The sequence below is a fragment of the Klebsiella sp. RC2 genome (assembly GCF_014192815.1).
GTDB classification, from domain to species: Bacteria; Pseudomonadota; Gammaproteobacteria; order Enterobacterales; family Enterobacteriaceae; genus Klebsiella; species Klebsiella variicola.
Window position 1 is genome coordinate 286,305 of sequence record NZ_JACHYL010000001.1, and the last position, 56,888, is coordinate 343,192.

The 56,888-nt window shown below is 59.7% G+C and carries 55 protein-coding genes and 1 pseudogene (2 of these 56 cut by a window edge); 29 read left to right on the top strand and 27 right to left on the bottom strand.

Features of this window, described 5'->3' with window-relative positions:
• The 5 genes from pflB to tdcA all read right to left on the bottom strand — a co-directional run.
• Positions 1-1,058, bottom strand: the beginning of a protein-coding gene (gene pflB / locus FHW76_RS01350) for a formate C-acetyltransferase (protein WP_012541300.1). 1,237 nt of this gene lie to the left of the window's left edge; 1,058 of the gene's 2,295 nt are visible here — the first part of the coding sequence; the start codon lies at positions 1,056-1,058; its stop codon lies off the left edge, out of view.
• Positions 1,059-1,086: 28 nt separating this feature from the next.
• Complete coding sequence (tdcD, locus tag FHW76_RS01355; protein ID WP_022065993.1) at positions 1,087-2,295, bottom strand: propionate kinase; 1,209 nt, start codon at positions 2,293-2,295, stop codon at positions 1,087-1,089.
• Between the two features lie 27 nt (positions 2,296-2,322).
• Complete coding sequence (tdcC, locus tag FHW76_RS01360) at positions 2,323-3,654, bottom strand: threonine/serine transporter TdcC (protein ID WP_004200322.1); 1,332 nt, start codon at positions 3,652-3,654, stop codon at positions 2,323-2,325.
• Between the two features lie 25 nt (positions 3,655-3,679).
• Positions 3,680-4,669 (bottom strand): bifunctional threonine ammonia-lyase/L-serine ammonia-lyase TdcB, encoded by a 990-nt coding sequence (gene tdcB, locus FHW76_RS01365; protein ID WP_002910762.1) that lies wholly within the window; start codon positions 4,667-4,669, stop codon positions 3,680-3,682.
• A 93-nt stretch (positions 4,670-4,762) separates the two neighbouring features.
• Positions 4,763-5,701 carry a transcriptional regulator TdcA gene (tdcA, locus tag FHW76_RS01370; protein WP_008804334.1) on the bottom strand — a complete coding sequence of 313 codons (939 nt, stop codon included), beginning with the start codon at positions 5,699-5,701 and terminating at the stop codon, positions 4,763-4,765.
• A gap of 179 nt (positions 5,702-5,880) precedes the next feature.
• Here tdcA and FHW76_RS01375 point away from each other — a divergent pair, with 179 nt between their 5' ends.
• From FHW76_RS01375 to FHW76_RS01400, 6 genes are all read left to right on the top strand, one after another.
• Positions 5,881-6,021 carry a hypothetical protein gene (locus FHW76_RS01375; protein ID WP_162494490.1) on the top strand — a complete coding sequence of 47 codons (141 nt, stop codon included), beginning with the start codon at positions 5,881-5,883 and terminating at the stop codon, positions 6,019-6,021.
• 437 nt (positions 6,022-6,458) lie between these two features.
• The gene (locus tag FHW76_RS01380; RefSeq protein WP_012967793.1) at positions 6,459-7,547 is read left to right on the top strand and encodes an ABC transporter ATP-binding protein; all 1,089 of its coding nucleotides are present in this window, start codon (positions 6,459-6,461) and stop codon (positions 7,545-7,547) included.
• Positions 7,540-8,169 (top strand): ABC transporter permease, encoded by a 630-nt coding sequence (locus FHW76_RS01385; RefSeq protein WP_012967792.1) that lies wholly within the window; start codon positions 7,540-7,542, stop codon positions 8,167-8,169. Before FHW76_RS01380 ends, FHW76_RS01385 begins: the two co-directional genes overlap by 8 nt.
• On the top strand, positions 8,169-8,837 hold the full coding sequence (locus tag FHW76_RS01390) for an ABC transporter permease (RefSeq protein WP_004203269.1): 669 nt from the start codon (positions 8,169-8,171) through the stop codon (positions 8,835-8,837). The genes FHW76_RS01385 and FHW76_RS01390 overlap by 1 nt, the downstream gene beginning before the upstream one ends.
• A gap of 60 nt (positions 8,838-8,897) precedes the next feature.
• Positions 8,898-9,797: an ABC transporter substrate-binding protein gene (locus FHW76_RS01395; RefSeq protein ID WP_023297855.1), complete on the top strand. Its 900-nt coding sequence runs from the start codon at positions 8,898-8,900 to the stop codon at positions 9,795-9,797.
• 58 nt (positions 9,798-9,855) lie between these two features.
• Positions 9,856-11,172, top strand: coding sequence for an NtaA/DmoA family FMN-dependent monooxygenase (locus FHW76_RS01400; protein ID WP_260182238.1), 1,317 nt, complete (start codon positions 9,856-9,858; stop codon positions 11,170-11,172).
• Between the two features lie 47 nt (positions 11,173-11,219).
• On the opposite strand, the gene FHW76_RS01405 is transcribed toward FHW76_RS01400, so the two are convergent.
• The 3 genes from FHW76_RS01405 to FHW76_RS01415 form a co-directional block, all read right to left on the bottom strand.
• On the bottom strand, positions 11,220-12,020 hold the full coding sequence (locus FHW76_RS01405) for a phosphate/phosphite/phosphonate ABC transporter substrate-binding protein (protein ID WP_032741198.1): 801 nt from the start codon (positions 12,018-12,020) through the stop codon (positions 11,220-11,222).
• Entirely contained in the window at positions 12,013-12,999 is a 987-nt protein-coding gene (locus FHW76_RS01410) for a fatty acid desaturase (protein WP_181013554.1), read from the bottom strand. Before FHW76_RS01410 ends, FHW76_RS01405 begins: the two co-directional genes overlap by 8 nt.
• Positions 13,000-13,073: 74 nt before the next feature.
• A complete protein-coding gene (locus FHW76_RS01415; RefSeq protein ID WP_039103940.1) occupies positions 13,074-14,282 on the bottom strand; it encodes an ROK family transcriptional regulator in 1,209 nt (402 codons plus the stop codon).
• A gap of 214 nt (positions 14,283-14,496) precedes the next feature.
• Here FHW76_RS01415 and FHW76_RS01420 point away from each other — a divergent pair, with 214 nt between their 5' ends.
• Genes FHW76_RS01420 through FHW76_RS01440 form a run of 5 tightly spaced genes read left to right on the top strand, consistent with a single transcriptional unit; the run spans position 14,497 to position 19,525 of the window.
• Positions 14,497-15,741 carry an extracellular solute-binding protein gene (locus FHW76_RS01420; RefSeq protein WP_008804325.1) on the top strand — a complete coding sequence of 415 codons (1,245 nt, stop codon included), beginning with the start codon at positions 14,497-14,499 and terminating at the stop codon, positions 15,739-15,741.
• A 9-nt stretch (positions 15,742-15,750) separates the two neighbouring features.
• The gene (locus FHW76_RS01425; RefSeq protein WP_012541290.1) at positions 15,751-16,659 is read left to right on the top strand and encodes a carbohydrate ABC transporter permease; all 909 of its coding nucleotides are present in this window, start codon (positions 15,751-15,753) and stop codon (positions 16,657-16,659) included.
• On the top strand, positions 16,649-17,488 hold the full coding sequence (locus FHW76_RS01430; protein WP_032738925.1) for a carbohydrate ABC transporter permease: 840 nt from the start codon (positions 16,649-16,651) through the stop codon (positions 17,486-17,488). Before FHW76_RS01425 ends, FHW76_RS01430 begins: the two co-directional genes overlap by 11 nt.
• A gap of 2 nt (positions 17,489-17,490) precedes the next feature.
• The gene (locus FHW76_RS01435) at positions 17,491-18,453 is read left to right on the top strand and encodes a carbohydrate kinase family protein (protein ID WP_032733257.1); all 963 of its coding nucleotides are present in this window, start codon (positions 17,491-17,493) and stop codon (positions 18,451-18,453) included.
• A complete protein-coding gene (locus FHW76_RS01440) occupies positions 18,440-19,525 on the top strand; it encodes an ABC transporter ATP-binding protein (protein WP_110199342.1) in 1,086 nt (361 codons plus the stop codon). The genes FHW76_RS01435 and FHW76_RS01440 overlap by 14 nt, the downstream gene beginning before the upstream one ends.
• Positions 19,526-19,586: 61 nt before the next feature.
• Here FHW76_RS01440 and FHW76_RS01445 read toward each other — a convergent pair whose 3' ends face one another.
• The 5 genes from FHW76_RS01445 to FHW76_RS01465 form a co-directional block, all read right to left on the bottom strand.
• Positions 19,587-20,333: a proteasome-type protease gene (locus FHW76_RS01445; protein WP_008804320.1), complete on the bottom strand. Its 747-nt coding sequence runs from the start codon at positions 20,331-20,333 to the stop codon at positions 19,587-19,589.
• A 16-nt stretch (positions 20,334-20,349) separates the two neighbouring features.
• Positions 20,350-21,165, bottom strand: coding sequence for a transglutaminase family protein (locus FHW76_RS01450; protein WP_008804319.1), 816 nt, complete (start codon positions 21,163-21,165; stop codon positions 20,350-20,352).
• Entirely contained in the window at positions 21,162-22,091 is a 930-nt protein-coding gene (locus FHW76_RS01455; protein ID WP_002910835.1) for an alpha-E domain-containing protein, read from the bottom strand. Before FHW76_RS01455 ends, FHW76_RS01450 begins: the two co-directional genes overlap by 4 nt.
• Positions 22,085-23,524 (bottom strand): circularly permuted type 2 ATP-grasp protein, encoded by a 1,440-nt coding sequence (locus FHW76_RS01460; RefSeq protein WP_004180417.1) that lies wholly within the window; start codon positions 23,522-23,524, stop codon positions 22,085-22,087. The genes FHW76_RS01455 and FHW76_RS01460 overlap by 7 nt, the downstream gene beginning before the upstream one ends.
• A gap of 182 nt (positions 23,525-23,706) precedes the next feature.
• The gene (locus FHW76_RS01465; RefSeq protein WP_016161368.1) at positions 23,707-24,621 is read right to left on the bottom strand and encodes an alpha/beta hydrolase; all 915 of its coding nucleotides are present in this window, start codon (positions 24,619-24,621) and stop codon (positions 23,707-23,709) included.
• Between the two features lie 197 nt (positions 24,622-24,818).
• Between FHW76_RS01465 and FHW76_RS01470 the strand changes: the two genes are divergently transcribed.
• From FHW76_RS01470 to FHW76_RS01485, 4 genes are all read left to right on the top strand, one after another.
• A complete protein-coding gene (locus FHW76_RS01470; protein ID WP_064142137.1) occupies positions 24,819-26,552 on the top strand; it encodes an alpha,alpha-trehalase in 1,734 nt (577 codons plus the stop codon).
• A 254-nt stretch (positions 26,553-26,806) separates the two neighbouring features.
• Positions 26,807-28,927 carry a TonB-dependent siderophore receptor gene (locus FHW76_RS01475; protein ID WP_110209366.1) on the top strand — a complete coding sequence of 707 codons (2,121 nt, stop codon included), beginning with the start codon at positions 26,807-26,809 and terminating at the stop codon, positions 28,925-28,927.
• A gap of 179 nt (positions 28,928-29,106) precedes the next feature.
• Positions 29,107-29,958, top strand: a complete 852-nt coding sequence (locus tag FHW76_RS01480) for a hypothetical protein (RefSeq protein WP_023297864.1) — start codon at positions 29,107-29,109, stop codon at positions 29,956-29,958.
• A gap of 12 nt (positions 29,959-29,970) precedes the next feature.
• Positions 29,971-30,795 carry a TIGR04222 domain-containing membrane protein gene (locus FHW76_RS01485; protein ID WP_008804314.1) on the top strand — a complete coding sequence of 275 codons (825 nt, stop codon included), beginning with the start codon at positions 29,971-29,973 and terminating at the stop codon, positions 30,793-30,795.
• 48 nt (positions 30,796-30,843) lie between these two features.
• On the opposite strand, the gene emtA is transcribed toward FHW76_RS01485, so the two are convergent.
• Complete coding sequence (emtA, locus tag FHW76_RS01490) at positions 30,844-31,455, bottom strand: membrane-bound lytic murein transglycosylase EmtA (protein WP_008804313.1); 612 nt, start codon at positions 31,453-31,455, stop codon at positions 30,844-30,846.
• Between the two features lie 175 nt (positions 31,456-31,630).
• On the opposite strand from emtA, the gene ldcA reads away from it, so the two are divergent.
• Together ldcA and FHW76_RS01500 are read left to right on the top strand one after the other, a co-directional pair.
• Complete coding sequence (ldcA, locus tag FHW76_RS01495) at positions 31,631-32,545, top strand: muramoyltetrapeptide carboxypeptidase (protein WP_008804312.1); 915 nt, start codon at positions 31,631-31,633, stop codon at positions 32,543-32,545.
• A 92-nt stretch (positions 32,546-32,637) separates the two neighbouring features.
• Positions 32,638-34,371 (top strand): potassium/proton antiporter, encoded by a 1,734-nt coding sequence (locus FHW76_RS01500; protein WP_008804311.1) that lies wholly within the window; start codon positions 32,638-32,640, stop codon positions 34,369-34,371.
• 16 nt (positions 34,372-34,387) lie between these two features.
• Here FHW76_RS01500 and dadX read toward each other — a convergent pair whose 3' ends face one another.
• The 3 genes and pseudogenes from dadX to FHW76_RS01515 all read right to left on the bottom strand — a co-directional run.
• Positions 34,388-35,458, bottom strand: coding sequence for a catabolic alanine racemase DadX (gene dadX, locus FHW76_RS01505; RefSeq protein ID WP_012541279.1), 1,071 nt, complete (start codon positions 35,456-35,458; stop codon positions 34,388-34,390).
• A 9-nt stretch (positions 35,459-35,467) separates the two neighbouring features.
• Positions 35,468-36,766: a D-amino acid dehydrogenase gene (locus FHW76_RS01510; protein ID WP_008804309.1), complete on the bottom strand. Its 1,299-nt coding sequence runs from the start codon at positions 36,764-36,766 to the stop codon at positions 35,468-35,470.
• A 98-nt stretch (positions 36,767-36,864) separates the two neighbouring features.
• Positions 36,865-36,999: pseudogene (locus tag FHW76_RS01515) on the bottom strand (hypothetical protein); the annotation flags it as partial.
• Between the two features lie 88 nt (positions 37,000-37,087).
• On the opposite strand from FHW76_RS01515, the gene FHW76_RS01520 reads away from it, so the two are divergent.
• Positions 37,088-38,620: a SpoVR family protein gene (locus FHW76_RS01520; RefSeq protein ID WP_004203310.1), complete on the top strand. Its 1,533-nt coding sequence runs from the start codon at positions 37,088-37,090 to the stop codon at positions 38,618-38,620.
• A 74-nt stretch (positions 38,621-38,694) separates the two neighbouring features.
• Here the strand turns inward: FHW76_RS01520 and fadR are convergent, their stop codons facing one another.
• Positions 38,695-39,414 carry a fatty acid metabolism transcriptional regulator FadR gene (gene fadR / locus FHW76_RS01525; RefSeq protein ID WP_012541278.1) on the bottom strand — a complete coding sequence of 240 codons (720 nt, stop codon included), beginning with the start codon at positions 39,412-39,414 and terminating at the stop codon, positions 38,695-38,697.
• 248 nt (positions 39,415-39,662) lie between these two features.
• Between fadR and nhaB the strand changes: the two genes are divergently transcribed.
• The 3 genes from nhaB (at position 39,663) to FHW76_RS01540 (ending at position 42,367) form a co-directional block, all read left to right on the top strand.
• On the top strand, positions 39,663-41,213 hold the full coding sequence (nhaB, locus tag FHW76_RS01530) for a sodium/proton antiporter NhaB (RefSeq protein ID WP_012967777.1): 1,551 nt from the start codon (positions 39,663-39,665) through the stop codon (positions 41,211-41,213).
• A gap of 128 nt (positions 41,214-41,341) precedes the next feature.
• On the top strand, positions 41,342-41,872 hold the full coding sequence (gene dsbB, locus FHW76_RS01535) for a disulfide bond formation protein DsbB (RefSeq protein WP_008804305.1): 531 nt from the start codon (positions 41,342-41,344) through the stop codon (positions 41,870-41,872).
• A gap of 150 nt (positions 41,873-42,022) precedes the next feature.
• Positions 42,023-42,367 carry a DUF1971 domain-containing protein gene (locus tag FHW76_RS01540; protein WP_022065914.1) on the top strand — a complete coding sequence of 115 codons (345 nt, stop codon included), beginning with the start codon at positions 42,023-42,025 and terminating at the stop codon, positions 42,365-42,367.
• 8 nt (positions 42,368-42,375) lie between these two features.
• Here FHW76_RS01540 and FHW76_RS01545 read toward each other — a convergent pair whose 3' ends face one another.
• From FHW76_RS01545 to FHW76_RS01555, 3 genes are all read right to left on the bottom strand, one after another.
• Entirely contained in the window at positions 42,376-42,822 is a 447-nt protein-coding gene (locus FHW76_RS01545) for a YcgN family cysteine cluster protein (protein ID WP_008804304.1), read from the bottom strand.
• Positions 42,823-42,916: 94 nt separating this feature from the next.
• Positions 42,917-43,576, bottom strand: a complete 660-nt coding sequence (locus FHW76_RS01550) for a fumarylacetoacetate hydrolase family protein (protein WP_012967776.1) — start codon at positions 43,574-43,576, stop codon at positions 42,917-42,919.
• 16 nt (positions 43,577-43,592) lie between these two features.
• Positions 43,593-43,874 (bottom strand): YcgL domain-containing protein, encoded by a 282-nt coding sequence (locus FHW76_RS01555; protein ID WP_004203320.1) that lies wholly within the window; start codon positions 43,872-43,874, stop codon positions 43,593-43,595.
• Positions 43,875-44,000: 126 nt separating this feature from the next.
• Here FHW76_RS01555 and minC point away from each other — a divergent pair, with 126 nt between their 5' ends.
• From minC to minE, 3 genes are read left to right on the top strand one after another with little or no spacing between them, the layout of a single operon-like run.
• On the top strand, positions 44,001-44,702 hold the full coding sequence (minC, locus tag FHW76_RS01560) for a septum site-determining protein MinC (RefSeq protein WP_008804301.1): 702 nt from the start codon (positions 44,001-44,003) through the stop codon (positions 44,700-44,702).
• Between the two features lie 23 nt (positions 44,703-44,725).
• Complete coding sequence (minD, locus tag FHW76_RS01565) at positions 44,726-45,538, top strand: septum site-determining protein MinD (protein ID WP_008804300.1); 813 nt, start codon at positions 44,726-44,728, stop codon at positions 45,536-45,538.
• A gap of 3 nt (positions 45,539-45,541) precedes the next feature.
• Complete coding sequence (minE, locus tag FHW76_RS01570) at positions 45,542-45,811, top strand: cell division topological specificity factor MinE (RefSeq protein ID WP_004103270.1); 270 nt, start codon at positions 45,542-45,544, stop codon at positions 45,809-45,811.
• 77 nt (positions 45,812-45,888) lie between these two features.
• On the opposite strand, the gene rnd is transcribed toward minE, so the two are convergent.
• From rnd to FHW76_RS01595, 5 genes are all read right to left on the bottom strand, one after another.
• Positions 45,889-47,004 carry a ribonuclease D gene (gene rnd, locus FHW76_RS01575; protein ID WP_004175459.1) on the bottom strand — a complete coding sequence of 372 codons (1,116 nt, stop codon included), beginning with the start codon at positions 47,002-47,004 and terminating at the stop codon, positions 45,889-45,891.
• 81 nt (positions 47,005-47,085) lie between these two features.
• Positions 47,086-48,771, bottom strand: a complete 1,686-nt coding sequence (gene fadD / locus FHW76_RS01580; RefSeq protein WP_025999236.1) for a long-chain-fatty-acid--CoA ligase FadD — start codon at positions 48,769-48,771, stop codon at positions 47,086-47,088.
• A gap of 205 nt (positions 48,772-48,976) precedes the next feature.
• Entirely contained in the window at positions 48,977-49,558 is a 582-nt protein-coding gene (locus FHW76_RS01585; protein WP_008804297.1) for a Slp family lipoprotein, read from the bottom strand.
• 38 nt (positions 49,559-49,596) lie between these two features.
• Positions 49,597-50,292, bottom strand: a complete 696-nt coding sequence (tsaB, locus tag FHW76_RS01590; protein ID WP_012967772.1) for a tRNA (adenosine(37)-N6)-threonylcarbamoyltransferase complex dimerization subunit type 1 TsaB — start codon at positions 50,290-50,292, stop codon at positions 49,597-49,599.
• Positions 50,293-50,437: 145 nt separating this feature from the next.
• Positions 50,438-52,348 carry an ATP-dependent DNA helicase gene (locus FHW76_RS01595; RefSeq protein ID WP_008804295.1) on the bottom strand — a complete coding sequence of 637 codons (1,911 nt, stop codon included), beginning with the start codon at positions 52,346-52,348 and terminating at the stop codon, positions 50,438-50,440.
• Between the two features lie 132 nt (positions 52,349-52,480).
• Between FHW76_RS01595 and FHW76_RS01600 the strand changes: the two genes are divergently transcribed.
• Entirely contained in the window at positions 52,481-52,825 is a 345-nt protein-coding gene (locus FHW76_RS01600) for a RidA family protein (protein ID WP_110209376.1), read from the top strand.
• Here FHW76_RS01600 and FHW76_RS01605 read toward each other — a convergent pair whose 3' ends face one another.
• Positions 52,826-53,029 (bottom strand): YoaH family protein, encoded by a 204-nt coding sequence (locus tag FHW76_RS01605; RefSeq protein WP_008804294.1) that lies wholly within the window; start codon positions 53,027-53,029, stop codon positions 52,826-52,828.
• Between the two features lie 88 nt (positions 53,030-53,117).
• Here FHW76_RS01605 and pabB point away from each other — a divergent pair, with 88 nt between their 5' ends.
• From pabB to FHW76_RS01625, 4 genes are all read left to right on the top strand, one after another.
• Positions 53,118-54,473, top strand: coding sequence for an aminodeoxychorismate synthase component 1 (gene pabB / locus FHW76_RS01610; protein ID WP_049140012.1), 1,356 nt, complete (start codon positions 53,118-53,120; stop codon positions 54,471-54,473).
• A 3-nt stretch (positions 54,474-54,476) separates the two neighbouring features.
• Positions 54,477-55,055 (top strand): CoA pyrophosphatase, encoded by a 579-nt coding sequence (locus tag FHW76_RS01615; RefSeq protein ID WP_008804292.1) that lies wholly within the window; start codon positions 54,477-54,479, stop codon positions 55,053-55,055.
• 162 nt (positions 55,056-55,217) lie between these two features.
• Positions 55,218-56,582, top strand: coding sequence for an L-serine ammonia-lyase (gene sdaA / locus FHW76_RS01620; protein ID WP_004151445.1), 1,365 nt, complete (start codon positions 55,218-55,220; stop codon positions 56,580-56,582).
• 182 nt (positions 56,583-56,764) lie between these two features.
• A protein-coding gene (locus FHW76_RS01625) for an EAL domain-containing protein (protein ID WP_012967761.1) crosses the window boundary here: on the top strand, positions 56,765-56,888 show its 5' end (the start). 1,448 nt of this gene lie beyond the right edge of the window; only the first 124 of its 1,572 coding nucleotides appear in the window; its start codon is at positions 56,765-56,767; its stop codon lies beyond the right edge, outside the window.

The window sequence follows — 56,888 nt, forward strand, 5'->3', positions numbered from 1 at the left end:
AGGGTGCGGCCATCCAGCCCCATACCGCCCAGCACCTCCGTCGCCCAGATGGGATCCCCGGAGAACAGCGTGTCAAATTCCGGGGTGCGCAGGAAACGCACCATGCGGATCTTCATGATGAAGTGGTCAATGAGCTCCTGGGCCTGCTGTTCATTGAGCCGACCCGCCCGCAGATCGCGTTCGATATAGATGTCGAGGAAGGTGGCCGTGCGCCCCAGCGACATGGCGCCGCCGTTCTGCGACTTCACCGCCGCCAGGTAGGCGAAGTACAGCCACTGCACCGCCTCCCGGGCAGTGCGCGCCGGGTGGGCGATATCGCAGCCGTAGCGGGCCGCCATCTCCTGCATCTGCTGCAGCGCGCGCCGCTGTTCGGCCAGCTCTTCGCGCAGGCGCAGGGTGGCCTCCAGCGCCTCGCCGCGCTCAAGGGCTGGCTGCAGGTCGGCAAACTGCAGCTCACGTTCGCGAACCAGATAGCGGATGCCGTACAGCGCGACGCGGCGGTAATCGCCGATGATCCGTCCGCGGCCATAGCCGTCCGGCAGCCCGGTCAGCACCCCCGACTTGCGACAGCGCAGCATATCCGGGGAATAGACGTCAAATACCCCCTGATTGTGGGTCTTGCGCAGCGCCGTAAACTGATACTCAAAGGCGGGATCCATTTCGCGGCCATAGGCCTCGAAGGCGCTTTTGATCATATTGATGCCGCCAAAAGGATGCAGGGCGCGCTTCAGCGGCTGGTCCGTTTGCAGGCCGACGATCTTTTCCAGCGGCTGGTTGATATAGCCCGCCGCGTGGGCGGTGATGGAGGTGGCGACATTGGTGTCGAAATCCACCGGCGCATGGGTGGCGTTCTCGACGCGGATCCCGGCCATCACCTGCTCCCAGAGGGCGGTGGTCGCTGGCGTCGCGTCGGCGAGGAAAGACTCATCGCCCTCGTAAGGGGTGTAGTTATGCTGAATAAAGTCGCGGACGTCGATCTGCGTTTGCCACGCCGTACCGCGAAAGCCCTGCCAGGCCTCGGCGTATCGTACATCCTGGGTATCGATATCTACTTTCATGAACATCGTCTCTCTACAGAATAAAAAGTCAGGCCAGCGCCGCCGCCGTGTGGATCCGACCTAAGCGGATCGCATCGAGGGCAATCATGCGCTCTTCATTGGTAGGAATAACCGCGCAGCGCACCCGGCTGACGTCGGCGGAGATCAGGCGCTCGCCGGCCGAATTCGGCTGCTGGTTGCGGGCGACGTCCATCTCAAGGCCAAAGACCGCCAGCCGCTCGCTCACCAGCCGACGGATCAGCACCGAGTTCTCGCCAATCCCGCCGGTGAAAATAATGCCGTCGAGACGCTGCAGCGCGGCGGCGTGACCGGCAATATGACGGGCGATGCGATGGACAAAGGTTTTAATCGCCAGTCGGGCGCGGGCATGACCCTCATGCCACGCCTGCTCCAGCACCCGCAGGTCGGAGGAAAGGCCGGAGATCCCCAGCAGACCGGAGGCGGTGTTGGCCACCCGCTCCAGGTCGCTGAGGGTCTGCCGGGTTTCCCCGGCAATCCACGCCATGGCGCCGAAGTCGACATCGCCGCTGCGGGTGCCCATCATCAGCCCCTCCAGCGGCGTCATTCCCATCGAGGTGTCCACGCTGCGGCCGTTGCGCACCGCGCAGATCGAGGCGCCATTGCCCAGGTGGGCGATCACCAGGCCGCTCTCCTGCTCCGGCAACCCGAGCAGCGCCAGGGCGCGCCGGGACACATAGCGGTGCGAGGTACCGTGGAAACCGTAGCGGCGTACCCCGAGGTTCTGGTAATACTCCCACGGCAGACCATAGAGAAAGGCTTCCGGGGCCAGGGTCTGGTGAAAGCTGGTATCAAAGACCGCCACCTGCATCACTTGCGGGAACAGCCGCTGCGCCGAGGCGATGCCGCTGAGACTGGCGTAGTTATGCAGCGGGGCCAGGGATGATACCTGGCGAATGTTATTGATAACCTCCTCGCTAATAATGACCGACTCGGTGAAGAGGTCGCCGCCGTGGGCGACGCGGTGGCCAATCAGGGCCACGCTGTCGATAAGGTCGCGTTGGGCTAATGCTCCGGCAATCGCCTGCAGGGCGCCTTCATAGCCGCGCTGCGCCAGCGCCACCGGCTCGCCGCCGTTGAGCGAGAGAAACGCCCGTTCCGCGTTGATGCCCTCGGCCACGCCGTTCAGCAGGCAGTCGCAGCTGGCGGCGTCCAGGACGGAAAATTTGATCGACGACGAGCCGCAGTTGATCACCAGTACTACCGGAAATTCAGTCATGTTGTACTCCGCGTGGCCTGAGCCGGATTAGAACAGTTTGTAAACGATGTTGAGGATGGTCAGCAGACCAATGGCGGTCACAAAGAGGTTATCGAGACGTCCACGGTATTTGGCCAGCGAAGGCGCTTTACGAATGGCGTACATCGGCAGCAGGCACAGCAGCGAGGCGATAATCGGCGCGCCCATGGCCTCAATCAGGTCGAGGATATTGGGGTTGGCATACGCCACCACCCAGGTCGAGCCCATGATGAACACCATGCTCAGGGTATTGAGCTTGCCGCTGGAGACCCGGGTTTTATCCCCTTTATAGCCGAAGCGCAGGATCAGACCGTTCAGCCCCTCGAGGGTGCCGAGATAGTGGCCGAAGAACGATTTGAAGATGGCCACCAGGGCGATGATCGACGCGCCATACTCCAGCAGGGTGGCAAACGTGGATTTGGTGCCCGACATCGAGGCAAAGTGGTTCGCCAGATAGGAGAGCACCGGGATATTTTGCGCCTTGGCGTCCGCCATGTTCTGCGGCGAGAGGGTAAACAGGCAGCTGAAGGCGAAGAACATCACCACCGCCACCATCAGCATGCTGGCCCGGGAGATGATCTGTGAGCATTTGCGTTCGGTATACTCCCGGCCAAACTGCGCTTCATACTCTTCGCGTTTGGAGACCACAAATGAGGAGACGATCGGCGAGAAGTTAAAGGAGAACACCATGATGGAGATGCCCAGCCATACCGTCACCAGAATGCCGTCGTGACCGGTTAAGGCGATATCGCTGAGGTTGACCTGGTCAATCACCGCGCTATTCCAGTAAGGGATCAGGGACAGGGAGATCACCACCAGGCTGGCGATAAACGGCCACACCAGATAGCTCATCACCTTGACCATCAGGTCTTTACCAAACCAAATGACAAACGCCATCAGCAGCAGCAGGAGCAGCGCCACCACCCCGCGGTTGAGGGCCGGCATCTGCAGCTGGTTCTCCCAGAAGGTCATAAAGGTATTGGTGATCGTGACGCCATAAATCCACAGCAGCGGGCAAATGGCGAAGAAGTACAGAAAGGTGATCACCACCCCGCCGGTTTTGCCAAAATGCTCTTCCACCGTTTCGGTGATATTGCCGGAGGGGTTAGCCCCCGACAGGCATAGCCGGGCCAGCGCCCGATGGCAATAAAAGGCGATGGGATAGGCCAGCACCAGCATCACCAGGATCGGGATCAGCCCGCCGAAGCCGGCGCGAATCGGGAAAAACAGCACCCCGGCGCCGATAGCGGTGCCAAACAGGCCCAGGGTCCAGGTGGTGTCAGATTTACGCCAGGACGAAAGGCTTGTCTGGCTGGATGCAATGCTCTCAGTCGTACTCATATCCTGTCCTCACTTATGTATTGAATTAAGCGTCAACAAAACCCGTAATTTGCGATACCCGGGAGAGATCGATATTGCCCCCGGAAATCAGGCTGACCGTTTTGCGGTTCTGGATATAGCTGTCTAGTTTGCCGCTTAATAACGCGGCGCAGGCCAACGCCCCGGCCCCTTCGGTGATCACTTTATTGCGCTGAATTAAGGCGACCATGCTCTGGCGAATGTCGTCCTCACTGACCAGGACGATGTCATCCACCAGCTGGCGGGCGATTTCATAAGTCAGTTTCCCTGGCCGGGCGACATCGCAACCATCGGCTAAGGTGCCGGCGTGGCGATGGCTGGTGATCTCCCCGGCATACCAGGAGGCGGCCATCCCGTGAACATTTTCTGACTGCACGCCAATAATGCGGATCGTCGGGTTAATGGATTTAATCGCAATCGCGATGCCGGCAATTAATCCCCCGCCGCCAATCGGCACGATGACATTATCCACGTCATACAGATCTTCTAATATTTCGAGACCAATCGTTCCCTGCCCGGCAATAACCTGCGGGTCGTCATAGGGGGGAATAAAAATACGGCCCTCAAGTTCAACAATATCGCTGGCTTTGGCGAGGGTATCGTTAAAGTTATCGCCATGCAGGACTACCTCTGCCGAATAATCGCAGGTGGCGGCGACTTTCGATTTCGGCGCCCCTTTCGGCATCACCACTTTCCCGTCAATGCCGAGCATGGCGCAGGAGAGCGAGACCCCCTGCGCATGGTTGCCCGCCGAACAGGCCACCACCCCTTTGCGTTTTTCCGCCGCGGTTAAACCGCAGAGCTTATTAAACGCGCCGCGAATTTTAAATGAGCCCGTGCGCTGCATATTTTCGAATTTAAGGAATATTTCCCCCTGGCAGCGTTCGCTAAAATAATTCGAGCGGGGCATGCCCGTTTTATATATTTTTCCCGCCAGGCGTTGCTTCGCCTCGAGAATATCGTCAATGGATACCGGAAGATCGTAGGTAATATGCATGATGGCCTCTGTATCTTAATATAAAGTCAATGACCGGGCGTCATCCTGCTGATAACAGCGAGGACGTGTGTTGGGTTATTTAATCAATATCAGTCAGGCAATTTCTATTGGTTGCCAGTGGCGGTTTCCCTGCCCCGAAGAGTACTGTTTCGCCATCTCCACCAGCGACGCCGCCGCGGTTTTAAGCCGGTAATTCTTCGACCATACCGCCGCATAGCGCGCCACCGGCAAGGCCTCTTTAATGGGGATGGTGACAAACTGGCTCGAGCCGAACGGCGTGGTCATGTCGCAGGGGATCACCGTCAGAAAATCGGCATTGAGTACCAGGTTATAGATCGTCACCACCGAATCGGTATTGACGATATTTTCGCGGCGGATGCCGCTGCGCTGCAGGGTGGCCAGCAGTTCGCTGTAATAGCCCATATTGGTCTCCGGCAGCACCCACTGCTCATGCTGGAGCGAGGCCAGACGGACGGTGCCGTTGCCGATCCGCGCCCGGTTCGCCACCAGCACAAACTCAGACTCAAACAGCGGCTCGACGTGCAGGTCCTGCAGTTTCATCTCATCGCTCAGCGTCCCGATGGCGAAGTCGAGACGCCCGTCGCGGATCGCCGGTAAAAAAGCGGAGAGCTGCGCTTCATACATCGATACCCGCGCCTTCGGGAAGGTCATTTTAAACTGATGCACCATCTCCGACATAAAGGTAAACCCGACCAGCGAAGGGAAACCAAAGGAGACATCCACCACCGCGCTGTTGGTCAGAGCATTCATTTCATTGACCATATTTTTCATTTCACGGGTGATCGCTTCTGACCAGTTGAGAAATACCTGCCCGGCCTCGGTGAGCGAGACGCCGGTATTTCGCCGGACGATTAATTCGCTGCCAAAATAACTTTCCATGTCACCAATGATTTTACTGACCGCCGGCTGAGTGAGTCCTAACGCTTTTGCTCCGGCCCCGATTGACCCACTGCGGATCACTTCCTGGAAAACCACCAGATGCTGTGTTTTAGGCAGAGAAAAAGTATTCATCGCGTCTCACTTTCATTCCTTTGTTGACGGCGGAAAGTGTAACAAATCGCGATCACCGGGTTATGTGAGAGCTCTCACAAAGGCTCCGCCGCGGAGGATAAGCAGGAGCCACGAGTCAGAATAAGTAAATTAAAATCAACAAATTACAAGCATCATAAACGCTATTTGCGCGCCTTTTACTGTGGTCGAATGCGGGGATAAAAATAATTGATGGCGATAACATCGACAGCGAAATGGCGATAAAAAATACGCCTTTTGTACGTTATTCGACCCGCGCTATCAGGGTGAGAAGAAAGCCGAAAATTAAATTAATGCTGTAAACAATAAAAAGCAGACGTAATAAACGCCGTTATTTAACGACAAGCCGGTCGGGCATCACATTTTATCCCCGGCGGTTGGGCAAAATGCGCGGTCATTATTTACACGATAGAAACATTAAATTCACAATCTTGTTTTTGTTTTGCGGCGGACGGCGCTGCTTTTTCCGCCATATCGCAGGCGGTCATACTTTGATTAAAATCAACCCTGGTAATTTATCTTTTACGGTGGCCGCTTGAGAGTCATTTGTGTTGCCGATCACAAATCCATAAAACAACTTCCCGGCCTCTCTTCCATAGCAACTGATTAACCAGCTTTTCACTATGCAAATGCAAATAACGTATTTGCCCTCCCCGCAGGCGCTCTGTAGTTTGAGCCAGGATCCCGGCGCCACTTTATCCGGGTCAGGACTTTATTATTCAGAGTGTTGAATTCCGCCATGATTAAATTAACGCATCTTTTTAAAACCTATCCAGGCAGCGCCCAGCCGGCCATTCGCGACCTCAGTCTGGATATTGATCATGGCGAATTCTGCACCTTCGTCGGCCCGAGCGGCTGCGGAAAAACGACTATCCTGCGGATGATTAACCAGCTGGATATTCCCGACAGCGGCGACGTCTATATTCAGGGGGTCCGCCTCGCTGACGCTGATATTATCCAGATCCGCCGCCAGATCGGCTTCGTGATGCAAAGCGCTGCGCTCTTTCCCCATCGTACCGTGGCGCAAAATATCGCGACCGTGCCGCGGCTGGCGGGCTGGAGCAAAGCACGGATCCGCGCGCGGATTGACGAACTGGTGGCGCTGATGTCGCTCGATAGTCATCTGCTGCACCGCTATCCGCATCAGCTCTCCGGCGGCCAGCAGGGTCGCGTGGCCATCGCCCGAGCCATCGCCGCCGATCCGCCCATTTTACTGATGGATGAGCCTTTCGCCGCCATCGACCCGGTGGTCCGCGAACGCCTCCAGGATGAGCTCTTGCTCCTGCAGCAGCGGCTGCAGAAAACCATTGTATTAGTGACCCACGATATCAATGAAGCGATCCGTCTCGGCGATAAAATCGCCATTTTCCAGGAAGGCGGCGTGCTGGCGCAGTTTGATACACCCGACCGTATTCTGGCCCACCCGGCGAGCGAGTTCGTGCGCCGCTTTATCGGCCCGGAGCCCAATCTGAAGCGGCTGGGCATGATACAGGTCGGCCAGCTGCCGCGTCACGATGTCCCCCTGCTCGACGAAGCGCTGACGCCGATCGCCAGTACCCATCCACCGCTGGCCAGCCCGCTGCGTCTGGTGCTTGACCGCCAGCGACGCCCGCTGCACTGGTTCGATCCGCAGCGGGGCCTCACCCTGCCGGTGGAGCGCCCACTCGCCAGCAGCCACAGCCTGCGTTTTGCCTACAGCGCGCTGCTCGACGTGGCGACCGGCGTGCTGGTGCATGTGGATGACGAAGGCCAATACCAGGGGGCGGTATCCCACACCCTGCTGCAGCAGGTGCTCGACGGCGCGGTGGGGGTGCGATCTCATGATTGACTGGAGCTGGGTTATCGATAACCACGCGATGATCGGCGATCTGCTCTGGCAGCATGCGCGGATGGTCCTGCTGGCCCTGCTGTTCGGCTCCCTGCTCACCGGCGGCCTGTTAGCGGTGACCTTACGCTGGCCCGCGACGGCGCAGCCGCTCATCACCCTGTGCGGTGTGCTCTTTACCATTCCCTCGCTGGCGCTGTTTATTTTATTGCTGCCGTTTACCGGGCTGTCGCTGACCACCTCGCTGATTGGCCTGACGCTGTACTCCCTGCTGATCCTGCTGCGCAACGTGCTGGCCGGCATGGAGAAGCTGCCGCAGGCGGCGCTGGAGTCCGCGCGGGCGCTCGGCTACACCCGCGGGTTCCGCTTCTTCGATATCGAGCTGTGGCTGCTACTGCCCTCTCTGTTTGCCGGGCTGCGCATTGCCTCGGTGACGCTGGTCGGCCTGGTCACCGTCACTGCGCTGATCGGCCAGGGCGGGCTGGGGCAGCTACTGCTGGCGGGTTTTAATCAGGACTTTCTGACGCCGATAGTCGTTAGCCTGGTCCTGAGCCTGCTCCTGTCGCTGGTCTTTGACGGGCTGATTGCCCGTCTCGGCGACTGGCTAGCGCCGTGGACGGAATGATGACCCTGCTTCTTGCTACTTTTCACTGGCTAACCCAGCCGGAGCACTGGCTGGGTGACGAGGGCATCTTGCTGCGCCTGGGCCAACACCTTTATTACGTGCTGGTCAGTATGGCCGTGGCCTGCGCCATTGCCCTGCCGCTCGGCATCGCGCTGGGCTACTGGCGCAAAGGGGCCTTCGTGGTGATTAACCTGTTTAATCTTGGCCGCGCCATCCCTTCGTTAGGGCTGATTTTATTATGCATCATCGTTTTTGGCTTTAACGATATCCCGGTGCTGGCGGCGCTTATTGCGCTCTCGATCCCGCCCATCCTCACTAACACCTGGGTGGGGATTTATCACGCCGATCGCCCGCTGTGCGATGCGGCCATCGCGCTGGGCATGACCCCCTGGCAAAGCCTGTGGCAGGTGCGGATCCCCCTGGCGGCGCCGCTGATCCTCGCCGGTGTGCGCACGGCGCTGGTTCAGCTTATCGCCACGGCGGTGGTCGCGGCCTATGCCGGTCTGGGCGGGCTGGGACGTTTTCTGATCGACGGCCTCGGGCAGCGGGATATCCCGCAGGTGATCGGCGGCTCGCTGGTGGTTTCCCTGCTGGCGATAGGCGGTGAACTGCTTTTCGCCCGCTGCGCCGGCCGCCTGGTTCATCGCCGTATTGCCGCGCCTTATTAGCGTGAAACTGACATGACCCCAGCGCCTGGGGCTGATTAACCTGAAAATAAAAGAGGTATTATGAAGCAATTATTTGGCAAGGCCGTCACCGCCCGTCGATTTCGTCTCTCGCTGCTGGCCGCCGGGCTCTTCAGCCTGAGCGTTAGCACCTTTGCCGCCAGCGTCACGGTGGGCGGGGCCAATTTTACCGAAAGCTCCATTCTCGCCAACATCTACGCCAGCGCGTTAAAGAAAAATCATATCGAGGCCAACACCCGTCTCAACCTTGGCAACCGGGAAATTATTATTCCGGCGCTGCAGAGCGGTGAGATCGATATCGTTCCGGAATATCTTGGCGCCCTGCTCAATTTCTATAACGGCAAGACCGAGGCCACCAGCCAGCAGGCCGTTAGCGCTGAGCTGGCCCAGGCCCTGCCCGCCGATTTCACCCTGTTGAACCCGGCCCCGGCCACCTCGATCACCGCCTGGGCGGTACGTGCCGAGACCGCGGAGAAATACCATCTGCGCACCCTCTCCGACCTGAAGCCCGTCGCCCCGCAGTTGGTGATCGGCGGACCACCGGAGCTGGCGGTACGCGCCCTGGGCCTGCCGGGGCTGAAGCGCGTCTATGGACTTGAGTTCAAAGCGGTGAAATCGCTGGACATGGGCGGGCCGCTGACCCGGCTGGCGCTCAATTCGGGCAAAATCGACGTCGCGACGGTCGTCTCCACCCAGGGCAACCTGGCGAAGGAGAAATGGGTGGTCCTCGAGGATGATAAACATGAACAACCGAGTCAGAATGTGGTGCCGCTGGTGCGCAAAGCCAGCCTGACGCCGGAGATCAGCGCCGTGCTCAATGAGGTTTCCGGCAAGCTGGACAATGCCACGCTGATTGCCCTCAACCAGCAGGTGGATCTCCAGCATAAAGATCCGGCAGCCGTCGCCGAGCAATGGGTTAATGCCAACCTCCCCCAACACTGACCGTCACCCCGCCACGGATGGCGTTCAGCCGCGAGTCCACGCTATGTCTACCCGACACATGATCCTGAACCTGTTCTTTTATAACCCGCAGGGGGATTACCGTTTCTCCTGGCGTCACCCTGACGCACCAGAAGCGGAAATATTTACCCTCAACTATTACGCCAGTCTGGCGCGCAAGGCCGAAGCGGCGACCCTCGACGCTATCTTTGTCGCCGACCATATCGCGGTGTGGGATACGGTGCCCAGCGGCCTGACCCACTATGCCAACGCCCGGCTTGAACCCCTGACGCTGCTCTCCGCCCTCGCCGCGGTGACGGAGCATATCGGTCTGATGGCCACCGCGTCGACCTCCTATAACGAACCCTATAACCTGGCGCGCTACTTTGCCTCGCTGGATTTCCTCAGCAATGGCCGGGCCAGCTGGAATGTGGTGACGTCGTGGCTGGAAGAAGAGGCGGCAAACTTCGGTCTGGAGCAGCTTCCCCGCCACGGCACCCGCTACCAGCGGGCCAGTGAATTCATCGACGTGGTCACTCGCCTGTGGGATTCCTGGGAAGATGGCGCGGCGATCTTCGATAAAGCGCACGGATTATTCGCCGATGCCGGCAAGGTGCATCACCTCGACTATCAGGGCGAGTACTTTCGCGTGCGCGGCCCGCTCAACGTCCCTCGCCCGCCGCAGGGCCATCCGCTGCTGGTGCAGGCCGGCTCTTCAGAGGCGGGAAAAGCGCTGGCCGCCGCCTGGTCTGATATGCACTTTGTGTTTATTCACTCGATCACCGAGGGGCTGGCCTATCGCGAAGAGATGAACCAGCGGCTGCGCCAGCACGGGCGCGATCCGGCCCATTTCAAAATTATCGCCGGGGTCCTGCCGGTGGTGGTGAACTCCAGCGAGGAAAAGGCGGCCCGCCAGCAGCTTAACGAGCAGCTGATGAGCGACCAGATGGCTATCGACCTGCTCTCCTCTTATCTTCGGATGGATCTCAGCACCCTGCCACGGGACCAACCCCTGCCGCCGCTCCCCGATGAAGAGAGCTTTGATGGCATCCGCACGGCGCTGAAGCTTATCCGCCAGTACGATCCGCGGCTCACCCTGCTGGAGTTGGGGAAATTGTTATTACAGAGTTCCGATAGCTGGCTGCTGCTGGGCAGCGCCGAGGAGATTGCCGCCGCCTTAACGGAGACCTGGCAGGCGGGCGCCGCCGATGGGTTCAACCTGATGTTCCCGCTGCTGCCGGGAGACTTTGACCGCTTTGTTGACCAGGTGGTGCCGATTCTGCAGCGTAACGGCGTCATGCGCGATCGCTACCCGCCCGGCACCCTGCGTGAAAAGCTCGGTCTGCCCGCGGTGGAAAACCGCTTCACCGCGCCGTAGCCCGACGTGGCCCGCCCCGGCACAGACCGCTGGCCGGGGCATTTTACCTATAGCTGGCTGACTCCCAGCGCCGCGGCCTCATCCCGCCACGCCAGCAGCGGCGCATAGGCCTCCCGCGGCATATCGCTATAGCCGCAGATCAGCAAGGCATCGCACAGGGGACGATAGCGCGCATCGCTCACTAACTGCTGGAGCGCCTCGCGCAGGCTATTCAGCGTCGCCGCCGGAGTGGCGCCGGCGGTGATCAGCGGCAGCCCTGGCGCGGCCGGGCTCCAGCCGATCGCCACCAGGCCTGCCAGGGCCTGCGGCTGATGGCGCTGCAGCAGCGCGTAGGTCACGCAGTCGATGGCGGCGATATCGGCGTTTTCCTGCTGCAGCTCGCGCAGCGACTGCCGATGGCTGCCGCTGAACACCACCTCCGAAAAAAATCGCCCCTCCCGGGAGAGCGGCGCGACCATTTTACGCAGCACGTTGTAGCCGGACTGCGAGTGCTCGGCATTGCACGCGGCCCGACGGCCAAAAAAGTCCCCCAGCATCCGATGACTATCCGCTTCGCGGGCCACCAACAGGCTGCGGTAGCGGCGCCCTTCACAACCGGGCGCGGCGTAGTGGAAACAGCCCACCGTCTGCACCTCCGGCAGCTGGGTCACCAGCGGGTAGCCGCAGGTCTGGCTCAGCAACAGCGTCGGCTGGCGCCAGTGGTCCAGCAGATCCTCGGGGTCAGCCGCCGGAGGATCTCCCGTCACGGTCACGCCGCGTTCGGCCAGCAGCGACTGCACCGCCTGCCACAGGGCCTGGGTCTGTTGACGGTGGATGGCATACATCGGAAAGGTCATGCGTTCAGCCATGTTCTCCTCCCGCTTGCGCCTGCTCGCCAAAGCCCGGATGGGCGTTCACCGCCACCGCCCGGCGGCCAAAATGGCGTCGCCACTCGCCGTACCCACGCACCAGGAACCCCTGATTACGCTGCAGATAAGCCGTCTGGCGATGCAGATACAGCTGACGTAAAGCGTACCAGGGGACCCCTGGCAGGTCATGATGCACCGCATGGTAGTTGAGATTGAGGAACAGCACCCGCCAGGGGAGCCCGGCCTCGTTGATCACCGAGCGGGCCAGCGGGTCATCCGCGGCGCGGTGTTCGAGAAAAGAGCGCACTTTGGTCAGGGCCAGCGCCGGGTAGCTCACCGCCAGCACAAACCACAGTGGGGAAAAACCCTGCGCCGCTATCCAGGTCAGCAGGCCCGTCAGCAGCAACAGATGCAGACTCCACATGGCGATAGCGCGGCGGTCGCCCTCGCGGAAAGCCCGCAGCGCGCTGTTCAGGGTGTGAATAATATCCATTAGCGGCGCCAGCAGCAGACGCCCCCAGAAGGTGTTGCGCAGGTGGATAAGGCGGCGCTGCCAGGCAGAGAAGCGCTGCCAGCTTTCCGCCGTCACATAGTACGATTCGGGGTCGTCCTCGGGGTGCGTCAGCAGATGGTTGCGATGGTGCGCCAGGTGGCTGTCGCGGTAGATGCCATAGGGATACCAGACCGCCAGCGGCAGCGTCCCCAACAGCTGGTTAAACCATGCCAGCCGGGTGGGATGCCCATGGATAAGCTCGTGCTGTAAGGACATATACCAGGTGGTAAACCAGATCAGCAGCAGCGTGGCCGGCATCAAACCCAGCGTCTGCCAGCCCGCCACGCAGGCAAACCAGCCGCCGTAAACCGTCACTATCAGCAGCCATGTCGGCAGCTCGCTGCGCCACAGCCAGCTGCGCGCCAGCTGGCGGATCAGGATGCGCTGTTGATCATCCACATAGACAGCCGTCTTCTTTTCCGTCACTTCCGATACCTTGCCGTGTTGCCTCATTCCCTCCGAAGATGTGAGATAACACGTTAAATAACAAAGTATTTAATTTACTTAGCTTTGCCAAAAAGCGCGTTTGTATTCACCGCTTTCATCAACACCTGAAACTGCGGATTAAATTCATCAAAGATGGGCAGCGCAGCGGCGCCCAGCGCGGCGGTATCGGTGCCGGTCATCCCCATTTTGACACGCTGCGCCGGCAGGTAACGCCCGCGCACAGACTGATACAGCGGCGGCAGCCGCGCCAGCACTTTCTCCAGCAAGGGGGCGGGCATCATACCGCCCACCACCACCGTCTCGGCATCGAAGACGCACTCCAGCAAATTGATCGCCTGACGCAACGGCGCCAGGATGCTGGTGATCCACTGGTCGAAAAGCGCAGCGTCCACCGACAGCAGATCTTCCGGCAGCGCGCGATAGGGGTCGAGGCCGCAAAACTCATAGGCCGCCTGCAGCGAAACATAGCGCTCAAGGCATCCCTCATTCCCGCAATAGCAAGGGCGACCGTTCGGCGCGACCACAATATGCCCGACCTCACCGGCGTTATGGGCATGGCCGGTATACACATGACCATCGGTAAAAATACCGGCGCCCAGACCGGTGCCAATATAGAGATAGACAAAAGAGTTGAGCTGCCGCGCCACGCCGTGAAAGCGTTCGCCAATGGCGGCCACCGTGGCGTCGTTTTCGAGGGTCACCGGCAGGCCGCTGAGTCGCCCGAGCTCCGCCGCTACATCGACCCCTTCCCAGCCGTTGAGCGTCGTGGGCCCCGTCGACGAGATCCCTTCCACGCCAAAGGGCCCCGGCATCACGACCCCCATCCCCAGCACCCGCGACCAGTCCAGCGTCGGCAGCGCACGGATCTCATCCAGCACCTCGGCGAGGCGGGCAAAGGTCGCACCAGGCTGGGGCTTTTGCACCAGAATGAGTCGGCGAAAATGGACCTCGCCGGCCAGATCCACCAGCACCACAATCAGCGTCTGATGATCAAGATGGATGCCAATTGACCAGGCGCTGGCGGGATTGAGGCTCACCGGCACCGCTGGCTGTCCACGGCCGCTGGCGCGCCGCGGTTGGTGGCTGGTCAGGATATCCATCTGCTCCAGCTCCGCCACAATATTCGACACGGTCTGCGGGGTCAGCGCGGTCAGCCGCGCCAGCTCGGCGCGGGTCAGCTCGCCATGTAAACGCACCGCCTCAATGATCACCCGGCGGTTATGCACCCGGGCATGTTCAAGGTTTGTACCTGATGTTTTCATCGTTTCCCTTCCAGGCTGGACTGGTGAAATTTTAGCCGGCATCACAGATCTGACAACGACCCGCGCAGGCGGGTCTTCGCGATGGCATACCCTTTGCTACGCTTAGTGCTGGGACCACTCGGGAGATGTCGCCGATATTGTCGCCCTGATTAAATCAATCAAATTGATTTAATAAATCATAACCCCTTTCAGTACAGCACAGCGGAGAGCAAAGATGAAATACCACAGCGCACTACGGGTCAACGCCTGTCTGCTGGCGATGCTCGTTATCAGCGGGAGCGTCAGCGCAGCGACCCAGATTAATGCCCTGTTCATGACCCAGGCGGCCTATAGCGAAAACGACATTCGCGCGATGACCAGTGACTTCGAAAAGCAACACCCTGACGTGAAGGTCAATCTCGAATTCGTCCCCTATGAAGCGCTGCACGACAAGATCGTCGCCGCCCGCGGCGCAGGGGGTAACGGCTACGACGTGGTGCTGTTCGACGCGATCTGGCCGGCGGAGTTTAGCCGCTTCGATCTGCTGCAGGATGTCTCCTCACGGATTGCCGCCGACGAGCGCGAGAAGATTTTCCCCGGGGCGATGAATACCGTGGTGTATCAAGGCAAAACCCTCGGCATGCCGTGGATCCTCGACACCAAATATCTGTATTACAACAAAGCCATGCTGGACAAAGCGGGGATCAAAACGCCGCCTGCCAGCTGGCAGCAGGTAATGGACGACGCCAAAGTGCTTAAGGACAAAGGGATTGTTAAATATCCTCTGGTCTGGAGCTGGTCGCAAGCGGAAGCGCTGGTCTGTGATTACACCACCCTCGTCTCCGGCTTCGGCGGGAGCTTCTACCAGAACGGCAAGCTCGATTTTTCGACGCCCGCCTCGCTGAAAGCGGTCACGCTGATGAAAACCTCGCTCGATCAGGGGCTGAGCAACCCGGCATCACGTGAATATCTTGAGGAGGATGTGCGTAAGGCTTTCTCCAATGGCGACGCCGCCTTTGCGCTCAACTGGACCTATATGTACAACATGGCCAACGATCCGAAACAGAGTAAAGTCGCAGGTGATGTTGGCATTGTCCCCGCCCCAGGCGATACCCCGGATAAACCCGGCGCCGTCAACGGTTCTATGGGGCTGGGCATCGCCAAAGCCAGTCAGCATCCGGAAGAGGCCTGGCAGTATATTCACTATCTGACCTCCCAGCCGGTACAGGACAAGTATGCCAAACTGAGCTTGCCGGTGTGGAAAGCCTCGTACCAGGATCCTGCCGTTGCCAAAGGCCAGGAGAGCCTGATCGCCGCCGCCGACAAGTCGTTGAACGTGATGCTCTCTCGTCCCGAAACGGCAGATTACTCGCGCCTGTCAAACACCCTGCAACAGCAGCTTCAGTCGGTACTGCAGGGTAAAGCCACGCCCGACGTCGCCCTCAAGGCGGTCGACACCAGCGCGGCCCGTCTGCGTTAAGGAGGCATGATGCTGAGTCTGCAACGACGCGAGCATCGTCAGGCATGGGTGCTGTTAGCGCCCATGCTTATCGCGATGTTTATCCTCACCGCATGGCCGCTGGCGCGCACGCTGTGGCTGAGTTTTACCGATACCGCGCTGGCGGGAAGCGGCGAGGCGACCCACTACGTCTGGCTGGATAATTATCTTTATGCCCTGACCGACCCGGACTTTCGTGCGGCCTTCGCGCGAACGCTCTATTTCACCGTGGTCTCGGTGGCGATTGAGGGGGCGATCGGCGTACTGGTGGCGCTGTTGTTGAATCAGCGTTTTGTCGGGCGAAATGTCCTGCGGGTGCTGGTGATCCTGCCGTGGGCGTTGCCAACTATCGTCAACGCCATGATGTGGCGGCTTAACTTTAATCCCGACTACGGCAGCGTTAATGCTCTGCTCAGCCAGCTGGGGCTGATTGACAGCTATCGCAGCTGGCTGGGCTCGCCGGATTCCGCGCTGCACGCGGTGATGCTGGCGGATATCTGGAAAAACTACCCGCTGGTCACCCTGCTGGTGCTGGCCGCCCTGCAGTCTGTTCCCGACGATCTGTACGAGGCGGCGCGGCTCGACGGCGCCTCGGCCTGGCGGCGTTTTCGCGCCATTACCTTTCCGGCCATTGTGGGTCCCCTTGGCGTCGCGCTGGTGCTACGCACCATCGATGCCTTCAAAGTGTTCGACATTATCTATGTTATGACCCGCGGCGGCCCGCTCGACAGTACCAAAACGTTGAGCTTTTTTGTCTATCAGGAGTCCTTCAGCTACCTGCGCGCCGGCAGCGGCGCGGCCTACGCCATGCTGATGAGCCTGATGTGCGCCGTGCTGATAGCCCTGTATCTGTTTTTGCTGCTGCGTCAGCGGCGCCGGAGTGTTGATGATGAAGCGTAAAGGGTACATCGTACTGCGTTATCTGGCGGCGCTGGCGGTGGCGATCTCGATCCTCGCCCCGATGCTGTGGCTGTTTTTGATGAGCGTCAGCACCACCGCGGACCTCACCCGCGTCCCGCTGGAGTGGCTCCCGCGGCAGTGGGACTTCAGCCGCTATGGCCATCTGCTGTCGCTGGCCCCTGGCGAACCCGGGGCGCTGTTTCTTCCCGCGCTGGGCAACAGCCTGCTGGTGGCCGCCGGGGCGACGCTGGTGTCGTTGTTGCTGGCGATCCCCGCCGCCTTCAGCTTTTCGCGTTATCCCGGCCGCGACGGCTGGCTGTACGCCGGCCTCGGCATCTATATGGTGCCGCCCGTGGCCTTTGTGCTGCCGCTCTATTTTATTCTTGAACACTTTGGCCTGCTCAACACCCGCAGCGGGCTGGTGCTGGTCTACTGCTCGCTGATCGTGCCGTTTCTGACGTGGATGGTCAAAAACCAGTTCGATACCCTGCCGCAGGATATCGAGCAGGCGGCCCGGCTTGACGGTCTGCGCATCTGGCAGGTCCTGCTGCGCATTACTCTACCGCTGGCGAAACCGATGCTTGGCGCCGCCGCGCTGTTCGGCTGGCTGCTGGCGTGGGACGAGTTTTTCTATGCGCTACTGTTCACCAGCAACCTCGCCGCCCAAACGCTGCCGGTGACCATCGCCGGCTTCACCGCCGGCCGCGCCACCGATGACGGGCTGGTGGCGGCGGTCGGCATACTGGCTTCAGTCCCTCCGCTGTTGATTGCTATCTGGCTGCAAAAAACGCTGGTCAGCGGCCTCACTAACGGGGGAAGTAAAGGATAACTATGGATAACACCAGGACACCTGTGCTCTATATCGTGGGCAATTACAATATTGATTTAGTGATGGGAACCCTGACCCACTGGCCTGCCCAGGGGACTGAGATGATGCTCGAGCACAGCGCTCTGCGGCCCGGCGGCTCTGCCGGCAACTGCGCGCTGGCCGCCGCCGCCATGCAGCTTCCGCACTGCACAGTCGGCTGTCAGGGCGACGACGCGTTTACTCCGTGGCTGGCGGCACAGTTTCCCGGCGGCAGCGCACGCTGGCCGCAGTATCCCTGTGAAACTTCGCTGACGGTGGCGATCACCCATCCCAACAAAGAGCGCTCCTTCCTCAGCAACCACGGACATATTACCCGCCTGACCGCCGGGGATGTGTTGAGCCAGCTGCCGGCCGCCGCTGGCGAGGGCGATATCGTGTTGCTCTGCGGTACCTTTCTCTGTACCGGGCTGCTGTCCGACTATCCGCAGCTGCTCGCCACGCTCCGCCAGCGCGGTTTTACCCTTGCCGTCGATACCGGCTGGCCGCCTCAGGGCTGGAGCGACCCGCTGCGTCATGAGGTCGACCGCTGGCTGGGCGACTGCGACTGGCTGTTGCTCAACGACGTTGAAACCCTGCAGCTGGCCGGCCACCCGACCCTCGCCGAAGCCGCCGCAGCCCTGGCGGCACGGCTCAGCGGCCGCGGCGGGTGCGTGGTAAAGCGCGGCGCCGACGGCGCGGACTGCTGGACGACCGACGGCCATCACCATGCGCCGACCCGGCCAGTCACCGTGATCGATACCATCGGCGCTGGCGACAGCTTTAACGCAGGATTCCTTGCCGCGCTGCTGAGCGGTAAACCTGCGGCAGCCGCGCTGCGCTGGGGAAATACCGTCGCCGCGCAGGCGATCGGCACCTCCCCGCGCCGCTATCCCGACTGGCATACCCTGCAACATCACCTTGAGGAGGCCACCGATGGCCAGTGTTGAACTGATCGATGTCGCCAAGCGCTACGGCAAACAGACGGTGCTCCAGCCGCTGGACCTCACCATCCCCGACGGCAGCTTTACCGTACTGGTGGGCCCTTCCGGCTGCGGCAAGTCGACCATGCTGCGCCTGCTGGCCGGTCTCGAAACGCTTTCCGGCGGCACCATTCTGATGAACAAGCGGCCGGTCAACGATCTGGATCCGGCCGACCGCGATGTGGCGATGGTCTTTCAGAGCTACGCGCTCTACCCCCACCTGACGGTGGCGGAAAATCTCGCCTTTCATATGCAGGTCAAAAAGGTGGATAAGCAGTTACAGAAAAGCAAAGTGCAGCAGGTCGCCAGCCTGCTGGGGATTGATAAACTGCTGGCTCGCTATCCGCGAGCGCTCTCCGGCGGCCAGCGCCAGCGGGTGGCGATGGGCCGGGCCATGGTCAGAAACCCCCAGGTTTTCCTGTTCGATGAGCCGCTGTCGAACCTTGACGCCCAGCTGCGGATGGAGCTGCGCGCGGAGATCAAATCCCTTCACCAGCGCATCAATACCACCATGATCTATGTCACCCATGACCAGGTGGAGGCGATGACTCTGGCCGATCAGATTGTGGTGATGCGCGACGGGCAGATCGTCCAGCAGGGGGCGCCGCTGGCCATTTACGACCAGCCCTGCAATACCTTCGTCGCCCGCTTTATCGGCTCCCCGCCGATGAATCTCCTGCCCGGTCAGCGCGCCGTGCGCGACGGTCAGCCCGGCGTCGCCTGCGGCGCGCTGTGGTTTCCGCTGGCCGAACGCTGGCATCAGGCCGTGGCGCAGCAGGGCGATGCCCCGCTGATTGTCGGTCTGCGCCCGCAGGATATTCTGCCGGATGCGCATGGCGCGCCGGCAACGGTAAACATCATGGAGGTGACGGGGGAATCCACCCTGCTGCATCTCGACTGGCAGGGTTTTCCGGTGCATGTGCAGGTTGCCGGCAGGGTGGCGGTCGCGGCGCAGCAGACGCTGGGGCTGACTCTCCGCCGCGAAAACCTGCATCTGTTTGATGCCGCCAGCGGCGAGCGGCTGGCGGAGACGCGCTAAGGGCGAAGGGAGCCGGTCATCATCCGTGTGGCCGGGCTCCGGGCGAGCTCGTGTTCCAGGGCTACTCCTCTTCCCGCTCCGCTGGGGTCCAGGTCGGCAGCGTCTGGAAGGTGTGCAACAGCCCTTCGGACCACGCCTTGCGGATGCGGTTGAAGTAGGGATCGCTGTCGGTGATGCGATGCTGCCCGGCACTGCTCAGGCTGCCGCTGCGGTAGAGCAGCGTATCCAGCGGCAGGCCGACGGACAGATTACTGCGCAGCGTCGAGTCAATGGAGATCAACGCGCAGCACATCGCCTGCTCCAGCGGCGTATCGATGGTCAGCACCCGATCGATGATCGGCTTGCCGTACTTGCTTTCACCAATCTGGAAATAAGGTGTGTCGCGGGTGGCTTCAATAAAGTTGCCCTCCGGATAAATATGGAACAGACGATGGGTTTCGCCGGCGATCTGGCCGCCAAGCAGCAGGTTGCAGTTGAAGTTGGTGTTACTGCAGTTCTGCTGGTTGCTGCTGTCGCGCTGGATCACCTCCAGCAGCGTTTTACCGATCAGCATCGCGGCGTCGTAGAGGGAGGTGACCTGCATCAGATTCGGCTCCTGCTGGGTACGGATGCGCGCGCTGAGCAGGCTTATCACGCTCTGGGTGGTGGCCAGGTTGCCAGCGGATTGCAGCACCAGCACCCGTTCCCCCTCCTGATGGAAAACGTGCAGCTTTTTAAAAGTGGCAATATGGTCGACGCCCGCGTTGGTGCGGGAGTCGGAAGCAAACACCAGTCCATCCGCCAGGCACATGGCCACACAGTAGGTCATTGCGGTTTTTCCCGTATTATTGCTGCTGCGCCTGCTGGCTGTGTTCGCGCACTTCAGCGTTGGTTAACATAATCTCCCCGCCGCCGCCCAGCCGGGTGCCCCGTACCGGGCAGGCGTCGAGATAATCCAGCCCGGTCGCCAGCCGCAAATGCTGATTCAGGCGACGGGTATTATTGGTGATATCAAACGACAGCCAGCGGCCGTCGAGCCAGACTTCCGCCCAGGCGTGCATCGCCACATGCTGAGCGTTATCGCTGTAAACATAGCCGCTGACGTAGCGCGCCGGGATCTCCAGCGCGCGGCAGCAGGCCAGAAAAACATGGGTATGATCCTGGCACACCCCCTTCGCGCGGGCGAAGGCGTCGGCGGCGGAGTCCTGCACCTGGGTCGCGCCGGGGGAGTATGGCATTCTTAACAGCAGATCCGCCATCAGTTGATTCAGACTTTCTTCCGCCGCATCGGGACGATAGAGGCGCTGGGCAAACTCACGGATCGCCGTATCGGCGCGGGTTAACGGCGTACAGCGCAGAAAAACCAGCGGCGACAGCAGCTCGGCCTCTTCATCACGCGTCTCCTCCCCTTCGTCGGCGATATCGACAATCCCGCTGGCGCGGATAGTGATTTCCTTGTGCGGGTTATCCAGCGTCAGCACATGCAGCACATTGCCCCAGCCGTCGGTAGTGGTCACCGCCGCCCCGTCCGGCAGGGTCAGCGTCCAGGCGGTGATGGTCTGCCGGCCGGTACTGCGCGGCGTCAGGCGCAGATACTGGGTGGAAAACTTCACTTCTTCATCGTAGCCATAGCGGGTGAGATGATCGATGACCAGTTTCATAAGGCCTCCAGATAGGTTTGTCTGATGCTGTCGGACAGCGCGTTAATTCTCGCCAGCAGGCCGTTAAGGGTGGTCTGCAGGTCCGCCTGCGCCAGGTCGTCGCGGGTGCTGAAGCGCAGGTCAACGTTGAGCTGATGGGCCAGGCGCAGCGGTTGATAGGAGCGATCGTTGGCGATCTTCTCCAGCTCGCCGACCAGATCGGCAATGCTGGCGCGCAGCGAACGCGGAATATCGTTACGCAGGATCAGCAGCTCCATCACCGTTTCGCGACTGACTGGCTGGCGATAGAGGCTGTTGTAGGCTTCGCGGGCGCTGACCGCATTGAGCAAGGTATCCAGTCGATAGTATTCCCGCACCGGATCCGGGTCGTTGGTCAGTTGTTGATCCTTAATCAGCAGAAGCTGGGTGGTGGCGAAGGCACGCTCTATCAGCGTGCCGATGCCGATAAAGCTCAGCGCGTCGTTGCGCAGCAGCGTGCCAATCACCGCCCCGCGAAACAGATGCACCCGCTCTTTCACCCACTCGAAAAAGCCGTCGCTGCCGAGTTCGCCCAGCCCCTGCTGGCGCAGGGTTCGCAGCTCGATTCGGGTGGCGTTGATGCTCTCCCACACCTCGGCCGACAGACTGCCGCGCACCGCGTGCGCATTGTTCCACGCCATCTCCACGCAGCTGTAAATACTGCAGGGGTTGTTGCCATCGAGGGCAAAAAAGTTGAGCAGGTTGCTCATGGTAAAGCGGGCATGGCGCGCCTGAAACAGCTCGTGGGTCATCGACAAATTCAGCGGCAGCGCCAGATCCCGCGACTGCTGGCTGTGCCGGGGGATCATCGATAATTTCCAGGTCACGTCCAGTACCCGGGCGTAGCTTTCCGCCCGCTCGAGATAGCGGGCCATCCAGAACAATTCACTCGCCGTACGACTTAGCATGATGCGTCATCCTCCATCACCCAGGTATCCTTGGTTCCGCCGCCCTGCGACGAATTGACCACCAGCGACCCTTCGGTCAGCGCCACGCGGGTCAGGCCGCCGGGCACCAGCCGCATCTCCTGCCCGGACAGCACGTAGGGCCGTAAATCGATATGTCGCGGCGACAGACCTTCATCAACGAAGGTGGGGCAGGTCGACAGCGCGAGGGTGTCCTGGGCGATATAGTTGGCCGGATTGGCCAGCAGGCGCTGGCGGAAGGCCTCTCGCTCCTCTTTAGTCGAACGCGGGCCAACCAGCATGCCGTAGCCCCCGGCGCCATGGACCTCCTTGACCACCATCAGCTCAAGGTTACTCAGCACATAGCGCAGGTCCTCTGCTTTCCGGCACTGCCAGGTGGGGATATTGCTGAGGATCGGCTGTTCGCCGAGGTAAAAGCGGATCATCTCCGGAACGTACGGGTAGATTGATTTGTCGTCGGCGACGCCGGTGCCGATAGCGTTGGCCAGCACCACGCCGCCGGCGCGATAGACTGACAGCAGCCCCGGTACGCCGAGCATGGAATCGGCGCGGAAGGCCAGCGGGTCGAGCCAGGCGTCGTCGATGCGGCGATAAATCACATCCACTCGCCGCGGCCCCTCGGTGGTCCGCATATACACCGCGCCGTTCTTAATGAACAGGTCGGCGCTCTCCACCAGCTCGACCCCCATCTGCTGCGCCAGGAAGCTGTGCTCAAAGTAGGCGCTGTTGAAACGCCCCGGGGTCATCACCACGACGCAAGGGTCATCCACCAGCGAGCTTTCGCGCAGGGTCTGCAGGAGGTAGCTCGGGTAACGCTCCACTGGCGCAATGTGATGCTGCTCGAACATCTCCGGATAGAGGCGCATCATCATCTTACGGTTTTCGAGCATGTAGGAGACGCCGGACGGCGTACGCAGGTTATCCTCCAGCACGTAGTATTGACCGTCGTTATTGCGCACCATATCGACGCCGGTGATATGGGCATAGGTGTTGTTTGGCAGGTTGATGCCCTGCATGCATGGCTGATACTGCTCGTTGGCCAGCACCTGCTCGGCCGGGATCAGCCCCGCGCGCAGAATATTCTGCTCATGATAGATGTCATAGAGGAAGGCGTTCAGCGCTTTCACCCGCTGGCGAATGCCGCGGTCAATGCGCTGCCACTCCCCGGCGGGTATGATCCGCGGCACGCTATCAAACGGGATCAGCCGCTCGGTTCCCTCATCCTCGCCGTACACGTTAAAGGTGATGCCGATACGGTGAAAAAGCAGTTCCGCTTGCGCTTTTTTCTGCCGGATAGAGAATTGATCGGTGTTGCGAAACCATTGCCACCAGGCATTATAGTGCGGCCGCTGTTCACCCTGCGCGGTCAGCATCTCGTCATAATAATGCCCGTCAGGTAGCGTAATTTTAATCATGGCTATCCCCTCCGGTTGTACTCACTTTGTGGTAATCCCGGTAAGAGATAAGCATTAATTATGCCAGGTCATCTACCGCCGCGGCGTTGTGCAAATCTGTTCTGACCCGCCGTCTGATTGTGCAAAAAATCGCCAGAACAGCCGCCCGCGCCCGGCTGCGGTTGCACCGTCGTGAGGCAGCGCTACGATTTTTGCGCCATCGTGGACGCCAGCGCCTTCAGCCAGGCGGCATAGGCCGTGGGCCAGGCGGTCGTCGGCGTTCCCGGGCGCCCCATACCAAAGCCATGGCCACCGCGGGTATAGCGGAAAAGCTGCACAGGAACCTGATGCTGGCGGCAGGCGTCAGCCATCAACAGCGTATTGTGCGGATTGGAAATCGGATCGTCCTGCGCCTGTACCAGAAAACAGGGCGGTGTGGCCGTTGTCACCCAGGTTTGTACCGACCAGGCGCGGTCGGCCGCCTCGCTCGCCTGCGGCCCCACCAGCAGACGATGGGTCGCCGTATGGCTCCAGGGCGGCAGGAGCGTGATCACCGGATAGATCAGCGCGGCGCCGTCGGCGGTGGCGGGCTGGTGGTCCAGCGCATCCTCCGGCGGGTAGCTGGCGAACGCCGGCCGACAGGCGGCCATCCCCAGCAGATGTCCCCCCGCCGAAAAACCGAGCACGCTGACCTGCGATTCCCGGGCGCGGATCAGCCGCAGGGCCCGCTGCGCATCCTGCAGCGGCGCCAGCGCACCGGCCTGCCAGCCCTCCCCCGGCAAGCGGTAGCTCAGGACATAGGCGGTATAGCCGTGCGCCGTCAGCCAGTGCGCCGCAGGCCAGGCCTCACTGCCCATCTCGATCCGCTGGTATCCGCCGCCGGCCGCCACCAGCACTCCGTGGCCAGTGGCCCGGGCGGGTTGCCAGACCGTCAGCACAGGACGAGGGATATGGCTCAGCGCGCCGCGGGCGGATAACCGGGCCTCGCCCCCCGGCCCGCCTCCCCCCGGCGGTTGATCCGGCCACAGCGGCAGCGTCAGCGCCGGAGCAGTGGCCGCCGCGCCCCGCACCGCAGACAGCGCAGCGGCGCTAAACAGCAGAAATTGACGTCGATTCATGACTGGCTCCCGGGCGCGTTGGCTTGCCTGTAAACCTAACCGCTTTGCTGGTGGTTATATCAGAAAACCTGGCAGGTAAATCCTCTGTTTTCGCGCAAAATGTTACCCCTGACACGCGCAGCGGCAGATATTCGTCTAAGGTTTCTGGATGGCCAAACGTCGTGGCCCGCAGTCGATAATGATAAGGAGAACTCCCCATGACGAGTACTGATGCACATCGTCCCGCTGCTTTGCCCTGTACCCTGCGCCTGGCGATCGGCGGCGCCCTGCTCGCCCTGATGAGCCTGAATGTCCAGGCGGAAGAAGGCAAAACCGCGCCGCCCCCCTCGCCGGATATTCTGCTGGGCCCGTTGTTCAATGATGTCCAGAGTGCGAAGCTCTTTGCCGATCAAAAAACCTTCGCCGACGCGATCCCTAACAGCGATCCGCTGATGATCCTTGCTGATTACCGGATGCAGAAAAACCAGGCCAGCTTTGACCTGCGCCACTTCGTCGAGCTGAACTTCACGCTGCCGAAAGAAAATGACACCTATGTGCCGCCTAAAGGGCAAACCCTGCGTCAACATATCGATGGCCTGTGGCCGGTCCTGACCCGCAGCACCGTCGAGGTGGAAAAATGGGACTCGCTGCTGCCGCTGCCTAAGCCCTACGTGGTCCCCGGAGGACGCTTTCGCGAAGTCTATTACTGGGACAGCTATTTCACCATGCTGGGTCTTGCCGAAAGCGGTCACTGGGATAAAGTCGAAGATATGGTCGCCAACTTCGCCGCGGAAATTGACACCTGGGGCCATATCCCCAACGGCAACCGCACCTATTACCTCAGCCGTTCGCAGCCCCCCTTCTTCTCCTTTATGGTGAGCCTGCTGGCGACGCACGATGGCGACCAGGTACTGAAAACCTACCAGCCGCAGCTGGAGAAGGAGTATCGCTACTGGATGGCCGGAGCGGACGCGTTGGCCCCCGGCAGCGCCGACAAACGGGCGGTGCGGATGGCGGACGGCGCGCTGCTCAACCGCTACTGGGACGATAACGACACCCCGCGCCCCGAGTCCTGGCTTGACGACGTCAAAACCGCCAAAAGCAACCCGAATCGTCCGGCAACCGAGATCTATCGCGACCTGCGCTCCGCCGCCGCCTCCGGCTGGGATTTCAGCTCCCGCTGGATGGATAATCCGCAGCAGCTCGCCACCATTCGCACCACCTCGATTGTCCCGGTCGATCTCAATGCCCTGATGTTCCATCTGGAGAAAACCCTCGCCCGCGCCAGCAAGGCATCCGGGGACAGCGCCGGCGCTACGCAGTACGATGCGCTGGCTAATGCCCGCCAGCAGGCCATCGAGAAATATCTGTGGAATGATAAAGAGGGATGGTACGCCGATTACGATCTGAAAACCCGCAAGGTGCGCAATCAGCTGACCGCGGCGGCGCTGTTCCCGCTGTACGTCAATGCGGCGTCACGCGAGCGGGCGACGAAAGTGGCCGCCGCCGCTGAGTCGCGGCTGCTCAAACCCGGCGGGCTGACCACCACCACCGTCAACAGCGGTCAGCAGTGGGACGCCCCGAACGGCTGGGCGCCGCTGCAGTGGGTGGCGGTCGAGGGCCTGCAAAACTACGGCCAACAAAAGATCGCCATGGAGGTCAGCTGGCGCTTCCTGAGCAACGTTCAGCATACCTATGACAGCAAGCAAAAGCTGGTGGAGAAGTATGACGTAAGCTCGACCGGGACCGGCGGCGGCGGTGGCGAATATCCGCTACAGGATGGCTTTGGCTGGACCAACGGTGTCACCCTGAAGATGCTGGATCTGATCTGCCCGCAGGAGAAACCCTGCGATGCCCTGCCCGCCACGCGCCCGGCGGCGGCCCCTTCCGCGCAGAGCAAGCCAGCCGCCAACGACCCCGCACCGGCGGCAGCGCAAAAAACCGGCGCCTGACGCTTTTCACGCACCCCCTACCAAATTCGGTAGGGGGTAGTCGTCTCCCTGCTGACAACGTCCCCGTGCAGCCCCGCTCTGCGGCCCGCGGGAAGCACGTCACTCCCCCCATCGCCCTGAACCGGTCACCTTTCGCTTGATCACATAAATACAAACAATAATAATTCGCATTACTTTTTAACGAACAATGACAGATTCGTTTTTCCCGCGGCGGCGTACAGGAGTACCAGACCGCGTTGGTTCAGGATGATCTTATGAACGTGGCTATTTCCCGAAAACGCCCGAGGCTGCTGTACGCCCTCGTGGTCGCCCTTCCCCTCACCGCGCTAGCTGAAGAGACCGTGGTGGTCACTGCCAGCCCGCCGGCGTCCGCCAGCGCGCCGACTGAAGGCTACAGCGCCAGCACTTCGCTCGGGGCGACGAAAACCGACCAGCCGTTAATCACCACCGCCCAGTCGGTGTCGGTGGTCACCCGCCAGCAGATGGCGGACCAGGGGGCGAATACCATCAGCCAGGCGCTGGAATATACCCCGGGGGTCTACTCCAGCTTCGGCGGCGGCGCGACCCGGTTCGACGCTATCTCCCTGCGCGGCTACCACGGCGGCGACGTCGATAACCTGTTCCTCGACGGTATGCGCCTGATGAGCGACGGCGGCAGTCATAACGTTGTGCAAATCGACCCGTGGTTTATCGAACGCGTCGATGTGATCCGCGGCCCCTCCTCCGCGCTCTACGGGCAGAGCGTGCCGGGCGGCGTGGTCAACCTGACCTCCAAACGCCCGCAGTTTAGCCAGCAGGGCCACGTCCGCCTGACCGGCGGTACGCAAAATACCAAAGGCGCGGCCTTCGATTACACCGACGCCATCAACGAGCAGTGGGCATGGCGGCTGATCGGGATGACCCGCAGCAGCGACACGCAGTATGACCATACCCGCGAAGAGCGCTACGCGATTTCGCCTTCCCTGCTATGGCAGCCGGACAGCGACACCTCGCTGCTGCTGCGCACCTATCTGCAAAAAGATCCTTCCGGCGGCTACCACGGCTCTTTGCCGCTGGATGGCACCCGCTACGCGCATAATGGTCGTAAGCTCTCCCCCAGCACCAACGAGGGCGATCCGGGAGATGGCTATCAGCGCCGCCAGCAGATCTACAGCTACGAGTTTGACCACCAGTTCACCGACGTCTGGTCGGTCTATTCCGCCGGGAGCTACACCCACACCAACGTCTCCCTCGATCAGGTCTACCAGGTCGGCTGGATAGATGACAGCGACATGCTGACCCGCGGCTACAGCGGTTCGCGCGGTTCGCTGGACGGCTGGTCGACCGATAACCGCCTGCGCGCCGATTTCAATACTGGCGACCTGGCGCATACCCTGATCCTCGGCGCCGAATATCATCGCTTCCGCAACGATCTGTGGACCGGCGCCGGCGGTGCGGCGCCGCTAAACCCGTTTACCGGCTATACCGCGCAGACCGGGCATACCGTCACCTACAGCGATGACAATCATCGCCGCTACTACCAGACCGGGCTGTATCTGCAGGATGAGATGGTCTGGAACCGCTGGCATGTGGATGTTTCCGCACGCTACGACCGCATCGTTTCCCAGCAGGTCAGCGATACCTTCGGCACCTCAAACCGCCGTTCAGACGACCATATCAGCGGCCGCGCCTCGCTGTTGTACGCCCTGGATAATGGCCTTTCGCCTTATCTGAGCTACAGCCAGGCGATCACCCCGGCGATGCTGCCGGGCGCGGACGGCAAACCGCTGAAACCGACCACCGCCGAGCAGGTCGAAGCCGGTCTGAAGTTCCAGCCGCCGGGCAGCCGCGACCTCTATAGCATTGCAATTTACGACCTGACGCAAAAGGATGTCGCCACCCGCGACCCGAACATCGCCACCGCCACCTATATTCCGGCGGGTAAGGTCCATTCCCAGGGCGTTGAGCTGGAAGCACACCACCAGATCACCCCGCAGCTGAGTACTATCGCCTCGTATACCTGGAATCGTCTGCGCTTCCAGGACACCAGGGACGGTACCGATAACAACACGCCGCAGCTGACCCCGGATCAGATGGCCTCCTTCTGGGCGCGCTATCAGTTCCCGGCGGGGATCTCGGTGGGCGCTGGCGTCCGCTACATCGGCAAACAGTGGGCGGATGATGCCAACACCGCGCGGCTGCCGTCGGTCACGCTGATGGATGCCATGATGCGGGCCGACCTCGGTGTCTGGTCGCCAACGCTGAAAGGCGCTTATGTGCAGGTTAACGCCAACAATATCGGCGACCGCGAGTATATTTCCGGCTGCTACGGCACCGGCAACTGCTACTGGGGAGCAGAGCGCAGCGTCATGGCCACCGTGGGCTACGACTTTTAACTGACCGCAGCAATATAAGCCTCCGGCCATGACGGCGGAGGCTTTCATGAAGACTTTTATCTCGCTTTTATTGCTGAAATTAACTTAAAAATGCCACCCCATTATTTCACTTGCCCCCCGCGGATGAGAAAGCTTACTATGCTGGCGCAAACCGGTTATAGCGCTCACAAGGAATAAAAGTGAACCCCGTCATTAGCTATATTGCCAATTTACATCCGTTATCATTTATGGGTTATTATGTATTATCCACCACAGTGATATATATTCTGCTGAATATCATTATTGCGAAGACCCGCCCTGCTGGAAATACCACCGCCGTCCCGGCGCCCTATTCTATCTCCCCCTCTTTTTTAGCCTGGCTACGTCATCGCGCCACCCGCGTCATTCAGCTGGCCATGTTCCGGCTGTTAAGAAAAAACTATGTCACCCTCATCCATTCTGCTGAAGATATTCAGCTCTGCGCCAATCAGCAGTATGCCGAATGCAAAATGACCTGCGTGGAAAAAATACTGTTTGACCATTTCGCTACGCCAAAATCCTGTCACCAGGATCTCCCGCTTTCTCTGCACGTCGCTGAACAAAACCACTGGGCTACCGATCCCCACTGCAGTGGGCTACGGCTAAGCCCAACGCACCAAACGTGGAACATGATAGTGATTGCCGCCCCCTCCCTGCTGTTAATCGCTGTGCTCGTCTGGAAAACACTATTTGATCATCAGGCGATAATTCACTCCAGCGTATTGAGCTGGCTGGTGATGTTTATGGTTTCCGGACTGTGGTGGCTGTGGCTATTATGCATCACCTTAAATGCCACCCGGCTCGACCGGGAGGGGATCGCTATTAATATTCTTCACCACTATATTGATACCCTGAAAGAGACGCTTATTGCTGACGCAGATACCCTGACCGATGAAAACGCCGATTATTGCGTGGCGATTGGTACAACCACCCTGCTTCCCGAAAGATTTGCTGAATATGTAAAAATCATCAACCTTATTCAGTATCCCTTTTGTCTGCAGCGCCTGGATTAACGAGGGGACAGTATGTGGAATTTTATGATGCATCTGCATCCACTGCTGTTTCTTGGCGGATTTATGTTTATCGTCCCGGGTATCTATATTGCTATCGGTACGACGATCGTCGTGACACGGCCAGCGGCTCAGCCCCAGCCGCACGCGACGGAGGTCAGTCCATGGCTGCTGGCCTGGCTGACCGGAGAAGGGACCCGGGTGATCCAGCTGGCGATGTTCAGCTTACTCAGTAAAAAGTATCTGTGGATCCCGGAGGCCGGGCAGGTTTTGGCCAACGGACGCTATGCAAACCAGGAAATGAACGTCATTGAAAGAATACTGTTTGACCATTTTGAGGTGCGAAAGCCGTGTCATGAAGATCTGCCCTGCAGCCTGAGTATTGCCGGACGTAACCTCTGGCAGGAACAGATAGCGAGCGCGGGCTTAGCCTTAAGTCCGCTGCGCCGCGGGTGTAATATGCTGGCCATCAGCATCCCTTCGATCGCCCTCGGCGTTATCGTTGTGAGTAAGACCTTTATCTGGCTCGACTTCACCGCGTACAGCATCTTTAGTTGCCTGCTCATGCCCACGGGTTGCGCTTTGTGGGGCGGGTTATGGATAGAAGCCATTAGCAAAACCATTCGTCTCGATATCTGCGGCATCTCACATCATGACGCCCATGCCTGCATCGATGCGTTACGAGAAGCGTTAGCGCTGAAAGGCGATCAGGAAGATGACGCGACAGCCATACTCTGCGTGGCGGTGAACGGCCCAGGATCCCTTCCCGAGCGCTACCGGGACTATAAAACGCTCATTGCGCCGATGAGCGCTATCACCTCGCTGCGTACCGAGGATTAGGCGAGTGAGAAGCACTCACCCCGCCAGGCCTGCGGGGTGAGCGTAGGCCTACATGGCGTCCAGCGCTTTCTGCAGTTTCCAGATATAGCGCGGCGCCTGCGGTGCCGGGTGTTTCTTCACCACATGCTCGAAGAACTCATCGGCGTCGAGATCGTTAATCTCATCGATGGCGTCCTGGCGATCCGACGAGAAGGTGCGCAGCAGGGCGCCGGCACCGTTGGCATAGGAGACCACCACCGCGTAGCGCATCACCTGCGGGTCTTTGATCCCCGCCAGCGGACCGTTCTCCAGAATGCTCAGATAGGCGGCCCCCATCGAGATATTACGTTCCGGGTTTTTCAGCTCACTGACCGACGGCTCGCCGCGCCAGCCCATCCGCCGGTAGACATCGCGTCCGGAGGTCGACGGCTTGAGCTGCATCAGCCCGACGGCGCCGGATTTACTCACCACCGCAGGGTTACCGCCCGACTCGATGGCGATGATCGCCGTGATCAGCTGCGGGTCCACGCCCCAGGCGGCGCCGGCTTTTTCACTGATCGGCATCCACTGCATCGCCCGCTTCACCGGGACCTCGGGGTTCCACGGCGGGTTAGTGTAATCATGTTTCGAACTACAACCGGCCAGAAAAACGACTAAAATAAGCAACCATCTCAATTTCACACATCTATCCTTATCTACCCAAACGCCATCATGCTGCAGAACGACGGCAGCGGTACGTCCCCCGCCCGCCGACAGCCTGAAGGATGACGGGTGCGGACTGAAGTTAGCCACCTGGAGATGACAATCGCCATTCCAGGCGGCATCATAACCCTTTCATTCATAGCAAGGAATTATCATGTCTCAGTTTTATCTGGTCGCGCCTTCGGGTTATTGCATTAACCAGCAGGCGGCAGCCCGCGGCGTCGAGCGTCTGCAGCAGGCCGGACATGAGGTGGCCCACCAGCAGGTCATTCCCCGCCGGCAGCAGCGTTTCGCCGGGACTGAACAGGAGCGCCTGGCCGATATTAACCAGCTGGCCCAGCTGCCCGGGCGCAACCGTATCGTCCTCGCGGTGCGCGGCGGCTACGGCGCCAGTCGCCTGCTGCCGCATATCGACTGGCAGGGACTGATTGCCCGCCAGCAGCGCGACCCGCTGCTGATTTGCGGCCACAGCGATTTCACTGCTATCCAGTCGGGCCTGCTGGCTACGGGCAACGTCATCACCTTCAGCGGGCCAATGCTCGCGGGCAACTTCGGCGCGGAGACCCTCGATCCGTTTACCGAGCACCATTTCTGGCAGGCGCTACGCCAGGCGGAATTTACCCTCGAATGGCCGGGCGAAGGGCCGAACTGCCAGGTAGAAGGCACCCTGTGGGGGGGAAATCTGGCGATGCTGACCTCGCTTATCGGCACGCCGTGGCTACCGGCGATCCGCGACGGCATCCTGGTGGTGGAGGATATCAACGAACACCCGTTCCGCGTCGAGCGCATGCTGCTTCAGCTGTTGCACAGCGGCGTGCTGGCGGCGCAGAAAGCAGTGATCTTCGGCAGCTTCACCGGCAGCGCGCCAAACGACTATGACGCGGGGTACGATTTGCCGCAGGTCTTTGATTACCTGCGCCAGCAGCTTTCCCTGCCGTTGATTAGCGGACTGGAGTTTGGCCACGAGCAGCGCACGGTGACCCTGCCGCTGGGCGCCCGCGCGCGACTGGTGAATCAGGCAGCTACCACCACTCTGACGATCAGCGGCCACCCGGTGCTGACAGAATAAATTTCCCGGACGCATAGGCGGATCCCCTGCGAATTGTTAAAATAGTGTCACTTTTAGCCATTTTTTCACGCCAGTCAGGGAGTACGTGAACATTGGACGCCGCTGCGGTCATTAGTCTGTTTATTCTGGGTTCTGTTTTAGTAACCTGCAGTATCTTATTGAGCTCCTTTTCATCGCGCCTTGGCATCCCGATTCTGGTCATCTTTCTGGCCATCGGGATGCTGGCAGGCATTGACGGCATCGGTGGCATCCCCTTCGACAACTACCCCTTCGCCTATATGGTGAGTAACCTGGCGCTGGCGGTGATCCTGCTGGACGGCGGGATGCGCACCCAGGCCAGCTCCTTTCGCGTCGCACTATGGCCCGCGCTATCGCTGGCGACGGTCGGGGTACTGATCACCTCGGCGCTGACCGGGATGATGGCTGCCTGGCTGTTCAAGCTGGATATGATCGAAGGCCTGCTGATCGGCGCCATTGTCGGCTCCACCGATGCTGCGGCGGTTTTCTCGCTGCTCGGCGGCAAGGGGCTCAACGAGCGCGTCGGCTCAACGCTGGAGATTGAGTCAGGCAGTAACGACCCTATGGCCGTCTTCCTGACCATCACCCTGATCGAAATGATCCAGCAGCACCAGACCGGCCTCAGCTGGATGTTCGCCGTGCATATCATCCAGCAGTTTGGTCTCGGGATCGCCATCGGCCTCGGCGGCGGCTACCTGCTGCTGCAGATGATTAACCGCATCGTGCTGCCCGCCGGACTCTATCCACTGCTGGCGCTGAGCGGCGGGATCATGATTTTTGCCGTCACCACCACCCTCGACGGCAGCGGTATCCTTGCCGTCTATCTCTGCGGCTTTCTGCTGGGCAACCGGCCGATCCGCAACCGACACGGTATCCTGCAGAACTTCGACGGCCTGGCGTGGCTGGCGCAGATCGCCATGTTCCTGGTGCTGGGCCTGCTGGTGACGCCCTCCGACCTGCTGCCGATCGCCATCCCGGCGCTGCTGCTGTCGATGTGGATGATTTTCATTGCCCGCCCGCTGTCGGTGTTTGCCGGCCTGCTGCCGTTTCGCGGCTTTAACCTGCGCGAACGGGTGTTTATCAGCTGGGTTGGCCTGCGCGGCGCGGTGCCCATCATTCTCGCGGTGTTCCCGATGATGGCCGGGCTGGACAACGCCCGCTTGTTCTTCAATGTCGCCTTCTTCGTGGTGCTGGTGTCGCTGCTGCTGCAGGGCACTTCGCTGTCGTGGGCGGCGAAGAAAGCCAAAGTGGTGGTGCCGCCCATCAGCTGGCCCATCTCCCGCGTCGGGCTGGATATTCACCCGGAAAACCCGTGGGAGCAGTTTGTCTATCAGCTGGGCGCCGATAAGTGGTGCATCGGCGCGGCGCTGCGCGATCTGCATATGCCGCCGGAGACGCGGATTGCGGCGCTGTTTCGCAACAATGCCCTGCTGCACCCCACCGGCAGCACCCGCCTGCGGGAAGGCGATATCCTGTGCGTCATTGGTCGCGAGCACGACCTGCCGGCACTGGGTAAAATGTTCAGCCAGTCGCCGCCGGTGGCGCTCGATCAGCGCTTTTTCGGCGACTTCATTCTTGATGCCGAGGCCCGCTTCGCCGATGTGGCGCAAATCTACGGCCTCGACGGCGGAGAGGAGTTCCGCGAGCATCAGCAGTCGCTCGGGGAAGTGGTGCAGCAGCTGCTGGGCGCGGCGCCGGTGGTGGGGGACCAGGTGGAGTTCGCCGGGATGGTGTGGACGGTGGCGGAAAAAGAGAACGATCACGTGCTGAAGGTTGGGGTGCGGGTCGCGGAAGACGAGGCGGAGTGATCCGCCCCGGAATAGGTTACAGGGTCACAACCGGCACCCGCGGCGCCAGGGCGCACATCAGCTCATAGCCGACGGTGCCGCTGCTGGCCGCCACGTCGTCGATTTTAATCTCTTTGCCCCACAGCTCGACCGGCGCGCCGATCCCGGCCTGCGGACAAGGCGTTAAATCGACCGCCAGCATATCCATCGATACGCGTCCAACGGTAGTGGTGCGTACGCCATCCACCAGCACCGGCGTGCCGCTCGGCGCCACCCGCGGATAGCCATCGGCATAGCCGCAGGCGACGATGCCGATCCGCTGCTCCTGGCTGGTGCGGTACAGGCCGCCATAGCCAATCGCCTCGCCGGGGCGCAGGTTCTGCACGCCGATGACTTCGCTGCGCAGCGTCATGACCGGCTTCAGCCCGGTGTTCGCGATGTCCTGCCACTGCCCGGAAGGCGACGCGCCATACAGCACGATGCCCGGACGCACCCAGTCAAAATGCGCTTCCGGATGCCAGAGGGTCGCCGCCGAGTTGGCCAGCGAGCGCGGGCAATCCAGCCCCTCCGCCGCCTGTTCGATACGGCGCATCGGCTCGACAATCCCCTGCGGGTTCTCCGCCTCCGCGAAGTGCGACATCAGCGTCATCTCGCCGACGTTGCTTATCGCCCGCAGCTGCTGCCAGACGGTATGCACCCGCTCCGGCATAAAGCCCAGCCGGTTCATACCGCTGTTCACCTTGAGATAGATATCCAGCGGCGCGCGCAGCTTCGCCTGCTGCAGCGCCTTAATCTGCCAGTTGCTGTGGACGCTGGTGGTTAAGCGATATTGATCGAGCACCGCCAGCTCATCGGCATGGAAGAAGCCCTCCAGCAGCAGGATCGGACCTTTCCAGCCCTGCTCGCGCAGCAGGATCGCCTCTTCCAGGTTGAGCAAGGCGAAACCATCCGCCCCGCTTAACGCACTCCATACGCGCGCCACGCCGTGGCCGTAGGCGTTGGCCTTGACCACCGCCCACAGGCGCGACCCAGGGGCCGCGCGACGCACTATCTGTAAATTCTGCCGCAAGGCCAGCAGGTCGATGCTGGCCACTACCGGACGGGTCATGCAAGCTCCTTAGTTGTGTGCGCCATGCAGATGCTGCGGACGCGCCGGGGTGAACCCGGGGCTGTAGCGGGCGACCGCCAGATCGTCGTAAGGGATCGCCGGCGTGCGCCCGGAGATCAGATCGCTGATAAGCTGCCCGGAGCCGCAGGCCATGGTCCAGCCAAGCGTGCCGTGGCCGGTGTTGAGCCACAGATTTTTATACGCCGTGCGGCCGACCACCGGCGTGCCGTCCGGTGTCATCGGCCGCAGGCCAGTCCAGAACGTCGCCTGCTCCACGTGGCCGCCGCGCGGGAACAGATCGCGCACCACCATCTCCAGGGTTTCGCGACGCGGCTGCAGCAGCGCTTTGTTAAAACCGACGATCTCGGCCATGCCGCCGACGCGAATGCGCTGATCGAAGCGGGTAATAGCGATTTTGTATGTTTCATCAAGGATAGTGGAAACCGGCGCGCCGTCCTCCTGGGCAATCGGAATGGTCAATGAGTAGCCTTTCAGGGGATAGACCGGTATATCCACCAGCCCTTTAAGCATCGCCGTTGAGTAGGAGCCGAAGGCCATCACATAGGCATCGCCCTTGATAATCTCATCGCCGCATTTCACCCCGGCAATGCGATCGCCCTCCTGTAGCAGGGCGTCCACTGCGGTGTTGAAGCGGAAAGTGACCCCGGCCTGTTCCGCCATTGCCGCCAGACGGGTGGTAAACAGCTGGCAGTCGCCGGTTTCATCGTTGGGCAGGCGCAGGCCGCCGGTCAGTTTATGGCTGACTTCCGCCAGCGCCGGCTCCACCTCCGCCAGCCGCTTCGCTTCCAGCAGCTGGTACGGCACGCCGGCGTCTTCCAGCACCGCGATGTCGCGGGTGGCATTTTCATACTGTTTGGCGGTCCGGAACAGCTGCAGCGTCCCGCCCTGACGCCCTTCATACTGAATGCCGGTGGTGTCGCGCAGCGCTTTCAGGCAGTCGCGGCTGTACTCCGCCAGGCGCACCATACGGCCTTTGTTCTCCATATAGTGGCGGGTGTCGCAGTTACGCAGCATCTGCCACATCCACTTCAGCTGGAACGACGTGCCGTCAAGACCGATCGCCAGCGGCGCATGGCGCTGAAACATCCATTTGATCGCCTTCAGCGGCACCCCCGGCGCCGCCCAGGGCGCCGCATAGCCGGGAGAAATCTGCCCGGCGTTGGCCGCGCTGGTCTCCTCTGCCGGACCGGGCTGACGGTCGATAACCGTCACCTCATGACCCGCCTGACTCAAATACCACGCGCTGGCTACCCCAACCACTCCACTTCCCAGTATGACGACACGCATAGCGACTCCGTAACAGTTAAAGAACAATCATCTAATTACAAATTGATAACTCAGTTGAAAATATTATTCAACATACGCTTTATTTATGGTGACTTAACTCACAGCAAACCGCACCAGCCCTGCGCTGCGAGATTTACGATCTCATGCTGCGCTTTATTTTTACCCAGCATTAAATTCTGTAAATAAGCGCAAAAAACGGCTTTGAGATGGGGAAATCGCGAAGAAAAGAAATTGTCTGACGATACAGTTTGCCATCCGGTGTTCTATGCTTGTTTAGAGGTTTTCCGTTCAGAGAAAACCAACAACAACGAGGGCGCGCTAATGGCTACGATTGACTCCATGAACAGGGACACCACCCGTTTAAGCGATGGACCCGACTGGACGTTCGAGTTACTGGAGACCTACCTGGCCGAAGTGGACCGGGTCGCCAAGCTCTATCGTCTTGACACCTACCCGCACCAGATCGAAGTCATTACTTCCGAGCAGATGATGGACGCCTACTCCAGCGTCGGCATGCCCATCAACTATCCGCACTGGTCGTTCGGCAAGAAATTCATTGAGACCGAGCAGGCCTATAAGCACGGCCAGCAGGGCCTGGCGTATGAGATAGTCATCAACTCCAACCCCTGTATCGCCTACCTGATGGAAGAAAACACCATCACCATGCAGGCGCTGGTCATGGCGCACGCCTGCTATGGGCACAACTCATTCTTTAAAAATAACTATCTGTTTCGCAGCTGGACCGACGCCAGCTCGATCATCGATTACCTGATCTTCGCCCGCAAATACATTACCGAGTGTGAAGAGCGCTATGGTGTCGACGAAGTGGAGAAACTCCTCGACTCCTGCCACGCGCTGATGAACTACGGCGTCGACCGCTATAAACGTCCGCAAAAAATCTCCTTGCAGGAGGAGAAAGCGCGGCAGAAAAGCCGGGAAGAGTATCTGCAAAGCCAGGTGAATATGCTGTGGCGCACCCTGCCGAAGCGCGAGGAAGAAAAAGCGATTGAGTCCGCCCGTCGCTACCCTTCCGAACCGCAGGAGAACCTGCTGTACTTTATGGAGAAGAACGCCCCGCTGCTCGAATCGTGGCAGCGCGAGATCCTGCGCATCGTGCGTAAAGTCAGCCAGTATTTCTACCCGCAGAAACAGACCCAGGTGATGAACGAGGGGTGGGCGACCTTCTGGCACTACACCATCCTCAACCATCTCTATGATGAAGGGAAAGTGACGGAGCGCTTTATGCTGGAGTTTCTCCATAGTCACACTAACGTGGTGTTCCAGCCGCCGTACAACAGTCCGTGGTATAGCGGGATTAACCCCTACGCGCTGGGCTTCGCCATGTTCCAGGACATCAAGCGCATCTGTCAGTCGCCCACCGAAGAGGACAAGTACTGGTTCCCGGATATCGCCGGTTCTGACTGGCTGGAAACATTGCATTTCGCGATGCGTGATTTCAAGGACGAGAGCTTTATCAGCCAGTTCCTGTCGCCGAAGATCATGCGCGATTTCCGCTTCTTTACCGTGCTCGACGACGATCACAACAATTATCTCGAGATCTCGGCGATCCACAACGAAGAGGGCTATCGCGAGATCCGCAACAAGCTCTCGGCGCAGTATAACCTCAGCAATCTTGAGCCGAACATCCAGGTATGGAACGTTGACCTGCGCGGCGACCGCTCGCTGACCTTGCGCTATGTGCCACACAACCGCGTCCCGCTGGACAAAGGCCGGCGCGAAGTGCTGAAACATGTGCATCGTCTGTGGGGATTCGATGTGCTGCTGGAGCAGCAGAACGCCGACGGCAGCATTGAGCTGCTGGACCGCTGCCCGGCGCGCCCGAACGCGCTATAACATTGCGGGACGATGAAAACGACGAAGGGGGCCACTGGCCCCCTTATTGTGTTTATCGATCGCCAATATCCGGCTTAACGCATATTCATGGCTAAATCGCCGGGCAGCGATTTCTGCATCCGGTGCCAGATCTCCCCGCTGTCATGACCGTAGCGACGGACCAGCTCATACACCTGATCGTGCAGACCGCCTTCGCACACCTTCGCCAGCTGATGATAAAAGCCCAGCGCCAGGCTGCGCGCTTCCGGGCTGGAGAAATAGTGGCGGCCGATGCGGGTATACAGCCCCTTCATGCCGTTGAGGATCAGACCGTAAATCGGGTTGCCGGAGGCAAACGCCAGACCGCGGAAGATATTGTAATCGAGGTCGGCAAAGGCGTCGGCGTGATCTTCCACTTCCCGGGCGCTGTCCAGTACCGCCAGCGCTTTATCCGGATGCTGACGGAACGCGGTGCGAATAAAAATCGTGGAAATATTGGTGCGTACGGAGAGCAGGTTATCAATCAGCTGCGGCACGCTGTCGTGATCGAGGCGCGCCAGCGTTTCGAGAATATTCAGCCCGGAGGTCTCCCAGAAGTTATTCACTTTGGTGGGCTTGCCATGCTGAATGGTCAACCAGCCGTCACGCGCCAGACGCTGCAACACTTCGCGCAGAGTGGTGCGGGTGACACCGATCAGCTCAGAAAGCTCGCGTTCAGCGGGGAGAATCGATCCAGGTGGGAAGCGGTTATTCCAGATGCTCTCAATGATATACTCTTCCGCGAAACCCGCAGGGCTCTGCGCCTTAATGACCATAATAATATTTCCATTACACATTGTTGCAATTGCACTCATCATACCAGAGCCGCTATAGCGCAGATAGCATCGCAAGTGAATTAAAAAGGGATCGCTGTTTCATTTTCCGTTTTTACTTTGCGCTTTTCCTTATCTCCCGTCACCGCCGCCGCGGTGCGAAGAAAGTTGCTTCTCATTTTGCTCAACTGATACTCTTGCCAATAGTTACGCACAAAATCATGTACTAATTGACGGGGAAGGATTCTGTCGTGGAAATTTCATATGGCCGCGCGCTGTGGCGCAATTTTCTTGGCCAGTCGCCGGACTGGTACAAGCTGGCATTAATCATTTTCTTAATCGTAAACCCGCTGGTGTTTGCCGTGGCGCCGTTTGTCGCCGGCTGGCTGCTGGTGGTTGAGTTTATCTTTACCCTCGCCATGGCGCTGAAGTGCTATCCGCTGCTGCCGGGCGGCCTGCTGGCCATTGAGGCGCTGCTGATCGGCATGACCAGCCCGGCGCATGTGCGGGAAGAGATCGCCGGCAACCTTGAAGTGCTGCTCCTGCTGATCTTCATGGTCGCGGGCATCTACTTTATGAAACAACTGCTGCTGTTCGTCTTCACGCGCCTGCTGCTGGGGATCCGCAGCAAGATGCTGCTGTCGCTGGCCTTCTGCCTGGCGGCCGCTTTCCTCTCCGCCTTTCTCGATGCGCTTACCGTGGTGGCGGTGGTGATTAGCGTCGCCGTTGGGTTCTACGGCATCTACCACCGCGTCGCTTCAGCTCGCCCTGATGATAACGATCTGCTGGACGACAGCCATATCGAGCAGCACTACCGCGAGGTGCTGGAGCAATTCCGCGGCTTTCTGCGCAGCCTGATGATGCACGCCGGCGTCGGGACCGCCCTCGGCGGAGTCATGACCATGGTTGGCGAACCGCAAAACCTGATTATCGCCAAAGCGGCGGGCTGGCATTTTGGCGAGTTCTTTATCCGCATGGCGCCCGTCACCTTGCCGGTGATGGTGTGTGGGCTGTTGACCTGTCTGCTGGTCGAAAAGTATCGCCTGTTTGGCTACGGCGAACCGCTGCCGCCCGCGGTGCGGAAGGTACTGCAGGACTTTGACGACCGCAGCCGCGCCCAGCGCAGCCGTCAGGAGCAGTTGCGGCTGATTGCCCAGGCGGTGATTGGTGTCTGGCTGATCGTCGCCCTCGCCTTTCATCTGGCCGAAGTCGGGCTCATTGGTCTGTCGGTGATCATCCTCGCCACCACGTTTTCCGGGGTGACTGATGAGCACGCCATTGGCAAGGCGTTCACCGAGGCGCTGCCCTTCACCGCGCTGCTGACGGTGTTCTTTGCCATTGTGGCGGTGATCATCGACCAGCAGCTGTTCACCCCGGTCATTGAGTTTGTGCTGCAGGCCTCGCCGCACGCGCAGCTGTCGCTCTTTTACCTGTTTAACGGCCTGCTGTCGTCCATTTCGGATAACGTTTTTGTCGGCACGGTCTACATTAACGAAGCGAAAACCGCCCTCGAACATGGCGTTATCAGCCTGCCGCAGTTTGAGATGCTGGCGGTGGCGATCAATACCGGCACCAACCTGCCGTCGGTCGCCACCCCCAACGGCCAGGCGGCATTCCTGTTCCTGCTGACCTCCGCGCTGGCGCCGCTTATCCGACTCTCCTATGGCCGCATGGTATGGATGGCGCTGCCCTACACTCTCGTACTGACGCTGGTCGGCCTGCTGTGCGTCGAGTTCACCTTGATGCCGGTCACCAACTGGCTACTGGCGCACGGCTGGGTGACCACGCCCACGCTGCCCTGACCCGATCCTGGCCCGGCTTCATCCGGGCCATTCAATAACCCGTTACGTAATATTTTCTGCCGGGCCGCTGGCGTCGGTTCGGTTTTCGTTTACACTGCCATGATTTAGCATCTTCCAGGGAAATGATTATGTTGCAATATTTAAACCAGTGCTCAAGGGGACGCGGTGCCTGGCTCCTGATGGCATTAACCGCTTTTATTCTCGAACTCGTTGCGCTGTGGTTCCAGCATGTGATGCTGCTGCAGCCGTGTGTGATGTGTATTTACGAACGCTGCGCACTGTTCGGCATCATGGGCGCGGGGCTGGTCGGCGCCATCGCCCCCAAAACGCCGCTGCGCTATGTCGCCATGGTGATCTGGTTGTACAGCGCAATACGTGGACTGCAGCTGGCGTGGGAGCATACGATGATCCAGCTGCACCCTTCGCCGTTCCAGACCTGTGATTTCGCCGCCCGCTTCCCAACCTGGCTGCCGCTGGATAAATGGCTGCCGCAGGTTTTCGTCGCGTCCGGCGACTGTTCAGTGCGTCAGTGGCAATTCCTGTCGCTGGAGATGCCGCAATGGCTGGTCGGTATTTTTGCTGCCTATCTGCTGGTCGCCATCCTGGTGATCATTGCTCAGCCTTTCAAAGCGAAAAAACGCGATCTGTTTGGCCGCTAAGCCGCTGCGAGTACCGCACACAATGAAACGCCCTGCGGGGCGTTTTTTTATGTCTGCTGCGCATCGTTGCATCGTTTCCTGCCTGTGGTTGACCACAGCCCCTAAAAGGTGCATATTAAATACATCTTTTAAAGCCCCACAGGAGCTCACATGTCATCTTTACTGATCCCCGCAGACTGGAAAGTTAAACGCTCCACCCCGTTCTTTACTAAAGAGAACGTCCCCGCCGCCCTGCTGAGCCATCACAACACCGCGGCCGGCGTCTTCGGTCAGCTGTGCGTCATGGAGGGAACGGTCACCTATTACGGTTTTGCCGATGAGCAGGCGACGGAGCCGGAAAAGAAAGTGGTCATTCATGCCGGACAGTTTGCCACCAGTCCGCCGCAGTACTGGCACCGCGTCGAACTCAGTGACGACGCCCGCTTCAATATTCACTTCTGGGTGGCCGAAGAAACCGACGGTGAAAACGGGCTGTTTCACGCGAAGAAAGCGTGATCCGGCGCTTAACGCGCCCTGTCAGGCAGATTGAGGATATGATCCTGCCAGTCGACGACGGTGGACTCGGGCACCGCAATATGGCGAACAGAGATGCGTTCGCCATGCATCGCCGCTTTTGAGCCGGTCAGCAGCGGATGCCAGGCCGGCAGCGATTTGCCCTCCGCCAGCAGGCGATAGGCGCAGGTCGGCGGCAGCCATTCGAAGGTTGGCAGGTTTTCGCGGGTAAGCTTGATGCAGTCTGGCTCGTACTCGAAGCGACGTTCGTAGTTACGGCACTGGCAGGTTTTGATATTAAGCTGACGGCAGGCGACGTTGGTGAAGTAGATCTCATCGGTGTCTTCATCCATCAGCTTGTGCAGGCAGCACTGGCCGCAGCCGTCACACAGCGATTCCCACTCCGCGTCGGTCATTTCATCCAGTGTTTTTTGTTGCCAGAAAGGTTGTTCGCTCATCGGAGTGTCCGTCGTTGCCAGTTAAGGGTGCACCTTATAACCAGTCTGGCACGCCGATGCAAGTTTTGCCGCCCCAAGAGGCGGCAAGCAGCGCTTACAGCACGCGGGTGGTGAGCGACAGGCCGTTGAAGCCAACTTCCAGTTCGTCACCGCTATGCAGCGGCCCCACCCCTTCCGGGGTGCCGGTGAGGATCACATCCCCGGCTTTGAGGGTAAAGAAGCGCGACATATAGGCGATCAGCGGCACAATCTTATGGATCATGTCGGCTGTGGTTCCCTGCTGGCGCACTTCACCGTTAATCTTCAGGCTTAACGGCGTATTCTGCGGGTCGCCGTGGAACTCAGCGGCCGGGATAAAGCCGGAGATTGGACTGGCGTTATCGAAGCCTTTCGCCTTCTCCCACGGTTGCCCGGCCTTTTTCATCTTAGCCTGCAGGTCGCGCAGGGTGAGATCCAGCGCGACGCCATAGCCGGCGATCCCTTTCTGCACATGCTCTTCCGTCGCCTGACGCAGCGTGCTGCCGATCAGCACCGCCAGCTCGACTTCGTGGTGCACTGAGCCCAGCCCTTCAGGAAGCACCAACGGCTGACGGAGATCGCACAGCGCGGTCTCAGGTTTAATAAACAGCACCGGCTCTTCCGGCGTCGCACTGCCCATTTCCTTGATGTGTTTTGCATAATTACTGCCGACGCAAACCACTTTGCTCACTGGATAATCCAGAAGCGCACCCTGCCAGTTATGATGTTGGTACATTATTTTCCCTCGTGGGTTAATCGGATTGTTTCCCCTGTTCCGCCAGGTGTTTCTTTAGTAGATTTTCAGATGGCGGGGGAAGTTGCAGGTAATAGCCCTGCTCGCTCAACGCCTGTTTCACTTTTTCCAGGTCGGCGTTAACCAGCTTTTTGCGCCCATCCAGCGGCAGCAGCATCGCCATTTGCGGCGTGCCGAAGCCGCGCATTAGCTCGTCAGGAACGCGTGAGAAATCGTCTTTTTTTTCGACGTATAAATAGGTTTGTTCACGTTTAGTACTTCGATAGATCACACAAAACATAGTTTTACTCGGAATTAGACCCGTGGTCACTTGCCTCAATATATGAGTGACTATAACATGCCTTTTAGTCTTCGGAATATCACCGCACTTCTGCGGTTGATAAACAGCAAATTGAGTAAGGCCAGGATGTCAAATACGCCAATCGAACTTAAAGGCAGTAGCTTCACGTTATCTGTCGTTCATTTGCACGATGCAAATCCCGAGGTTATTCGTCAGGCGTTAGAAGACAAAATCGCCCAGGCTCCCGCCTTTTTACGCCATGCGCCGGTGGTGGTGAATATCGCCAGCGTGGAGGAGGAGGTCGAATGGCGCGCCATTAACGAGGCCATCGCCGCGACCGGTTTACGCATTATGGGCGTCAGCGGATGCAAAATCCCGCGCCTGAAAACCGAAATCGATCGCGCCGGGATCCCGTTATTAACCGAAGGGAAAGAGAAAGCCCCTCGTCCGGCACCGTCCGAACCCACCCCTCCGCCGCCGCCAGTTGCTAACCAGATCACAAAAACGCGTTTGATTGATCAGCCGGTACGTTCCGGTCAGCGCATTTATGCGCCACACTGTGATCTTATTGTTACAAATCATGTGAGTGCCGGTGCGGAACTTATCGCTGACGGCAATATCCATGTATATGGCATGATGCGAGGACGCGCGCTGGCAGGCGCCGGTGGCGACAGAGACGCCCAGATATTTTGTACCCACCTTGCGGCGGAGCTGGTCTCCATCGCCGGGGAATATTGGCTGAGCGATAACATCCCGGCCGAATTTTATGGCAAAGCGGCACGCCTGCGTTTAGGTGAAAGCGCTTTGACAGTTCAACCGTTGAATTAATCCCTTTTTAACAAGGAATTTCTATGGCACGCATTATTGTTGTGACTTCGGGTAAAGGGGGCGTTGGCAAGACCACCTCCAGCGCGGCCATCGCTACAGGTTTGGCCCAGAAGGGAAAGAAAACCGTCGTTATCGACTTCGACATCGGCCTGCGTAACCTCGATCTGATTATGGGCTGCGAACGTCGCGTCGTTTATGATTTCGTCAACGTCATCCAGGGCGATGCCACGTTGAACCAGGCGCTGATCAAAGATAAGCGTACGGAAAATCTCTACATTCTCCCGGCCTCTCAGACCCGGGATAAAGACGCCCTGACCCGCGAAGGCGTCGACAAAGTTCTCGAAGAACTGAAGAAAATGGACTTCGATTTCATCGTCTGTGATTCACCGGCAGGTATCGAAACCGGTGCGCTGATGGCGCTCTATTTTGCTGATGAAGCCATCATCACCACCAACCCGGAAGTCTCCTCCGTTCGCGACTCCGACCGTATCCTTGGCATTCTCGCTTCGAAATCCCGTCGTGCGGAAAATGGCGAAGAGCCGATCAAAGAGCATTTACTGCTGACCCGCTACAATCCAGGCCGCGTCAATAAAGGCGATATGCTGAGCATGGAAGACGTGCTGGAAATTCTGCGCATCAACCTGGTGGGCGTGATCCCGGAAGACCAGTCAGTCCTGCGCGCATCCAACCAGGGTGAGCCCGTGATTCTGGATGCCGCGTCGGACGCAGGCAAAGCCTATGCCGATACCGTTGAACGTCTGCTCGGAGAAGAACGCCCTTTCCGCTTCATTGAAGAAGAGAAGAAAGGATTCCTCAAACGCCTGTTCGGAGGATAAATTATGGCTTTACTCGACTTTTTTCTCTCGCGAAAAAAGAACACGGCTAATATTGCGAAAGAACGCCTGCAAATCATCGTCGCCGAGCGTCGCCGCGGCGACGCGGAGCCGCACTACCTGCCGCAGTTGCGCAAAGATATTCTGGAAGTGATCTGTAAATACGTGCAGATCGACCCGGAGATGGTCAGCGTGCAGCTGGAGCAGCGGGATGGTGATATTTCGATTCTTGAGCTGAACGTGACCCTACCCGAAACGGAAGAGTCGAAACCCTGACCTGCTGTTCCATCCCGAAAAAAAACCGGCTACGCCCTGCGCTGCCGGTTTTTTAATGGCCTGAACCAGACCGCCCGCTAGCGCGGATAGTCGTTTAACAGCGACTTCAGCCGCCCGGCCATCAGTTCGCCACGCCAGCCGGAAATCAGCTCAGGCTCACCGGCTTGCGTTTTCAACTGCCAGTGCCAGTTCAGCAACTGGTTGATCTGCCGACGCGAGGCCAGCAGTTCCGCGCTCACGCCCTTATCGGCGCTCACTTCCTGCACCAGCGCTTTAATATCTTTAAAGGCTTTACGGTAACCCGGCATGTCAATGAGGTTCTGCAGCGGCGCCGGCAGGGCCGACTCCGGCAGCGCCTGGGCTTTCTCGACCAGGCTAATCAACGTTTTGCCGTGGAAGCGAATTTCACTGCCGGACAACCCGAGGCTGTCGAGCTCGCCGAGGCTGGTGGGCATATAGCGCGCCACGCTCCACAGATGCTCTTCCCGCACCACAAAGTTCACCGCCAGGTCGCGCTCACGCGCTTTGCGCAGACGCCACTCTGCCAGCAGCTGCAGGCAGCCCAGCTGGCGGGTACGCAGCTGCCAGGCGTTGCCGATGTCGCGCCAGGCCTCGGCCGGGTCAACCACCTCCTGACGACGCTGCTGCATCAGACGACATTCGTCCAGCGCCGCCGATAGCCAGCCTGCGCGGTCGGTCTCCGCCATTAATTGGCTGGCGATCGGCAACAGGTACCAGACGTCAGCTGCGGCGTATTCACACTGACGCTCGGTCAGCGGGCGCGCCAGCCAGTCGGTGCGGGATTCACTTTTATCCAGCGCCACTCCGGAATACTCTTCCACCATGGAGGCAAAGCCCCAGGACATCGGGCGGCCGCAGAACGCCGCCAGGATCTGGGTGTCGATCAGCGGCTGCGGCATCAGGTTGAACGCATTGAGGAAGACTTCTAAATCCTCGCTACCGGCATGCAGATATTTAGTCACATCCTGGTTGAGCAGCAGCTCACGCATCGGCGCCCAGTCGCTAATCGTCAAGGGATCGATCAGAGAGACCTGGGTGCCGTCGAACAGCTGCAGCAGGCCCAGCTGCGGATAGTAGGTACGGGTACGGACAAATTCCGTATCCAGAGCGACGGCGGAGGCCGCGCTTGCCGCTTCGCAAACAGCGCGCAGGCCATCGTCGGTGGTGATCATCTGATAGTTCAAAGCATACTCTCTTAACTTGCGCCCATAAAAAACGCCGGCGTAGCCGGCGTCAGGCGACTCATTCGTTACTTAGCCTTTATTGTCCACTTTAGCGCGCGCTTCGTCACGCAGTTCTCGCCGCAAAATTTTCCCGACGTTGGATTTCGGCAGTTCGTCACGGAATTCCACCAGCTTCGGCACTTTGTAGCCGGTGAGATGGCGGCGGCAGAACGTAATCAGCGCCTCTTCGGTTAACGCGGCATCTTTCTTGACCACGAAAATCTTCACCGCTTCACCGCTGCTGCCGGACGGCACGCCGATGGCCGCCACTTCGAGGACGCCGCTGTGCTGCATAACCACATCTTCGATTTCATTCGGATAGACGTTAAAACCCGACACCAGGATCATATCTTTTTTCCGGTCAACGATGCGCAGGAATCCCTCTTCATCCATCACCGCGATATCCCCGGTGTGCAACCAGCCGTCTTTGATAATCTCATCCGTCGCGTCAGGACGCTGCCAGTAGCCAAGCATTACCTGCGGCCCCTTGATACAGAGCTCGCCCGGCTGACCCGGCGCCACTTCGTTATCGTCGTCGTCCACCAGTTTGGCTTCTGTGGAAGGCACCGGCAGGCCAATGCTGCCGCTGTGGTAGTCGATGTCGTGCGGGTTGACGCTGACCAGCGGCGAACACTCGGTCAGGCCGTAGCCCTCCAGCAGATATTGTCCGGTCAGTTTTACCCAGCGCTCGGCCACCGCCTGCTGCACCGGCATCCCACCGCCGGCGGAGAGGTGCAGCGAGGAGAAATCAAGCTGCTGAAACTCTTTGTTGTTCAGCAAGGCGTTGAACAGGGTATTGACCCCGGTCATGGCGGTGAAAGGATATTTCGCCAGCTCCTTCACCAGCCCGGGAATGTCGCGTGGGTTGGTGATCAGCAAATTTTGCCCGCCCAGTTCGATAAACAGCAGGCAGTTCATGGTCAGGGCGAAAATGTGATACAGCGGCAGCGCGGTCACCACGAACTCTTTGCCGCGATGCAGCAGCGGGCCGTAGGTGGCATTGACCTGCTCGAGGTTCGCCAGCATGTTGCGGTGGGTCAGCATCGCCCCTTTGGCCACGCCGGTGGTGCCCCCGGTGTACTGCAGAAACGCCAGATCTTCCGCAACGATCTCCGGCTTCACGTACTGCATGCGGTAGCCATGCTGCAGCGCGCTGCGAAACGAGATGGCATCCGGCAGGTGGTACTTCGGCACCAGGCGCTTGATGTACTTGACCACGAAGTTCACCAGCGTGCCTTTGGCGGTGGAGAGCTGATCGCCCATGCGCGTCAGGATCACGTGCTTAACCTGAGTTTTCGCCACCACTTTTTCCAGGGTATGGGCAAAGTTGGAGACGATGACGATCGCCGCCGCGCCGCTGTCGTTGAGCTGATGCTCCAGTTCACGCGGGGTATATAAGGGGTTGACGTTAACCACGATCATCCCGGCGCGCAGGATGCCAAACAGAGCCACCGGATACTGCAGCAGGTTAGGCATCATCAGGGCCACGCGATCGCCCTTCTGTAATCCTAACCCCTCCTGAAGGTAAGCGGCAAAGGCGCGACTACGCTCTTCCAGCTTACGGTAGGTCATCACTTCACCCATATTGATAAACGCCGGTTGGTCAGCGTAGCGGGTGGTGGCATGCTCAAACAGTTCAACCAGGGATTGATAGCGGTCAGGGTTTATCTCCGCAGGAACATCTGCGGGATAACGGTTTAGCCAAACCTTTTTCACTGCATCACCTCTGAAATAGTTATTCGTCGTCATCACAGCCCCTGGTAAATACATTTTGTTAACATTATATTAACTCAGCGTACCAGTTTATTAATTAGGCAATGAGCAGGTTGCGAAGCGCGTCACTATTTTTTTTCTTATTCGACTGAAAACAAAGAAACAGCGGACCGGCCGCTGTTTCTTTGAACTAACATAAACAACAAAATCATTCGGTTACGACGTTTCTCACCTCAGCAGGGCCGGGGTTGTACCAGCCCCAGCCGCCATAGCCGTAACCCCAGGGGCGCGGACCCAGCATCCACGGATCGATGGGCTGCGGGGGCATCACCACCTGCTGCACCACGTTCCAGCGTTTGTAACCGATGGCGTTCATCAGCATAAATTTATACGGCGTGCTGCCCACTTTGCCGTCGACCACGCCGGCAATCGGCCCGACCACGGTGACCAGCTGGCCGCGGTAGTCGACCGGATCGAGGAAGCCGTTAACGTCGGCATAGATCCGCCCACGAGACGGTTCGCCCAGCACAGGCCGTGCGCCGCTGTCCAGCGGTACGGTGGCGATTTCTAAGCGGGTTTTACCCTGCTGGTTCTGCACATTGACCACTTTGCCGCCAAAGCGTGCTTCCTGGCCAACGTACAGCTGCGGGGCGTTCATCACCCGCACTAAATCCTGCTGCGGCGTAGGGCTGGTGCCTTTGATGGCATCCGGCACTGACACGCAGCCGCTTAGCGCAACGGCAACCGCCGCGGCTAACAGCCAGCGAACGCCCTGTTTTTGACCCGCCATGATGCGACTCCTTTTCTCAGTCTTCTTGTTACTGAGATTCACTCGCGGCCTGGAAGTTTCTTCCACGCCACCTCGTTTCGCAAATAAACCGGCTCCGCTTTCTCCACGGCCACGATTTTCCCCGCCGCCAGCAGGTAACAGGCTAACGGCAGCATATCCTCCGCCGCCGGCAGTTCAATTTCGCCGCTGCTTAAGGTCAGTCCGCTCGCTTTCGCCAGATCCGGCCACGCCTGCCAGCCGGTGCCGACGGTGGCCCATTCGCCGGAAAGCTGTGCCAGCCGTTCGGCTACCGCTTCCGGTTTGAGCACCGCTTCCGTCTCTTCGCCATGCCAGACGCCCTGCTCGTCACGCTGGTACTCGGCCCAGTAGACTTCGCCCATTCGTGCGTCAATGGCCGCCAGCACGCGGGTGGCGCCGGTTTTGCGCCAGGCGCCCTGCGCCATGGTGGCCAGCGTCGAAACGCCGATCATTGGCAGCTCAGCGCCCAGCGCCAGCCCCTGAGCGATACCGATGCCGATGCGCACGCCGGTAAAGCTACCCGGACCGCGGCCAAAGGCCAGCGCGTCCAGCTCGGTCAGCGTGGCGCCGCTCTCGGTGAGGACCTCCTGCACCAGCGGCAGGATACGTTGGGTATGTTCGCGGGGACAAATTTCGAAATGAGCACTAAGGGTGCCATCATTCCACAGCGCCGCGGAGCAGGCCTCTGTGGCGGTATCGATAGCCAAAATTCGCATGGGTGGTCACGCTCTCGTTACATAGTTCAGGCCTTCAGGCAGCCTGTTTTCCGGCAAACGGCCAACCCGCCGCCATACCGCCCGAAGTCTATTGGGAACCGCTAATTAACAAAATGGCGCGCAGCTTAACACATTTTAGTGCGGATTACCTTGCCGGCGGCACGGCGAGGAAGCGCACCGCCCGGCGGATATCGCGGGTCCGCGGCGCGGGCGGCAGGCTGGCCAGGAACACCGCGCCGTAGGGGCGCATCACCAGCCGGTTGTCGCAGATCACCAGCACCCCGCGATCGTCGATATCGCGGATCAGACGCCCCACCCCCTGTTTGAGGGTGATGACGGCTTCCGGGAGCTGTACTTCATCGAACGGATCGCCGCCGCGCAGCCGACAATCTTCCATGCGCGCTTTCAGCAGCGGGTCGTCCGGCGAAGTAAACGGCAGCTTATCGATAATCACCAGCGACAGCGCATCACCGCGCACGTCGACCCCTTCCCAGAAGCTGCTGGTGGCCACCAGCAGGGCGTTGCCGGCGCTGACGAATTGCTGCAGCAGTTGGCCTTTGCTGGTTTCCCCCTGCAGCAACACCGGTAGCGTCATGGTGGCGCGGAACTGCTCCGCCAGATCGCGCATCATGGCGTGCGAGGTACACAGCATAAAGCAGCGACCGTCGTTGGCCTCGATCAGCGGCTTGAGCATCGCCGCCAGGTGGCGCGCCGCGCCAGGCTGGTTCGGCAGCGGCAGATTGCGCGGCACGCAGAGCAGCGCCTGATGTTGATAATCAAAGGGGCTCGGCAGCAACAGGGACTGCGCCTCGTCGATCCCCAGCCGGGCAGTGAAGTGATGCAGATCGTCGTTCACTGACAGCGTCGCCGAGGTAAAGATCCAGCTCCCCGACTTCTGCGCCATCACCTCTTTAAACTTCTCGGCCACGGTCAACGGCGTCAGGGCGAGAGTAAAGTGGCGCGAGGTGCACTCATACCAGTAGCTGTAGCCCGGCTGGTTAATCTCTTTCAGCCGCTTTAAGCGCCCGCGATAGAGGGTGGCGCGCTCAAAGGCGGCATCGAGCAGCGCCGAGCGGCCCAGCGAAAGTTTGGCGACGTCATAGCATAGCTCGAGCGCGTCATCGAGCAGCAGCAGCGCGCGCTGAATGTGGCTATCCGCCAGCAGTTCGCGCAGGTTGCCGCGATAGCCGGGATCCCCCAGCTGCAGGCGAAAATCCTGAGCGCTTTGCGCCAGGCGGTCGGCGCATTTTTGCAACTGCTGGGTGTCTTTCAGTTCGGTGCGGTAGGCAATGGTGATGTCTTTCGCCAGATCCAGCAGCTGGCGGCTGGAGAGCGACTGACCAAAGTACTGACTGGCGATATCCGGCAACTGATGGGCTTCATCGAAGATCATCACTTCCGCCTCGGGGATCAGCTCGGCAAAGCCGCTCTCTTTGACCACCATATCGGCCAGGAACAGGTGATGGTTGACCACCACCACGTCGGCGTCCATCGCTTTTTTACGCGCCTTCACCACGAAGCAATCTTTATACAGTGGGCAGTCGCTACCGAGACAGTTATCGTTGGTGCTGGTGACCAGCGGCCAGGCCTGGGAGTCTTCCGCGACGCTGGCGCAAGTGCTGATATCGCCATCCTGGGTTTGATTCGACCAGGAGCGCAGGAGGATCACATCGCTGAGGGTTTGTACCGGCAGATCGCCGCCCGCCAGCGCCTGCTGCTCAAGACGTTCAAGGCACAGGTAGTTGGAGCGCCCTTTAAGCAGCGCCAGTTTACCGGTGAATTTGAGCGCCTTGGCGACGGTGGGCAGATCGCGGCTATAGAGCTGATCCTGCAGCGCTTTCGAGCCGGTGGAGATAATCACCTTTTTTTTCGCCCGCAGCGCAGGCGCCAGGTAAGCGTAGGTTTTACCGGTTCCGGTCCCCGCTTCCACCACCAGCGGTCGGGAGGCCTCAATCGCTTCGCTCACCGCTTTCGCCATCTGGCGCTGCGGCTCGCGCGGCTTAAATCCCGGTATGGCTTTGGCTAACTGGCCGTCTGCTGCAAAATCGTCGATCACATTGCCCCCCTGGTTATTTGGACAGTGATTATGTCAGGGAGGACGGCGTTTCGCCAGTCCAGGTAGTGACGCGAGCGGAACATTATGGCAGTCTTGCCGCAGCCGAATGGAATGCTCAAAGAGGAAAAAGAAATGACAATTACGCGTATTGATGCCGAAGCCCGTTGGTCAGACGTGGTGCTCCACAACCAGACCCTGTACTACACCGGCGTGCCGGCAAATCTTGATGCCGACGCCTTCGAGCAGACCGCCAATACCCTGGCGCAGATTGACGCGGTGCTGGAAAAACAGGGCAGCGACAAGTCGCGTATTCTTGACGCCACCATCTTCCTCGCCGATAAAAGCGACTTTGCGGCGATGAATAAAGCCTGGGACGCGTGGGTGGTGGCCGGTCACGCCCCGGTGCGCTGCACGGTGGAAGCGACGCTGATGAACCCGCAGTATAAAGTTGAGATCAAAATTATCGCCGCGGTGTAATTAGTCGTCCTCATCTTCGTCTTGATCTTCATCCTCATCTTCAAAGCGCGCGACGATCTGCTCGCCGGTATGCGTTGCGCGCAGTTCTTCCGCCACCAGGGCAATCGCCTGGCCGCTGCTCATCCCCTGGGCCATTAGCTCATGGATACGTTCGACCGCTTTTTGCTGTTGCTCGTGGCTCAGCGAAGGTAAACCTGCAAACATCTTTTACTCCTGCTACATTGTGGGGCGTAATTATTTCACGCCGTCCCCGCCTACGCCAGAGGGACGGCAACGTTCAGGATCGAGAAAGATGTTGTCCCCCGCGATTATTACCCTGCCCTGGCGCCCGGATGCGGCCGAACACTATTTTGCGCCGTTAAGCGCCCTGCCCTGGGCGATGCTGCTGCATTCCGGCTTTGCCGACCATCCGCATAACCGCTTTGATATTCTGGTGGCTGCCCCGCGCGCCACGCTGCTGACGCGCGGTGAACAGACGTGGGTCGATGACGGCGAAACCGCTTTTGTTTCCGCGGAAGATCCGCTGCAACTGCTTCAACAGCAGTTGGATCGTCAGCCGTTCACGCCGCAGCCCCATGACGATCTGCCGTTTCTTGGCGGCGCGCTGGGACTATTCGGGTACGATCTGGGCCGTCGCTTTGAGCGTCTCCCTTCGCACGCCCAGGCCGATATCGCGCTGCCAGATATGGCGGTGGGGATCTATGACTGGGCGCTGATTGTCGACCATCAGCGCCAGCAAATTTCGCTGCTCAGCTATGACGATCCGCAGCAGCGCCTGCAGTGGCTGCAGGCGCAATCCCGTCCGGCGATGAAACCTTTCACCCTGACCTCTGCCTGGCAGTCAAATATGAGCCGCCAGCAGTACGGCGAGAAATTTCGCCAGGTGCAGGCCTATCTGCACAGCGGCGACTGCTATCAGGTCAACCTCGCCCAGCGTTTTCAGGCCCGCTACGTCGGTGATGAATGGCAGGCCTTCCGCCAGCTGAACGTTGCCAACCGCGCCCCCTTTAGCGCCTTTATTCGCCTCGAGGAAGGGGCGATTTTAAGCCTGTCGCCGGAGCGATTTATTCAGTTGCGCCAGGGAGAGATCCAGACGCGCCCGATAAAAGGTACTCTGCCGCGGCTCGATTCGCCGCAGGAAGATGCGCGGCAGGCTGAGAAGCTGGCGAACTCCCCGAAAGACCGCGCCGAGAATTTAATGATTGTCGACCTGATGCGCAACGACATCGGCCGCGTCGCCGTGCCGGGCAGCGTGCGGGTCCCCGAGCTGTTCGTGGTGGAGCCGTTCCCGGCGGTCCATCATCTGGTCAGCACCATCACCGCCCGCTTACCGGCGACGCTGCATGCCAGCGATCTGCTGCGCGCCGCCTTCCCCGGGGGATCTATCACTGGCGCCCCGAAGGTCCGGGCGATGGAGATTATCGATGAACTGGAACCTCAGCGACGTAACGCCTGGTGCGGGAGCATTGGCTACCTGAGCTATTGCGGCAATATGGATACCAGCATCACCATTCGCACCCTGACGGCCTGGCAGGGGCAACTGTATTGCTCCGCTGGAGGCGGTATCGTCGCGGACAGCGAGGAAGATGCGGAATATCAGGAAACTTTTGATAAAGTTAATCGTATCCTGCACCAACTGGAGAACTAGACCATGGCGGACCACGCCCTCAATCTGGATGATTTTCTGTCCCGCTTCCAGCTGCTGCGCCCCCAGCCTTCGCGCCATGCGCTCAATCAGCGGCAGGCGGCGGTGCTGGTGCCGATCGTGCGCCGGCCGCAGCCCGGCCTGCTGCTGACCCAGCGTTCGCCGTTGCTGCGCAAGCACGCCGGTCAGGTCGCCTTTCCCGGCGGCGCGGTAGATAATACCGATGCGACGCTTATCGCCGCCGCCCTGCGCGAAGCCCAGGAAGAAGTCGCGATCCCCCCGGAAGCCGTCGAGGTGATCGGCGTTCTGCCGCCAGTGGACAGCGTCACCGGTTTTCAGGTGACGCCGGTGGTGGGTATTATCCCCCCCAATCTGCACTATCATGCCAGCCAGGACGAAGTCTCCGCAGTATTTGAGATGCCCCTCGCCGAAGCCCTGCGTCTGGGGCGCTACCATCCGCTCGACATCCACCGTCGGGGCAACGATCACCGCGTCTGGCTCTCCTGGTACCAGCATTATTTTGTCTGGGGAATGACCGCCGGGATCATTCGCGAGCTGGCGTTGCAGATAGGCGCTCGACCTTAGCTATACTGATTATGAGAGGGCGCTCTCACTATTAGTAAAATCGCGGTTATCCATTAGTTTAATTCATGTGAATAGTTCAACTGGCAGCGCGCTTCCCTCTTACACTATGCGCAGTTATTACATCGTTACCGCACCCGCGGTAACCCTGTCAGGAGTATTATCGTGATTAGTCTATTCGACATGTTCAAGGTGGGGATTGGTCCCTCATCTTCCCACACTGTTGGCCCGATGAAGGCCGGTAAACAGTTCGTCGATGACCTGGTCGAAAAAGGATTGCTTAATGCGGTGACCCGTGTGGCGGTTGACGTCTACGGCTCGCTGTCATTAACCGGCAAAGGCCACCATACGGACATCGCCATTATCATGGGACTGGCGGGCAATCAGCCCGATACGGTCGATATTGACGCGATCCCGGCATTTATCCGTGACGTCGAGGCGCGCGGCCGACTGCTGCTGGCCAACGGCCAGCACGAGGTCGACTTCCCGGCGGATGACGGCATGCGTTTTCGCAGCGACAACCTGCCGCTGCACGAAAACGGCATGACCATTCATGCCTGGGCCGGCGAGAAAGAGATCTACTGCAAGACCTATTACTCGATTGGCGGCGGCTTTATCGTCGATGAAGAGCACTTCGGCAAAGAAAACGCCAACGAATTGCAGGTGCCCTACCCGTTTAAATCGGCGCAGGAAATGCTGGCGTATTGTAAAGAGACCGGCCTGTCGCTCTCCGGGATGGTGATGCAAAACGAGCTGGCGCTGCACAGCAAAAAAGAGATCGAGGACTATTTCGCCAACGTCTGGCAGACCATGCGCGCCTGTATCGACCGCGGGATGAACACCGAAGGCGTGCTGCCTGGTCCGCTGCGCGTGCCGCGTCGCGCCTCGGCGCTGCGTCGTCTGCTGGTGGCCAGCGATAAGCTCTCCAGCGATCCGATGAACGTCGTTGACTGGGTCAATATGTTCGCACTGGCGGTCAATGAAGAGAACGCCGCCGGCGGTCGCGTGGTGACCGCGCCGACCAACGGCGCCTGCGGCATCGTTCCGGCGGTACTCGCCTATTACGACCACTTTATCGAATCCGTCAGCCCGGAAATTTATATCCGCTACTTTATGGCCTGCGGGGCGATCGGCGCGCTGTACAAGATGAATGCCTCCATTTCCGGAGCGGAAGTCGGCTGTCAGGGTGAAGTGGGCGTTGCCTGCTCGATGGCGGCGGCGGGCCTGGCTGAACTGCTCGGCGCCAGCCCGGAACAGGTTTGCGTGGCGGCGGAGATCGGCATGGAACACAACCTCGGCCTGACCTGCGACCCGGTCGCCGGCCAGGTGCAGGTGCCATGCATTGAACGTAACGCCATCGCCTCCGTCAAGGCAATCAACGCCGCGCGAATGGCGATGCGCCGTACCAGCGAACCGCGCGTCTCGCTCGACAAAGTGATCGAGACCATGTACGAAACCGGTAAAGACATGAACGCCAAGTACCGCGAAACCTCCCGCGGCGGCCTGGCGATTAAAGTTCAGTGTGACTAAACTGTTCGTCCCCCCCTGCGCCCGCAAAGCGCGCAGGGGGATAACCCTGGTGACTGAAATCTCCCTGATGCGCCTTCAACGGCGCATTTTCTTTTTTCTATACCTGGCGATATTCTGCCACTACAATTGCTCTATTAAATAAGCCACGCTTAACCACTCGTCCTGTCGACAGGGTGTCGCACATGCAGACTGCACAAAAAGTCATTACGGCCTATCGTCGCAAACGCATTATTGTCTGCCTGCTGGTAGCCCTGCTAACCCTGGGTACCACCTTAGCTATCCGATTTATTTCACAGCGTAGCGTAA

Excerpts from the sequence above, each read along its gene's own strand:
- FHW76_RS01445 (WP_008804320.1), bottom strand. The coding sequence starts at position 20,333 with ATGACCTACTGTGTGGCCATGTGCCTGGCGGATGGACTGGTGTTTGCT.
- FHW76_RS01415 (WP_039103940.1), bottom strand. The coding sequence starts at position 14,282 with ATGAAAACATCAGGTACAAACCTTGAACATGCCCGGGTGCATAACCGC.
- tsaB (WP_012967772.1), bottom strand. The coding sequence starts at position 50,292 with ATGCGAATTTTGGCTATCGATACCGCCACAGAGGCCTGCTCCGCGGCG.
- minE (WP_004103270.1), top strand. The coding sequence starts at position 45,542 with ATGGCTTTACTCGACTTTTTTCTCTCGCGAAAAAAGAACACGGCTAAT.
- FHW76_RS01510 (WP_008804309.1), bottom strand. The coding sequence starts at position 36,766 with ATGCGTGTCGTCATACTGGGAAGTGGAGTGGTTGGGGTAGCCAGCGCG.
- minC (WP_008804301.1), top strand. The coding sequence starts at position 44,001 with ATGTCAAATACGCCAATCGAACTTAAAGGCAGTAGCTTCACGTTATCT.
- FHW76_RS01555 (WP_004203320.1), bottom strand. The coding sequence starts at position 43,874 with ATGTTTTGTGTGATCTATCGAAGTACTAAACGTGAACAAACCTATTTA.
- FHW76_RS01605 (WP_008804294.1), bottom strand. The coding sequence starts at position 53,029 with ATGTTTGCAGGTTTACCTTCGCTGAGCCACGAGCAACAGCAAAAAGCG.
- FHW76_RS01550 (WP_012967776.1), bottom strand. The coding sequence starts at position 43,576 with ATGTACCAACATCATAACTGGCAGGGTGCGCTTCTGGATTATCCAGTG.
- FHW76_RS01430 (WP_032738925.1), top strand. The coding sequence starts at position 16,649 with ATGAAGCGTAAAGGGTACATCGTACTGCGTTATCTGGCGGCGCTGGCG.
- FHW76_RS01615 (WP_008804292.1), top strand. The coding sequence starts at position 54,477 with ATGGCGGACCACGCCCTCAATCTGGATGATTTTCTGTCCCGCTTCCAG.
- dadX (WP_012541279.1), bottom strand. The coding sequence starts at position 35,458 with ATGACCCGTCCGGTAGTGGCCAGCATCGACCTGCTGGCCTTGCGGCAG.
- FHW76_RS01470 (WP_064142137.1), top strand. The coding sequence starts at position 24,819 with ATGACGAGTACTGATGCACATCGTCCCGCTGCTTTGCCCTGTACCCTG.
- FHW76_RS01520 (WP_004203310.1), top strand. The coding sequence starts at position 37,088 with ATGGCTACGATTGACTCCATGAACAGGGACACCACCCGTTTAAGCGAT.
- FHW76_RS01390 (WP_004203269.1), top strand. The coding sequence starts at position 8,169 with ATGACCCTGCTTCTTGCTACTTTTCACTGGCTAACCCAGCCGGAGCAC.
- FHW76_RS01400 (WP_260182238.1), top strand. The coding sequence starts at position 9,856 with ATGATCCTGAACCTGTTCTTTTATAACCCGCAGGGGGATTACCGTTTC.
- rnd (WP_004175459.1), bottom strand. The coding sequence starts at position 47,004 with ATGATCACCACCGACGATGGCCTGCGCGCTGTTTGCGAAGCGGCAAGC.
- FHW76_RS01385 (WP_012967792.1), top strand. The coding sequence starts at position 7,540 with ATGATTGACTGGAGCTGGGTTATCGATAACCACGCGATGATCGGCGAT.
- FHW76_RS01545 (WP_008804304.1), bottom strand. The coding sequence starts at position 42,822 with ATGAGCGAACAACCTTTCTGGCAACAAAAAACACTGGATGAAATGACC.
- FHW76_RS01455 (WP_002910835.1), bottom strand. The coding sequence starts at position 22,091 with ATGCTAAGTCGTACGGCGAGTGAATTGTTCTGGATGGCCCGCTATCTC.
- FHW76_RS01600 (WP_110209376.1), top strand. The coding sequence starts at position 52,481 with ATGACAATTACGCGTATTGATGCCGAAGCCCGTTGGTCAGACGTGGTG.
- dsbB (WP_008804305.1), top strand. The coding sequence starts at position 41,342 with ATGTTGCAATATTTAAACCAGTGCTCAAGGGGACGCGGTGCCTGGCTC.
- tdcC (WP_004200322.1), bottom strand. The coding sequence starts at position 3,654 with ATGAGTACGACTGAGAGCATTGCATCCAGCCAGACAAGCCTTTCGTCC.
- tdcD (WP_022065993.1), bottom strand. The coding sequence starts at position 2,295 with ATGACTGAATTTCCGGTAGTACTGGTGATCAACTGCGGCTCGTCGTCG.
- pabB (WP_049140012.1), top strand. The coding sequence starts at position 53,118 with ATGTTGTCCCCCGCGATTATTACCCTGCCCTGGCGCCCGGATGCGGCC.
- minD (WP_008804300.1), top strand. The coding sequence starts at position 44,726 with ATGGCACGCATTATTGTTGTGACTTCGGGTAAAGGGGGCGTTGGCAAG.
- FHW76_RS01460 (WP_004180417.1), bottom strand. The coding sequence starts at position 23,524 with ATGATTAAAATTACGCTACCTGACGGGCATTATTATGACGAGATGCTG.
- FHW76_RS01435 (WP_032733257.1), top strand. The coding sequence starts at position 17,491 with ATGGATAACACCAGGACACCTGTGCTCTATATCGTGGGCAATTACAAT.
- ldcA (WP_008804312.1), top strand. The coding sequence starts at position 31,631 with ATGTCTCAGTTTTATCTGGTCGCGCCTTCGGGTTATTGCATTAACCAG.
- FHW76_RS01450 (WP_008804319.1), bottom strand. The coding sequence starts at position 21,165 with ATGAAACTGGTCATCGATCATCTCACCCGCTATGGCTACGATGAAGAA.
- FHW76_RS01485 (WP_008804314.1), top strand. The coding sequence starts at position 29,971 with ATGTGGAATTTTATGATGCATCTGCATCCACTGCTGTTTCTTGGCGGA.
- tdcA (WP_008804334.1), bottom strand. The coding sequence starts at position 5,701 with ATGAATACTTTTTCTCTGCCTAAAACACAGCATCTGGTGGTTTTCCAG.
- fadR (WP_012541278.1), bottom strand. The coding sequence starts at position 39,414 with ATGGTCATTAAGGCGCAGAGCCCTGCGGGTTTCGCGGAAGAGTATATC.
- FHW76_RS01380 (WP_012967793.1), top strand. The coding sequence starts at position 6,459 with ATGATTAAATTAACGCATCTTTTTAAAACCTATCCAGGCAGCGCCCAG.
- FHW76_RS01440 (WP_110199342.1), top strand. The coding sequence starts at position 18,440 with ATGGCCAGTGTTGAACTGATCGATGTCGCCAAGCGCTACGGCAAACAG.
- FHW76_RS01420 (WP_008804325.1), top strand. The coding sequence starts at position 14,497 with ATGAAATACCACAGCGCACTACGGGTCAACGCCTGTCTGCTGGCGATG.
- tdcB (WP_002910762.1), bottom strand. The coding sequence starts at position 4,669 with ATGCATATTACCTACGATCTTCCGGTATCCATTGACGATATTCTCGAG.
- FHW76_RS01585 (WP_008804297.1), bottom strand. The coding sequence starts at position 49,558 with ATGGCGGGTCAAAAACAGGGCGTTCGCTGGCTGTTAGCCGCGGCGGTT.
- FHW76_RS01540 (WP_022065914.1), top strand. The coding sequence starts at position 42,023 with ATGTCATCTTTACTGATCCCCGCAGACTGGAAAGTTAAACGCTCCACC.
- FHW76_RS01425 (WP_012541290.1), top strand. The coding sequence starts at position 15,751 with ATGCTGAGTCTGCAACGACGCGAGCATCGTCAGGCATGGGTGCTGTTA.
- FHW76_RS01475 (WP_110209366.1), top strand. The coding sequence starts at position 26,807 with ATGAACGTGGCTATTTCCCGAAAACGCCCGAGGCTGCTGTACGCCCTC.
- FHW76_RS01395 (WP_023297855.1), top strand. The coding sequence starts at position 8,898 with ATGAAGCAATTATTTGGCAAGGCCGTCACCGCCCGTCGATTTCGTCTC.
- FHW76_RS01465 (WP_016161368.1), bottom strand. The coding sequence starts at position 24,621 with ATGAATCGACGTCAATTTCTGCTGTTTAGCGCCGCTGCGCTGTCTGCG.
- FHW76_RS01405 (WP_032741198.1), bottom strand. The coding sequence starts at position 12,020 with ATGGCTGAACGCATGACCTTTCCGATGTATGCCATCCACCGTCAACAG.